This window comes from Pseudomonas sp. TAE6080 (genome assembly GCF_018732265.1).
In the GTDB taxonomy this organism is placed as follows: domain Bacteria; phylum Pseudomonadota; class Gammaproteobacteria; order Pseudomonadales; family Pseudomonadaceae; genus Aquipseudomonas; species Aquipseudomonas brenneri.
In genome coordinates this window covers 1-57,391 of sequence record NZ_JAHIDY010000001.1, presented here as the reverse complement: position 1 = coordinate 57,391, position 57,391 = coordinate 1, and the positions used below count along the sequence as shown (strand labels likewise).

Sequence of the window (57,391 nt, the reverse complement as noted above, 5' to 3'; positions counted from 1 at the left end):
CTGTCTGGGGGGCGATATCCGGAGCCCGCTATTCAAGACGATTACGCACGGCAGCAACGGCGCTGTAGACCTGGTCCCGCACGCGGCCTGCCGGATCGCGGAGCGTCAACACCACACGCACACTGCGGATCAGCGAGTCATCATCGGGATCGCTGTCATACCGAGCCACGACACTGGAGCCAGGCTGGCTAGCCACCCCGAAGCTCAACTCGAACGCCCCAACGTTATCCACCAACACTGCCTTGGCGGGGGATGCCGGAGTGCTTAGTTTCAGTTGCCCCGACTCAAAGCTGTAGGTCAGTTTGCGTACGGGAAAAGCGATCTGCCCGGACCCTGGCTTGGGTGGCAGCCCCGAATAGGCCTGGGCGTTGTCGACACAATTGCTGAGCACCGTCCAGTCTGGCCGACTGCCCTGGCTACCGACATCGCTGGTAACCAGTGTCAGGCTGGTTGAGGCACCATTGACCACCACGCTGATCGGCCTGGAAAAGTCAGCAGGCGCCTGAGTAATCAAAGGCAGGGACAGGCAACCGAACATCCCCGCCAGACGAATCTCCTGGATCATCTTGCCCAGGACAAATCGACCCTCATCCTGCAATAACGCCGACGCGTGCTGGCTGGCAGCGGTGCTTTGCGCCGCCAATGTTACCTGGACAGCCGCCAGGACCACGAGCAACCCCAAGCTCGCCGCCAGCAATACTTCGACCAGCCCAAACCCCGTACTGGAGCGCCTCATCGTGCAGGCCTCGGGTCAACCGCGACGCGACTGGTCAGGGTGAATGTTTCACGGGTATTGCCAGCATTGGCTGCGCGCGAATCATCCCAACTGATACTGATGGTGACTTCACGCTGATTGATCGCAATCGATCCTTTGGCGGTCTCGCCGGCAAAGTGGCTGATATTGGCCTCGAAGTCGTGCAAGTCCAGATCCCGGACACTCGCGGCCACGGTGGTGCTGAGCGCAACATCGCCGCTCTCCCAGGCGTAATTGGCACCGACATTGGCGCGGATCCGGTCGAGCATGTCATAGGCAATGAAACTCGCCTGGCTGATCATCCTGGAGCTGTCGGTGTACTTGAGCACATTCAACTGGATCAGCCCGGCTCCTAGCAGGCCAACGCCGAGAATCAGCAGCGAGACCAGTACTTCGATCAAGCTCATGCCGACCTGCCGGGTGGTACCAGAGGGGGCACAAGACGTTGCCGGGCAAGCGCGCATAGCCATCGTCATCCTTGTCGAGGGTCATCGAAACGGCCGAAATAGCCGTGTGTTGCCCAAGACTAGCGCCACACTCGCAGCCGCGCCGCCCCTAGGAACAAAGGGAAATACTTTGGGCAGGAAGGCCATCACTGCACGAGCGTAGACCGCCGCTATAACTAGTACAGCCACAGCCCAATGAACTGTCCATGGAGGGACGAGGTATGAAACAACGCGGTTTCACATTGATCGAGTTGCTGTTCGGATTGATCGTCAGCGGCATCCTGGCACAACTTGCAGTACCCAGTTTCAAGAGCCTGCTGGACTCACAAACACGACTGAGCGCGGCGCAGACCCTGGCGTCCGGCCTGCGCTACGCCCGCACCCAGGCCATTGCACGCAATCGAACGGTGATCATCCATGCACGGGATGATGACTGGAGCCGAGGCTGGAGGGTGGTGGTGGACATGAATGGGCGCGGTCATCTGGATGACGACAACCCGGTATTGCTGGAGCGCCAGGACAATGGACGGATCCCCATCATCGGCAATACCCCGGTGCGCACGCAGATTCGCTTCAGCGGGTTGGGCGAACCCCTGCTGGCTGCGGGAGGGTTTCGCGCCGGCACTGTACATGTGTGCTCAACGGACCAGCCGTTGAGCCTGCATCAGGTGGTGCTGGCGCCCACCGGCCGTATCAGCCTGCGCAGCGACAAGACCGAGCAGGCCTTGTGCCGGGGGTACGATGAACTGGGGCTCAGAGCAGCGAACGAACCCGCAGCTCCTTGGGCATGGAAAAAGTGATGTTTTCTTCACGCCCTGCCAGCTCATCGGCGCCTGTCGCGCCCCACGCCTGCAACTGCTGGATGACGCCACGCACCAAGACTTCCGGCGCCGAGGCGCCTGCCGTGATACCGATACGCTCGACACCGTCGAACCAACTGCGCTGCAAGTCTTCGGCGCCATCGATCAGGTATGCCGGAGTAGCCATGCGCTCAGCCAGTTCACGCAGGCGATTGGAGTTGGAGCTGTTGGGGCTCCCCACAACCAGCACCACGTCACACTCGTCGGCCAGTTGCTTGACGGCATCCTGGCGGTTTTGCGTGGCGTAGCAGATGTCGTCCTTGCGCGGCCCACCGATGGAGGGGAAACGGGTGCGCAGGGCGTCAATGACACGGCTGGTATCATCCATAGACAAGGTGGTCTGGGTCACGAATGCCAACTTTTCAGGGTTATGCACTTGCAACTCGGCGACGTCTTTTTCGTCTTCCACCAAGTAGATCGCGCCGCCATTGCTGGCGTCGTACTGGCCCATGGTGCCTTCGACTTCCGGGTGGCCGGCGTGGCCGATCAGGATGCACTCACGGCCGTCGCGGCTGTAGCGCGCCACCTCGATATGCACCTTGGTCACCAGCGGGCAAGTCGCGTCGAACACTTTCAGGCCCCGGCCTGCTGCTTCTGTGCGTACAGCCTGGGAAACACCATGGGCGCTGAAAATGACGATAACGTCATCTGGCACCTGATCCAGCTCTTCGACAAAAATCGCGCCGCGGGCCCGCAGGTCTTCGACCACGAACTTGTTGTGGACCACTTCATGACGCACATAGATCGGCGGCCCGAAGACTTCCAGGGCGCGATTGACGATTTCGATCGCCCGGTCCACACCAGCGCAGAAGCCACGGGGGTTGGCGAGTTTGATTTGCATGCTGTGCCTCGTGTCTTGCCATGTAGGAGCGAGCTTGCTCGCGAAAATTTCACAGACACCGCGATCATTCAGGATGTCAGCATTATCGGTGAAGACCTTCGCGAGCAAGCTCGCTCCTACAGTAGGCCGGAATCGTCAGTTAGAGCGCTTTAACGTCGAAGATTTCAACATCAAAGGTCAAGGTCTTGCCGGCCAGCGGGTGGTTGAAATCGATGGTCACTTGAGTCTCATCGAAGCTTTTTACCACGCCGGGCAGCTCGGTATTCGCCGCATCATTGAAGATCACCAGCAAGCCTTCCGACAGCTCCATATCCTGGAACTGCGAACGCGGGATGATCTGTACGTTTTGCGGGTTGGGCTGGCCAAAGGCGTTTTCCGGGAGGATCTGCAGGGTGCGCTTGTCGCCGGCCTTGAAACCGAACAACGCAGCCTCGAAGCCCGGCAACAGGTTACCGTCGCCGACCTTGAAGGTCGCCGGGGTCTTGTCGAACGTGCTGTCGACCGTGTCGCCGTTCTCCAGGCGCAATGCAAAATGCAAGGTGACTTCCGTGTTCTGGCCAATGCGTTGTTCGGCCAATACTTGTTCAGTCATTTACGGTCTCTCCGGGTTTGTTGCCTTTGAACATATCCAACGCCAGCATGACAGCGCCAACACAGATGGCGCTGTCGGCAAAGTTGAACGCCGGGAAATAATAGCGGTTCTGCCAATGCACCAGAATGAAGTCGATCACATGGCCCAGGGCGATGCGGTCGTACAAGTTGCCCAAGGCACCGCCCAGCACCAACGCCAGGGCGATAGCCAGCCAGGTGTCATTGCGGCCCAGGCGCTTGAGCCAGACCACCAGCACCGCGCTGACCACCACCGCGATCAGGGCGAATAGCCAACGCTGCCAACCGCCGCTGTCAGCCAGGAAGCTGAATGCGGCGCCGGTGTTGTAGGCCAGGGTCCAGCTGAAGTAGTCAGGAATCACCACGATCTGCTGGAACATTTCCAGGGTGCCCTCGAAGTGAGCCTTGCTGACCTGGTCGATGACCAGGACCAGCAAGCTCAGGACGAGCCAGCCCAGACGTCCGAAACGGCTGGCGTTAGGCATAGTGACGAACCTCACCAGCGCCCGAGATGTTGTCGACGCAACGACCGCAGATTTCCGGATGCTCAGGGTTCACGCCGACGTCTTCACGGCAGTGCCAGCAACGGGCGCACTTGGCGAAGGCCGACTTGACCACCTTGAGCTTGAGGCCCGGCACTTCGGTAGCGACCGCATCAGCCGGGGCCTGGGCGAATGGCGCCAGGCTGGCTGTCGAGGTAATCAGCACGAAGCGCAGCTCGTTGCTCAACTTGCCCAGGTCGGCGGTCAGGCCTTCCTCGGCAAACAGGGTGACTTCGGCTTGCAGGTTGCCACCGACGGCCTTGGCCGCACGCTGGACTTCCAGCTCCTTGTTCACCGCGACCTTGACGGCCATCACGCCTTCCCAGTACTCGCGGCCCAGTTCGAAGTCGGCCGGCAGTTCGGTCAGGCCTTCGTACCAGGTGTTGAGCATCACGGACTCGTTCCGCTCGCCCGGCAGGTATTCCCACAGTTCGTCGGCGGTGAAGGCCAGGATCGGGGCGATCCAACGCACCAGCGCTTCGGTGATGTGGTACAGCGCAGTTTGCGCCGAACGGCGTGCCTTGCTGTCGGCGCCGGTGGTGTACTGGCGATCCTTGATGATGTCGAGGTAGAAGCCACCCAACTCCTGCACGCAGAAGTTGTGGATCTTCGAGTAGACGTTCCAGAACCGGTATTCGCCGTAGTGTTCCTGCAACTCACGCTGCAGCAACAGGGTACGGTCCACGGCCCAACGGTCCAGGGCAAGCATTTCCTCGGCCGGCAGGATGTCGGTGGCCGGGTTGAAGCCGGTCAGGTTCGACAGCATGAAGCGCGCGGTATTGCGGATACGGCGGTAGGCATCGGCGCTGCGCTGCAGGATTTGCTCCGAAACGGCCATCTCGCCCGAGTAGTCGGTCGAAGCCACCCACAGGCGCATGATATCGGCGCCCAGGGTGTCGTTGACCTTCTGCGGCGCGATCACGTTGCCCAGGGACTTGGACATCTTGCGACCGTTCTCGTCGACGGTGAAGCCGTGGGTCAGCAGTTCGCGGTACGGGGCGTGATCGTCGATGGCGCAGCCGGTCAGCAGGGACGAGTGGAACCAGCCCCGGTGCTGGTCCGAACCTTCCAGGTACAGGTCGGCACGCGGACCGGTCTCGTGACCCATCGGGTGCGAACCGCGCAGTACGTGCCAGTGGGTGGTACCGGAGTCGAACCACACGTCGAGGGTGTCGCTGATCTTGTCGTACAGCGGCGCTTCGTCGCCCAGCAGCTCGGCGGCATCCAGCTTGAACCAGGCTTCGATGCCTTCCTGTTCAACACGCTGGGCCACGACTTCCATCAACTCGACGGTACGTGGGTGCAGTTCGCCGCTCTCCTTGTTCAGGAAGAACGGGATCGGCACGCCCCAGTTACGCTGGCGAGAGATGCACCAGTCCGGACGGTTGGCGATCATCGAGTGCAGGCGCGCCTGACCCCAGGCCGGGACGAACTGGGTGTCTTCGATGGCCTTGATCGCACGCTTGCGCAGGGTTTCGCCGGCAACAGGCTCTTTGTCCATGCCGATGAACCACTGCGCGGTGGCGCGGTAGATCAGCGGGGTCTTGTGGCGCCAGCAGTGCATGTAGCTGTGCTTGATGGTTTCGGTGTGCAGCAGCGCACCGACTTCCGTCAATTTGTCGATGATCGGCTGGTTGGCCTTGAAGATGAACTGGCCGCCGAAGAACTCCAGCGAAGGCGCGTACACGCCATTGCTCTGCACCGGGTTGAGGATGTCATCGTTGACCATGCCATAGGCTTTGCAGGTCACGAAGTCGTCCACGCCGTAGGCCGGCGCGGAGTGAACCACACCGGTACCCGAACCCAGCTCGACGTAGTCAGCCAGGTACACCGGCGACAGGCGGTCATAGAACGGGTGACGGAAGTTGATCAGTTCCAGCGCGGAGCCGGTGGCGGTGGCGATCACCGAACCTTGCAGTTCGTAACGGGCCAGGCAGGCCTCGACCATTTCCTCGGCCAGCACCAGCAGGCGATCACCAACGTCCACCAGGGCGTAGGTGAATTCCGGGTGCACGTTCAGTGCCTGGTTGGCCGGGATGGTCCACGGGGTGGTGGTCCAGATCACGATGGCGGCTGGCTTGGCCAGGCTCGCCAGGCCAAAGGCCCCGGCCAGCTTGACGTCGTCGGCAATCGGGAACGCGACGTCGATGGTCGAGGACTTCTTGTCTTCGTACTCGACTTCCGCTTCGGCCAGGGCCGAACCGCAGTCAAAGCACCAGTTCACGGGCTTGAGACCCTTGAACACGAAGCCGCCCTTGACGATTTCGGCCAAGGCACGGATTTCACCGGCCTCGTTCTTGAAATTCATGGTCTTGTACGGGTTGTCCCAGTCGCCCAACACACCCAGGCGGATGAATTCGGACTTCTGCCCTTCGATCTGCTCGGTGGCGTAGGCACGGCACAGCTCGCGGGTCTTGTCGGCACCCAGGTTCTTGCCGTGGGTCACTTCGACCTTGTGTTCGATCGGCAGGCCGTGGCAGTCCCAACCCGGGACATAAGGCGCGTCGAAGCCCGAAAGGGTTTTCGAGCGGATGATCATGTCCTTGAGAATCTTGTTCAAAGCATGACCGATGTGAATCGTGCCGTTGGCATAAGGAGGGCCGTCGTGCAGGACGAATTTCGGACGATCCTTGCCAATCTCGCGCAACTTTCCGTACAGGCCAATACTGTCCCAGCGCTGCAGGATCTGCGGTTCGCGCTGTGGCAGGCCGGCCTTCATTGGGAAGGCGGTGTCCGGAAGGTTTAGCGTGGCTTTATAGTCGGTCATTTAAGGCTCTTCATTAGCGATGGGCGCTAGGTGCGGCTAGTGCACGGGCGGCGGCGACATCCGCATTGATCGCCGTTTTCAACGCCTCAAGGGAGGCGAATCGCTGCTCTTCACGCAGCTTTTGGTGGAAAACCACCGTCAAACGCCGGTCATACAAATCCCCGGCAAAATCCAAAAGGTGAACTTCCAGGTGGGCCTTGCCATCACCTGCAACCGTAGGCCTGACGCCTATATTGGCGACTCCGGGCCACGGCTGGCCGTCGATCTCGACACTCACCAGGTAGACCCCGGTCAGTGGCACGCGACGGCGCTTGAGTTGCACGTTGGCGGTTGGCGTGCCCAGTTGGCGCGCCAGCTTCTGGCCGTGCAGGACCCGCCCGGCAATCCGGAACGGGCGACCGAGCAAACGCTCGGCCAAGGCGAAGTCGGCAGCAGCCAGGGCATTTCGCACCTGGGTGCTGCTCACGCGCAGACCGTCCAGTTCAACGGTTTGCGCGGCTTCGACGGTAAAACCCTGGGTCACGCCGGCCTGTTGCAGGAAATCGAAATCCCCTACCCGGTCGCAACCGAAGCGGAAGTCGTCACCGACCTCCAAATGCTGCACACCCAAGCCATCGACAAGGATACGGTCGACGAACTCGGTGGCGCTGAGACTGCGCAAACGCTGGTTGAACGCCAGGCACAGGACCCGATCCACCCCCTCTTCGGCCAGCAGTTGCAGCTTGTCCCGCAGGCGGGCCAAACGGGCCGGGGCCGTCTCGGGAGTGAAGAACTCACGGGGCTGCGGCTCGAAAATCACCACGCAGCTGGGCACGCCCAACTCGACTGCACGCTCGCGCAGCCGCGCCAGGATAGCCTGGTGGCCACGGTGAACACCGTCAAAGTTGCCAATAGTGGCGACGCAGCCCCGATGCTCGGGGCGCAGGTTGTGGAGACCTCGAACCAGCTGCATAACGCGCTTCTTGCTCATAAAGTGGTCGATTATAACCACACCCGGCCCCGGACGACAGGCAACAGCACAGGCCAAGTGATTCGAATCGAAAAAACAGCCAGCTTATTGTTGATTGCGATCAATTCAGCGCCTTGCGATTGAAATCCCGCAGACGGAAGCCCAGCAGCAATAACATGCCAAAGTAGGCGATCACCCCGGCCACGACCAGCAGGCCCAGGCGCAGGAAGCGCTCCAGCATCTGCCCTTCGTCCCAGGCTGGCATCCAGTGCATCAACCCCAGCAATACCGCCGACATCACGGCCACGGCCAACAGCAACTTGAGGGCAAACACGCCCCAGCCCGGCTGCGGCTGGTACATTTTTTGTTTGCGCAGTTGATAAAACAGCAGGCCGGCGTTGATGCAGGCGCCGGCGCTGATCGCCAAGGCCAGGCCCGCGTGAGCCAGCGGCCCGATGAATATCAGGTTGAACAGTTGGGTGATCACCAGGGTGAAAATCGCGATTTTCACTGGGGTCCGAATGTTTTGCTGGGCATAAAAGCCCGGCGCCAAGACCTTGATCACGATAATCCCCAGCAACCCCACCGAATAAGCGATCAGCGCGCGCTGGGTCATCAAGGCATCAAAGGCACTGAATTGGCCATACTGGAACAGCGAAACCGTCAGCGGCTCCGCCAGGATCCCCAGGGCCAGGGCGCATGGCAGCACCAACACAAAGCACAGGCGCAGGCCCCAGTCGAGAATGCGCGAGTATTCATGGCGGTCCTTGCTGGCATAGGTACGCGCCAGGGTCGGCAGCAAAATGGTGCCCAACGCCACGCCCAGCACGCCGGAGGGCAATTCCATCAGGCGGTCGGCGTAATACATCCACGACACGGAGCCAGAAACCAGCAGCGAAGCAAACGCGGTGTTGATGATCAGGGAGATCTGGCTGACCGACACCCCGAGAATCGCCGGCAGCATGTTTTTCATCACGCGCCACACGCCGGTATCCTTGAGATTGAGGCGCGGCAACACGAGCATGCCGATCTTTTTCAGGTGCGGCAGTTGGTACAACAGTTGCGCCAGGCCACCGGCCAGCACTGCCCAGCCGAGCGCCATGACCGGCGGATCGAAATACGGTGTGAGGAACAGGGCAAAGATGATCATGCTGACGTTAAGCAGGGTCGGCACAAACGCCGGCACCGAGAAACGATTCCAGGTATTGAGGATCGCGCCCGCCAGGGACGACAGGGAAATCAGCAATATATAAGGAAAGGTCACCCGCAGCAGATCACTGGTCAGGGCGAACTTTTCCGGGGTGTTGGCAAAACCGGGCGCCGTGGCCCAGATAATCCAGGGTGCGGCGAGCATCCCGGCGATGGTCACCAGCATCAGCACCAGGGTCAACAGGCCCGAGACGTAGGCGATGAAGGTGCGGGTGGCCTCCTCGCCTTGCTGGGTTTTGTATTCCGCCAGAATCGGCACAAATGCCTGGGAAAACGCACCCTCGGCGAAGATCCGCCGCAGCAGGTTGGGCAGCTTGAAGGCGATAAAGAAGGCATCCGTGGCCATGCTCGCGCCAAAAATACGTGCAATGAGAGTGTCACGTACAAACCCCAGAACCCTGGAAATCATCGTGATAGAGCTGACGGCGGCCAACGACTTGAGCAGATTCATTGAAAGAGTTTTTGCCTATAGATAAAGAGCAGGCGAACAAAGCGCCCACTTATGCGATACTACGCGCCTGCAACAGCACAGAGCCAAAGCTCGCGAGTTTACAGGTCAAGCGCCGGAAATAAATAACCCGCCTCTTCAGATCGACCACTCAGCAGTTCGCATCAGCCGCCCTTGACAAGACTTCAACTCATCGGCATGATTCGCGGCCTATTTTGTTTGCTATTTCCTAAAAAGTCTTTCGAGGAGCTCGACGGTGGCCAACACACCTTCCGCCAAAAAACGTGCAAAACAGGCTGAGAAGCGTCGCAGCCACAACGCCAGCCTGCGTTCCATGGTTCGTACCTACATCAAGAATGTAGTTAAGGCCATTGACGCAAAAGACGCTGAAAAAGCTCAAGCTGCTTACGTTCTGGCCGTGCCAGTTATCGACCGTATGGCCGATAAAGGCATCATCCACAAGAACAAAGCTGCTCGCCATAAAGGTCGTCTGAATGGCCACATCAAGGCTCTGAACCTTGCTGTTGCAGCCTAAGCGATAAGCTTGTTAAAAAACCGACCCCAGGGTCGGTTTTTTATTGCCTGCGATTTATGCCACACCCCAAAACAAATGTGGGAGCTGGCTTGCCTGCGATGGGTACATAACATTCAACATTGATGTCGACTGTTAAACCGCTATCGCAGGCAAGCCAGCCCCCACATAAAGCAAGGCAGAGTCAGCGCGTTTACTGCGCGCCAGGCCACGGCAGGATCGGAATTGCTGTCACCGCATTCTGCGGACTGCCTTCGATCAGGCGGTCGCTGTAGACCAGGTACACCAGGGTATTGCGCTTCTTGTCGAGGAAACGCACTACTTGCATGGTCTTGAACACCAGCGATGTGCGCTCCTTGAACACCTCATCGCCATCCTTGAGCTCACCCTTGAAGTGAATTGGCCCCACTTGGCGACAAGCAATCGATGCCTCGGCCCGATCCTCAGCCAGCCCCAGACCACCTTTCACCCCACCCGTCTTGGCACGGGACAGGTAGCAGGTCACGCCATCCACCTTGGGATCATCAAAGGCTTCGACGACGATCCGATCGTTCGGGCCGACAAACTTGAACACGGTCGACACCTGGCCAATCTCTTCAGCGGAGGCCAGCAACGGCACCGCCACCAACAGGCCGAGCAACCCCTTCATTACACGCATCGATATGCCCCCCCCCTTAGACCAGAATCAGGTTATCGCGGTGAACCAGTTCTGGCTCAGCCATGTATCCCAACAGACCGACAATCGACTCAGACGACTGCCCAATGATTTTCTGCGCCTCCAGGGCGCTGTAGTTGGCCAGGCCACGGGCGATCTCACGACCATCCGGCGCCACGCACACCACCATTTCACCCCGACGGAAACTGCCCTGGACCAGCTTGACCCCCACCGGCAGCAAGCTCTTGTTGCCTTGGGACAACGCCGAAACAGCCCCCGCATCCAACACCAAGGTGCCGCGCGTCTGCAAATGGCCAGCCAGCCACTGCTTGCGTGCCGCCAGCATGCCGCGCTCAGGCGACAGCAGCGTACCGATGCGCTCGCCCGCCTTGAGGCGATCCAGCACGCGCTCAATGCGCCCACCGACGATGATCGTATGCGCACCGGAACGCGCCGCCAGGCGCGCCGCGCGCAGCTTGGTCTGCATGCCACCACGCCCCAGCGCGCCACCAACACTGCCCGCCACCGCATCGAGCGCCGGATCATCGGCCCGCGCCTCGTAAATCAGCTGGGCATCCGGGTTGTTGCGCGGATCGGCATCGAACATGCCATCGCGATCCGTGAGGATCACCAGCAGGTCTGCTTCCACCAGGTTGGCCACCAGCGCGGCCAGGGTGTCGTTGTCGCCAAAACGGATTTCGTCGGTCACCACCGTGTCGTTCTCATTGATCACCGGGATCACCTTGAGCTCGACCAGGGCACGCAAGGTGCTGCGGGCGTTGAGGTAGCGCTTGCGGTCAGACAGGTCATCATGGGTCAGCAGAATCTGCGCAGTATGGCGACCATGCTCGGCGAAGCTGGATTCCCAAGCCTGCACCAACCCCATCTGGCCAATCGCCGCAGCCGCCTGCAATTCATGCATCGCGCTGGGTCGCGCGGTCCAGCCGAGGCGGCTCATCCCGGCGGCAACCGCCCCGGACGACACCAGCACCAACTCGACACCTGCCTCATGCAAGGCCACCATCTGCTCAACCCAGACGCTCATGGCTGCACGATCCAGCCCCTTGCCATCCGCCGTCAGCAACGCACTACCGATCTTCACGACCCAGCGTTGCGCACCCGTCACTTTGCTCCGCATCATCTTCAACCTTAGATTGAGGGCCGCGCGACCCAGCGCTGCCCATAACGTTATTCGTGACTACCGATTTCCAGATACTAAAACGCCGCTCGATTGAGCGGCGCTTAAGTTTATCGCAACGGATCAGTCACGCACGTAAATGATTTCCGGACCATCTTCATCATCCACGTCTTCCTCATCCCAATCATCGTCACCGATGTCATGGACCGACTTGACGCCACTGCGACGCAGGGCACGCTGGTCATCCAGCGCCTGCAATTGCGCGCGCGCCTCGTCTTCGATGCGCTGGTCAAGATCCGCCAGCTCGGCCTTGTAGACCGGGTCGGCAGCCAGGCGATCAGCACGATCTTCCAGGTAGCGCATGATGTCACGGGTCAGACGCTCGGTGCCTTCTTTGGCAATGGCGGAGATCACATAGACCGGACCCTCCCACTGCAGGCGATCAACGATTTCCTTGACCCGCTCTTCATGCTCTTCTTCGAGGATCTGGTCGCACTTGTTCAGCACCAGCCAACGGTCACGCTCAGCCAGGGACGGGCTGAACTTGGCCAGCTCGTTGACGATCACTTCGGCAGCGTCCGGGGCACTGGTTTCATCCAGCGGCGCCATATCGACGAGGTGCAGCAACAGACGGGTACGGGACAAGTGCTTGAGGAAGCGAATCCCCAGGCCCGCGCCATCGGAAGCACCTTCGATCAAGCCCGGGATATCCGCGACCACGAAGCTCTTCCAGCGGTCGACACTGACCACACCCAGGTTCGGCACCAGGGTGGTGAACGGATAATCAGCCACTTTTGGTTTAGCCGCAGACACCGAGCGAATGAAGGTACTTTTGCCGGCGTTTGGCAGGCCCAGCAGGCCAACGTCCGCCAATACTTTCATTTCCAGCTTCAGGTCACGCTGCTCGCCCGGCTTGCCCGGCGTAGTCTGGCGCGGCGCACGGTTGGTACTGGACTTGAATCGGGTGTTACCCAGACCGTGCCAGCCACCCTGCACAACCATCAGCTTCTGGCCGGCCTTGGTCAGGTCGCCAATCACTTCCTGGGTCGCGGAGTCGATGATCGTGGTGCCGACCGGTACGCGCAGCACCATGTCCTCACCTTTTTTACCGGTGCAGTCGGTGCTGCCGCCGTTGGAGCCACGCTCGGCATCGAAGTGCCGGGTGTAACGGTAGTCCACCAGGGTATTGAGGTTTTCGTCGGCCATCATGTAGATGGAACCGCCATCACCACCATCACCACCGTTCGGACCACCGTTCTCGATGAACTTTTCGCGGCGGAAACTCATGCAACCGTTACCGCCGTCGCCTGCTTTTACTCGGATGGAAACTTCATCAACGAACTTCATAACAAAACGCCTCTCGCCGCACGGACGAGCTTAAGAAACCAAGACATAAGACTCTTGCAAAAATGAGCGCAGCGACCTCAATCAACGACCGCAAATCCAGCGCTTGAGCCCATCACAAACAGCTTTGCAAGAGACTCACCCCACAAACGAAAAAGCCCCGTCGCAAGACAGGGCTTTTCCAGCGAGCTCGCAATTAAGCCGAGACAACGCTCACGTAACGGCGGTTGAACGCGCCTTTTACTTCAAACTTGATCACGCCTTCGATTTTCGCGAAGAGGGTGTGATCTTTACCCATGCCTACACCGTAACCGGCGTGGAATTGGGTGCCGCGCTGACGCACGATGATGTTGCCCGGAATGATTTTCTGGCCGCCATACATCTTAACGCCAAGGCGTTTGGCTTCTGAGTCGCGACCGTTACGGGTACTACCACCAGCTTTTTTGTGTGCCATGAGTCAATTCTCCTAGTGAGGAATTAGGCTGAAATTAAGCCTGAATACCGGTGATTTTGATCTCGGTGTACCACTGGCGGTGGCCCATACGCTTCATGTGGTGCTTACGACGACGGAACTTGATGATGCGGACTTTATCGTGACGACCTTGGGAGATCACTTCAGCCACAACGGTAGCGCCAGCAACAACTGGAGCGCCGATGTTCACGTCATCGCCATTGGCGACCAACAGAACGCGATCAAAAGTAACGGATTCGCCGGTAGCGATTTCCAGTTTTTCGATCTTCAGGTATTCACCTGGGGCGACCTTGTATTGCTTGCCACCAGTAACAATTACTGCGTACGACATGGTATTTCTCCGATAATCCTGCTCACCCAGCGCTTTATAAGAAGAGGTATTGGCTGGCATGGCTGCATGGGATGGACGTCCCGAATGCAATTGCGTAAGGCAGGTGCTGCCCAGGAAGTTCAGGGTGCGCGATTGTACGCAAGCTGTGGAAGGCTTGCAAGTAGCCGTCCATCGCGCCTTGACACCCAGAGGCGCGGGTCCTAGCATGCCGCGCAACCCTTCTGGAGCGACTGTCGCTGATGCAACCCCAAGCTTTCTACCGCGCGGTGGCGGACGATTTTAGCGCCGTCGACGGCATCATCAAGAAGCAGCTGACTTCTAAAGTGCCGCTGGTCTCCAAAATTGGCGACTATATTACTTCGGCCGGCGGCAAACGCCTGCGTCCTTTATTAGTGTTGCTGTGTGGCAAGGCCCTGGGGCGTGAAGGCGATGACCTGCGCCTGCTGGCCGCCACTATCGAGTTCCTGCACACCGCCACTCTGCTGCACGACGACGTGGTCGACATGTCCGGCATGCGCCGTGGTCGCGAGACCGCCAACGCCATGTGGGGCAACGCACCCAGCGTGCTGGTGGGCGACTTCCTGTATTCCCGCTCGTTCGAAATGATGGTCGAGCTGGGCTCGATGCCCGTGATGAAGATCCTGTCCCAGGCCACGCGCATCATCGCTGAAGGCGAAGTGCTGCAGCTGTCCAAGGTGCGGGACGCGAGCACCACCGAAGAAACCTACATGGAAGTGATTCGCGGCAAGACCGCTATGCTCTTCGAAGCCTCGACCCACAGCGCAGCCGCTCTGTGCGAGGCGACCGCCGAGCAGGCCGAAGCCTTGCGCACCTTTGGCGATCACCTGGGCGTGGCCTTCCAACTGGTGGACGACCTGCTCGACTATCGCGGCGACGCCGAAACCCTGGGCAAGAACGTCGGTGACGACCTGGCCGAAGGCAAGCCGACCCTGCCGCTGATCTACACCATGCGCGAAGGCACGCCGGAACAGGCGGCACTGGTGCGCAAGGCGATCCAGAAAGGCGGCATCGAGGACCTGGAAAGTATCCGCGCAGCCGTGGAAGCCTCGGGCTCGCTCGACTACACCGCACAACTGGCCCGCGACTACGTAGCCCGCGCCATCAAATGCCTGGAAGCCCTTCCAGCCAGCGAATATCGGGATGCCCTGGTGGAGCTGAGTGAGTTTGCGGTAGCCCGTACTCACTAACCCACTGTGGGAGCTGGCTTGCCTGCGATAGCATCACCTCGGTACAACTGATAGACCGAGGTGTTTGCATCGCAGGCAAGCCAGCTCCCACATTGAGACCACATCGCCCCCCGCCCCAGCAAAACCCTATATAATGTGCGACTTTTAGCCATCCTGACTTTCAAGGAGCCTTAGTGAGCACGTTGCCACCCTGCCCAAAATGCAATTCCGAATACACCTACGAAGACGGCGCCCAGCTGATCTGCCCGGAATGCGCCCATGAGTGGTCCGTCGGTGGTGAAGCCGAAGCAGCCAGCGATGAAACCGTGAAGAAAGATTCCGTCGGTAACGTCCTGCAAGACGGCGACACCATCACCGTGATCAAGGACCTCAAGGTCAAGGGCACCTCGCTGGTGGTCAAGGTCGGCACCAAGGTCAAGAACATCCGCCTGTGCGATGGCGACCACGATATCGACTGCAAGATCGACGGTATCGGCCCGATGAAACTCAAGTCCGAGTTCGTCCGCAAGGTCTGACCTGCCTGCCTCCATCCCGTGCCCCGCGCGGGATGGCGCCTCACCCTCCGCGCATCGCCCTCCCAAATAGCAAAAGGCCAGCCCTTTTGACCCTGCACAATGCCCACACAGAAAAACCAGGAAATTACCAATAGGGACTTGCTATTCTTTGAATAAGAATTATTCTCATTGAAACCTTTCAAGGAGATGCGACCCATGACTTATTTGATTGATGCCTGGCTGGACCGTCCGCACCCTTACCTGCGGATCCTTCATCGGGAAACCGGGGAAGTGTGTGCCGTGCTGGAAGAAGAAGCGCTGAGCGAACTACAGGACCAGGGCGACCTGGACGTCAACGGCCTGAGCTCCAGTGAACCTGGGGTGCTGAAGGAGGTAGTGAGGAATCTGTTTCTGTTCTGCTATGCCCGAGCATTGCGCCCGGTGACGGAGCTGCATGGCAAGTTTCACCCATGAGCAACGACGTAAAGCACTGTAGGAGCGAGCTTGCTCGCGAAGGTATCAAAGGCACCGCGTTAATCCAGGAACTACGCGTTATCGTTGACGCCCTTCGCGAGCAAGCTCGCTCCTACAGGTAATTCAGCAGAAGGCCTTACAGAACGTCGAGCAGCTCGACGTCAAATACCAGAACGCTGTGCGGCGGGATGCTGCCAACGCCTTGTGCGCCGTAGGCCAGTTCGCTCGGCACGTACAGGCGCCATTTGCTGCCGGCATTCATCAGTTGCAGGGCTTCGGTCCAGCCAGCGATCACGCCGCCGACCGGGAATTCTGCCGGCTGGCCACGCTCGTAGGAGCTGTCGAACACAGTGCCGTCGATCAGGGTGCCATGGTAGTGGGTACGCACCTGGTCTTCACGGGTCGGCTTGGCGCCGTCACCGGCAGTCAGCACTTCGAATTGCAGGCCGGAAGCCAGGGTGGTGATGCCATCGCGCTTGGCGTTTTCAGCCAGGAACGCCAGGCCAGCGCCAGCAGCTGCTTCAGCCTTGGCTGCTGCTTCGGCTTGCATGATGTCGCGGATCACTTTGAAGCTGGCAGCCATTTGCTCCTGGTCAACACGGCTTGGCTTGCCGCCGAACGCGTCGGTCAGGCCGGCCAGGATCGCGTCCAGGTTCACGCCCGGTGGCGGGTTGTCGCGCAGTTGGTCGCCCAGCTGGCGGCCAATGCCGTAGCTGACACGGGTTTCGTCGGTGGACAGATTGACTTCGGACATGGAAAGGCTCCGCTGTAGGACAACCGCAAAGGCCTGCAAAAGCGCAGTTTCTGCGTGTCATCCAAACTAAAAGGGCGAGCAGACTAGCACACTCGCCCTACGCTTGATGAGCCCAAAATCCCAGGCCCGAAGGCACCAGGCACGGATCAATGCTTGGTGACTTTATCCAGGTAACCCATGGCAAACGCCGAGATCACGAAGGTCATGTGAATGATCACGTACCACATCAGGTGCTGTGGATCGACGTTCTTGGCATCCATGAAGATGCGTAGCAGGTGGATCGAGGAAATCGCCACGATGGACGCCGCCACTTTCATCTTCAGCGACGAAGAATCCATGGTGCCCAGCCAGTTGAGCTTTTCCTTGTTGTCATCAATATCCAGTTGCGAGACGAAGTTCTCGTAGCCGGAAATCATCACCATCACCAGCAGCCCCCCCACCAGGGCCATGTCGATCAACGACAGCAGCACCAGGATCAGCTCCGACTCGGCCATCGCAAAGACGTTGGGCAGCAGGTGGATCACTTCCTGGAAGAATTTCAGCGCCAACGCCAGCAGCCCGAGAGACAAGCCGAAATAGATCGGCGCCAGCAGCCAGCGGGAGGCGTACATTGCATTTTCGATAAAGCGTTCCATGGAATCTCACACAGCTTGGCTAGAAATGGCGGCGAGTATATCAGCCGCGCACATTGCGCCATAACCACCCGGAAAACTGACCTGTAGCGCTTCTGCGACACCATTTTTCTGCTAGTGTCGGCCTCATCAACGTGGCTCGATGCTGCCGGACAGGAATCTCAAATAATGGATGTGCGATCTCCCTTGGCCAGTCTTGGCCTGTGTGTGGCGTTGCTGGCGGCCGGCGGCTGCTCCCCCAGCGACGAGCACAAGCAAGCCAGTCTCGAAGAAAAAACCGCCCAGTTCGAGCAATCCCTGGACGCCATCCAGGACCCACGCCTCAAGGAGGCCGTAGCCGAACTGGGCGGCTCGCTGCTGCTGCTGGAGCGTGCGCGCATCAAGCTCGACACCAAACCCGTCGAGACCGAGTACGGGGAAAACACCCTGGCCGCGCTTGCGCACTACCCGACGCCACAAGCACTGGTGGATACCTACATCAACGGGCTATTCGTCCTGCGCAAGAACTCGCACTCGGACTACCTGACCGATCTGCAACCGGTGTTCCCGTTCAGCTTCAATATGCCGGACCAATTCCCCTTTCCCCATGGCCTGGAATGGCAATCGGTGACCTTGAGCAACAACAAGATCATCCCGTTCCAGCCGGAATGGTCGGAAAGCGACCCCGGTATCCAGTTGAGTCCCAGCAGTTCCAACCTGACCAACCCGGACGACCTGACCGTTACCTATCCGTTCATCGAAGGCATCGAGACGGACAACAAGAGCCAACCCCAACCCGTCACGCTCAAGGGCCAGGTCGAGGTCATCGCACCGCGTAAAGTCCTGACCCTCGAGCTGACTCGCAAAGACGTGGGCCAGAAACGCAGCGAGGAAAACATCACCCTGACCCTGCTGGCCCTGGAAAACAACTACGCCGAGATCGAACTGACCAACACCGCCCCCCTGGCGCCGCAAGTGGCGGATGAATCGCCCAACCCACTGCTGGTCCAGGCCAGGGACACTACGGGGCAGTTTCTTTCCCGCGCAGGCTCAATCAACGAAAGCGCCGCCCAAGTGGCGTTCTACGAACAGCAACTTTCGCAGATGCGCAAGCAGAAAACCTGGTCCGACGCCTTTGAGAAGCAGTTGGGAGACGAGCAGAAAGCCTTTGAACAAAAGCAGGCCAGCCACTACGCCAAGGTCTACTTCAATGGGCAGATCGATAACCTGCAGGTCAACGTGCTGGACTTTTCCGAAGCGACCGTCACCCGCAAGGACCTTGAGCTGCCGATACGGCGCTTCGACAAAAACAGCCTGGAAAAAACCGTGCAGGCCCTGCCCATGCCGGTCACGGTGTATGACGACCAGGCCGCAGACTGGCTCCAAAGCGCCAGCCTCTCCGAAGACCAGTTGAAAAGCAGCATCAGCATCAGCCAGTCAGTGGAGGACGCCAGCGCCGCCCACATCGCCTTTGACCATCCTTTCACGTTCAATGACGACCTGATCGGCTCGACCCGCACCAGCAGCGATGCACCACTGACGTTCTTTACGGCAAACGATGAAGGCAAGCGCGGCGAGCCCATCGAGTTGCCTACCGAGGCCTTCGAGGTCGACCCATGGCGCGGCACGATCACCTACGACCTGAATTTATTCCCGGAAAACCCAGGGTTTGCCGTGGGATCGATCCCGCTGTTCCTGGCCAGCATCGAAAAAAGCACAGTCAGCACTGCACAACTGCCCAAGGGGCTATCGGTCCAGGACAACGCGCTGGTTGTCGACCAGGCGCTTTTCCCATCCGATAGCTGGCGGTTCTTTGCCAAGGACGCCAGTGGCAACTACTTGAAGGAAATCCTCGGCGTCAGCCATCGCGCCCAGGAATACGGCACTGCACTGTTTGATGTGCATTACTTTTATGGCCAGCCGACCGAGTTTGAAACCTACCAGCGCACGGCGTTGAACACGGTGCAGTACGGCTTTGAAGTCAAGCTGGACAAGCCCGAGACCAAATAGCCCGCCAGGTCTACAGGTGCTGGGCCTGGGGCCGCCCGCCATTAAGCTGACGCAGATGGGCTTGCAGGTGAATGCACCATATCTGCGGGTCATCGGCCAGCTCGTAGCCGTGCAGGGTCAGGCTTTGCACGATGGATTCAAGAATATTTTCCGCGACGAACGGCCCATGGAAGGGCCCTTGGGACTTGATGGTCGAGGGCTGTTCGCCCGTCATTCCAGCGGCAAACAACAACGTCCACATCCCGGTATCCCCCGCTAGAGGGCGAATGGAACATTCAATTCGGGTGACCAGGCCCAGGCACTGGCGGGTGAGGCAAAGGCTGCGCGGCATGGCGGCGACCCTCGGTAGATCCGGTGTTCAGCCTCCAGATGCAAGGCTGTCTCTATCCCATGACTCCTGTAGATGTCCCTTGAGCTGAGAATAGAAGAAAACCGGTACAAACCAAGGTTGTAGGGACCAACGGCGGTTGGACCCGAAAAACCCAGTCAAAATCATGACACGCTTTCTGTAGGAGCGAGCTTGCTCGCGAAGGTCTCAAGCACAACGCGTTAATCCAGAAGACACGCGTTATCGTTGTCGATCTTCGCAGGCAAGCTCGCGCCTATATGAGTGAGCGCATCAGGTGGGCTTGGCCTCAGCCAACGCCTGCTGCGCCAGTTCCTTCTCCGCTTCCTTGAGGTCTTCTTCGCTGATCATCTCGGCAATGGCTCGCAGACGCTCAACCACACGGGCGTTGACGCTGCCCTCGGGGAATTGCCCTTCGGCATCCGGCTCACCGGCCGGCTCGCCCACCAGCAGGCTCAGCGCCTCGTCGGCCTGGCGCACGGCATACACATGGAACTGCCCTGCCCGCACCGCCTGCAAGACCTTCTCATCAAGCATCAACGTCGCGACGTTGGCCTGGGGAATGATCGCGCCTTGCTCGCCGGTCAAGCCACGGGCCTCGCACAGACGGAAGAAGCCTTCGATCTTCTCGTTGACCCCGCCCACTGCCTGCACTTCGCCAAACTGGTTGATCGAACCGGTGATGGCAAAGCACTGTTTGAGCGGCGTCTTCGACAGCGCCGAAATCAACGTGCAAGCCTCGCCCAACGAGGCGCTGTCGCCGTCGACATAACCGTAGGACTGCTCCAGGGCGATGCTCGCGGAGATCGCCAGGGGGAATTCCTGGGCATAACGGCTGCCCAGGTAACCGGTGAGGATCATCACGCCCTTGGAGTGGATCGGCTGGCCGAGGTTGACCTCACGCTCGATATCGACAATGCCGCTGCCGCCCGGGTACACCGTGGCGGAAATCCGCGCCGGCACGCCAAACGCCGAATCACCGACCTCCAGCACCGTCAGCCCGTTGCACTTGCCCACGGCTGCGCCGGCGGTGTCGATCAGGATGACCCCGGCGAGCATATCGTCAAGAATCCGCGCCGATACCCGCCCGGTACGCGTGGCCTTGGCCTTCAACGCACGCTCGATATGCCCGGCGTCGGTGCGCTCGTCGCCCGCCAGGTGACGAATGAAGTCCGCCTCGCTGACCAGCTGGAACAGATCCCCGATACGCGCCGACAAACGCCCCTGATGCTCCGCCAGCCGTGCGCTGTAGGTTGCCAGCCGCGCCACCGCATCCGATGTCAGCGGCGCCATGCCTTCTTCCGAGGTCCGGGTTTTCAGCAACTGGGCGAACTGCTCCAGGCTTTCATCGACCATCGGGATGTCTTCATCGAAATCCACCAGCACCCGGAACATCTCCTGGAAGTCCGGATCCAGGTCTTGCAGGGTGTAGTACAACGAACGGGCGCCGATGATGATGACCTTGACCTGCAACGGAATCACTTGCGGGTTGAGGGTCACGGTGGCCAGGCGACCCAGCTCGCCCAGTGGCGATTCCATCTTCAGCTTGCGCGATTGCAGGGCCCGCTTGAGGGCGTCCCAGACAAACGGCTCGCTGAGCATTTTCTCGGCTTCCAGGATCAGGAAACCGCCGTTGGCGCGATGCAACGCACCGGGGCGCAGTTGCCGATAGGTGGTGTAGAGCGCGCCCTGGTCGGTGCTGTATTCGATCCGGCCGAACAGGTTGTCGTAAGTCGGGTGCGGTTCGAACACCACCGGCGCGCCACCATTGAGCGGATGGCCCACCACCAGGCTCGGGCAGTACTGCTCTTCGAGCAGCTTGCGCGCCTGGGCGTCGGTTTTCGCGTCGTCCACCAGCAACTCGACCACGGTCTTGAGCAGATAGACCTGCATGGCTTGCAGGTAGCCGCAAACGCCGGCGTTCTCGGCGTACTTCTCGGACAACGGTGCCAGCAACGGCTGCAAGGCCAGGGTGATGGTCTCTTCGTTGAACTGGCGCATCTGGTTGTTGGACTCGCGCTTCCACTGCGGCAAGCTGGCGAGTTCTTCGTTGAGGCGCTCTTCGAGCTCGGAAATATCGGTGTGGAAACGCTCGCGATCGACTTCCGGCAGCTGCGAAAACTCGGCCTCATCCAGAGCCTTGCCATCGAGCATCGGGGTAAAGGCGATGTTGCTGCTATCGCGGTACAGCGCCACGTCCTTTTCCAGGGCCAGGCGCTCGATCACGTCCAGGGCACGGTCGTAGCGCTGGTTGAAGGCACGGTCGATGGCACTTTTGCGCTGTTGATACGTCGGGTGCTCGAATACCGCCGGGAACGTGGCGACCAAATTGTCGACCAAACCACTGATATCGGCGATGAACGGGGCCGCACCGCCCGCAGGCAATTCCAGGGCGCGGGGCTCGCGGGGTTCGTCGAAATTATTGACGTAAACCCAGTCTGCCGGGGTCTGCAGGCGCTTGCCTTCAGCCTTGAGATAGCGTTTGACGAACGAAAAGCGACCGGTACCGGGCTCGCCCATGACAAACACGTTGTAACCGGGGCGTGGCATCGCCACACCGAACTGCAATGCTTCAACCGCGCGTTCCTGGCCAAGCACACCGCGAAAGGGCTCCAGATCATTGGTGGTCGAGAAGCTGAACTGTTCAGCGGAGAAAGGACGAGTCAGCGCTTCGGGCGCTAGACGCAAGCTGGCAGCAACAGGATCAGGCATCGGGCTTCCTTACATCAGGCGGGGCAATGGCGGCATTCTGGCGCCGTGCGTAGCCGGCTGGCAAGGCACGACTGAGGTAAAGCATAGACACGGGATGCCGCCCGTAAAAAAACCAGTCTGCATTGATTGTTTTACAAAAACCCACGGAACCCTTGGAACATGCCTAAACTCCAAACTGCGCGGGTTGGACTAATAACTGGCCCCTAGGGCGCCATGAGGCGCCTGAACCCTTGTCCATTGGTTTGCACACTAAGAGAACAAAGCTATGAAACGGATCCTTCTCGGTACTCTCTTCACCGTCGTCTCCCTCAATGCAATGGCTGAAGCGCCAGGTGGCCCGAACTGCGGTTGGGGCAACATGTTGTTCGAAGGCCAGCGCGGTACTCCCGCTCACTTCCTGGCTTCCACCACCAACGGCACCTCCGGTAACGCCACCTTCGGCATGACCTCGGGCACCAACGGTTGCAGCACCAACAGCGCGCTGACTTACGGCGGTAAATCGTGGATTGCCATGAATGGCATGATGAACGAGCTGTCCGAAGACATGGCCAAAGGCAATGGTGAAGCACTGACCACCTATGCCGTGGTCCTGGGCGTTGCGCCAGAAGATCGTGATCACTTCGCGGCTGTGACTCACGAACACTTCCAGCAGATCTTCAGCAAGGCTGACGTGACCGCCGAAGACGTGCACACCAACACCCTCGCCATCCTCAAGGGCGATGCCCGCCTGGCGAAATACGCCACCCAGGCTTAAGCTCGACCTGCCCGCGCCCTACCCGGCGCGGGTTTTATTTTTTGGACCTGCCCGCTTTGGGTCTTTATTTATTCCGACTTAAGTTGCCCCTATGCTCAAACGCCTTGCCTACCTGGCACTCTTCGCCTGCGCCCGCTATCTGCGGCGCCGCACCTTGATGATCAACGTTTGCAGCAACTGGCCAATGATCCGTTCTGGCTCTCGCTGGGGCACTACGAAGCCGGCAAGATCAGCGGCTGGCGCAGCTATGTCAGCGACCAGAAATTCTTTCTCGCCAAAGACGGCGCGCACCATCCGGACGCCGAACTCAAGGCCACCGTAGAGGCGCTGTACGCCCCGGCCAGCCTCGGCGAAAAACACACCCAATGCGTGTACCCGGCCCGTACCCGCTGGCTCAAGGACCAGTTGCAACTGACTGACCTGCCGGCCGTGGACTGTGTCGAGTTCAAGCAATGGTTCAAGGACGTCGCGCCCCACAGTGCGGTGATGATCTTCCCGGCGGCCTACCTCAACAGCCCGTCCTCGATGTTCGGCCACACCTTGCTGCGTATCGACCAGGCTGACGTACAGAGCAACAAGACCGCGCTGCTCAGCTACGCGATCAACTTCGGCGCCTATATCGAAGGCTCGGACAACAGCCTCCTCTACGCCTGGAAAGGCCTGATGGGCGGTTATCCTGGCCTGTTCGCCCTGGTGCCCTACCAGGAAAAACTCTCCGAATACCGTAGCCTGGAAAACCGCGACCTGTGGGAATACCGCCTGAACCTGACCCAGGTCGAGACCGAACGCATGGTCGAACACGTGTGGGAGCTCAAGCAGATCCAGTTCGACTATTTCTTCTTCGATGAAAACTGCTCATATCGCCTGCTGGAACTGCTGCAAGTGGCCCGCCCGGGCCTACGCCTGACCGAACAGTTCCCGCTCACCGCCATTCCCACCGACACCGTAAAAGCGGTGAAGGACGCAGGCCTGGTGGAGAAAATCGATTATCGCCCGTCCCGCGAACGTGAGTTGCTGGAGCGCGCCAAGCCGCTGGACAGCGACGAGCAGCAATGGGTATTGAAGATCAGCGATGACCAGAAACAACTGCAAGACCCAGCGTTCAAAGCCATCGGCAAAGATCGCCAGGCCCTGATCATCGACGCGGCCTACCGCCTTGGCCGCTACCGCGCCAATGGCCTGGAGCGCGACGCCGAACGCTCCCAGCGCAGTTTCGAATTGCTGCGGGCAATCAACCAGAACCCCGCGCCCGACCTACAGATCGAACGCCCAGGCCTGCCCGAGAACGGCCACGAATCACGCACCTGGCAGGCCGGCATCGGCACCCGGGGCGACAAGGCCTTCGGCGAATACGGCCTGCGCATGGCTTACCACGACCTCAACGACAACGCCGAAGGTTTCCCCCTGGGGGCACAGATCGAAATCCTGCAAATGAAATTGCGCCAGTACGAGGGCAATAACTGGCAGCTGCAGCAACTGGACCTGGCGACCATCCGCTCACTGACACCACGCAATGACTTGCTGCAACCGTTGTCCTGGCAAGTCACCGGCGGCCTGGAACGAGTACCGGGCAAACACAACGACGAAACCCTGGTCAGCCACGTCAACGGCGGCGCCGGCGGCACCTGGCAACTGCACGACGACATGCTCGGCTTCGCCCTCGGCACTGTGCGTGTGGAACATAACAACGACTTCAGTGAGTTCATCTCCCCCGCGGCCGGTTTCAACACCGGCCTGCTGTGGAGAAACCCACTGGGTAACCTGAGCCTGGAAGCCAAGGGCGATTTCTTCACCAATGGCGAAGTACGGCGCAGTATCAGCCTCAATCAACAGTGGGAAGTATCGCGCAACCTCGGCGTACGCCTGAGCGCACAGCGCGAGTTCAGCCACTTGGCGACGCCGGTGAACGAAGTGATGCTGGAAGTGAAGTGGTATCACTACTGACCCGCCTCCAAAGCCCAATACAGATCTAAATGTGGGAGCGGGTTTGCGTTTATCCATGAGCATGTTGCCCTGGCAGCCAACCCTGTGACATAGCCTCCCAACAGATTTCTCACCCCCCTTTCACATCTCCTCAACGAATCGCCTCCTAGACTTGCCCTATCAGCCGTTCAACGGCGTTGGAGTATGAAATGTGGCGGTTCGCGGTAATGCTGGGCGTGGTGATGGTGCTGTCAGGGTGCCAATCAACCCACGATCAATTGCTGGCCAAGGGTTATCCACCGCCCTTCGCCGACGGTTTTGACGATGGCTGCAACAGCGGGCGCCAGGCAGCCGGGGTGATCACCGGAGAGTTTCGCAAGGACGTCCCACGCTATTTAAAAGATCACGCGTACGCCGAAGGCTGGGAGGACGGTTTTCGCCAGTGCAAGGCCATGCGCGAGAGCGAGGACCGTAATGACTACAGGGACCGCCATTGGGACGAGCGCGAGCGCGCCTGGCAGCAAGAGAAGGATCGTGATGCAGCGCGGGCTTACCGCAGCCAATAAAACAACACCGCCCCTGTAGGAGCTGACTTGCCAGCGATGGCGGCCAGATCAACGCAGCAGCGTCTGCCATCATCGCCGGCAAGCCGGCTCCTAGAGTTGATCCGCGTTATGGCTTAGACGATGCCCTGCGCCAGCATCGCATCAGCCACTTTCACGAAGCCCGCGATGTTCGCGCCTTTCACGTAGTTGACCCGGCCATTTTCCTCGCCGTAGTGCACGCAAGCATGGTGGATCGACTGCATGATGTTGTGCAGCTTGCTGTCCACTTCACCGGCGGTCCACAACAGGCGCATGGCGTTTTGGGACATTTCCAGGCCACTTACCGCCACGCCACCCGCATTGGATGCCTTGCCCGGGGCGAACAGGATGCCGGCGTCGATAAAGATATCCACAGCCTCAAGAGTGGTCGGCATGTTGGCGCCTTCGGCCACGCAGATGCAGCCGTTGCGCAGCAACGTACGTGCGGCTTGAGCGTCCAGTTCGTTCTGGGTCGCACATGGCAGGGCGATATCGCAGGCCAGTTCCCAAGGGGTTTTGCCGGCGCGGAACTCCAGGCCGAAACGCGCGGCCAATTCGCCGATACGCCCGCGCTGCACGTTTTTCAGCTCCAGCAACGCCGACCATTGCTCCTCGGTCAAACCGCTTTCGCAATACAGGGTGCCTTCGGAGTCGGACAGGGAGATCACCTTGCCGCCCAGGTCCATGACCTTGCGTGCCGCGTATTGCGCAACGTTGCCAGAGCCGGAAACCGCCACGCGCTTGCCTTCGACGCGCTGGCCCTGACGCTTGAGCATTTCTTCAGCGAAGTACACACAGCCAAAACCGGTGGCTTCAGGGCGGATCAGGCTGCCGCCGTAGCTCATGCCCTTGCCGGTAAACACCGAGGTGAATTGGTTGCTCAGGCGCTTGTACTGGCCGAACAGGAAACCGATTTCCCGGGCCCCAACACCAATGTCGCCGGCCGGAACGTCTACGTCCGCGCCAATATGGCGGTACAACTCGCTCATGAACGACTGGCAGAAACGCATCACTTCAGCGTCGCTCTTGCCCTTGGGATCAAAGTCCGAGCCGCCCTTGCCGCCGCCCATGGGCAGCGAGGTCAGGGAGTTCTTGAAGGTCTGCTCGAAGGCGAGGAATTTCAGCACCCCCAGGTTGACCGATGGATGGAAGCGCAGGCCGCCTTTATAGGGACCAATGGCGCTGTTCATCTGGATACGGAAACCGCGATTGACCTGGACCTTGCCCTGGTCATCTACCCACGACACTCGGAAGGTAATGGCGCGTTCCGGCTCGCAAATGCGCTCCAGGATGCCCGAGGTCAGGTAGTGGGGATTGGCTTCTAGAAACGGCCACAGGCTGCGTAGGACTTCTTCTACGGCCTGGTGGAATTCCGGCTGGTCCGGGTCGCGTTTTTTCAGGCGGGCAAGGAAGGATTCGACGGATTCGATCATGAAAAGTCTCGGCAGATTTATTGTCGTTAATGGCAATTTGCCCAGGACTTTATCAATTCATGTCGCACCGTGACAGGGCAAAATGTCGCTTTTGTGAATTTAAATGGTGCGCTGGATATAAATAACCCTGATTTTCTGCCCCCTAACAGGGATTTCAACTCGGGATATGCACCAATAGTTAAACCGCTATCGCAGGCAAGCCAGCTCCCACATTTGATCGTGTTGTAGCGCAGGTACTCGATCTAATGTGGGAGCTGGCTTGCCTGCGATGAAGTCACCTCGGTGCACCTGAAATGCGCCCCAAAAAAACGGAGCCCGAAGGCTCCGCTTTTCAAACCACCGACCCGATTCAGGCCAGTTTCTTGTGCCGCACACGATGCGGCTGGGCAGCCGCTTCGCCCAGACGTTTCTTGCGATCCGCTTCGTACTCGGTGTAGTTGCCTTCGAAGAACACCGCCTGGGAGTCGTCTTCGTAAGCCAGGATGTGTGTCGCCACACGGTCAAGGAACCACCGATCGTGAGAGATCACAATCGCTGCGCCCGGGAAGTCCAGCAGGGCTTCTTCCAGGGAGCGCAGGGTTTCAACGTCGAGGTCGTTGGACGGTTCGTCGAGCAGCAGGACGTTGCCGCCCTCTTTCAGGGTCAAGGCCAGGTGCAAGCGACCACGCTCACCACCGGACAGGTCCTTGACGAACTTCTGCTGGTCGCCGCCCTTGAAGTTGAAGCGACCGACGTAGGTGCGCGACGGGATTTCATAGTTGCCGATACGGATCTGGTCGGAACCGTCGGAAATCTGCTGGAACACGGTCTTGCTGCCATCGAGGTCTTCGCGGCTCTGGTCGACACAGGCCAGTTGCACGGTTTCGCCGACTTCGATGGTGCCCGAGTCCGGTTGTTCCTTGCCCATCAGCATGCGGAACAGGGTGGATTTACCCGCGCCGTTGCCGCCGATCACGCCGACGATGGCGCCTTTAGGCATGGAGAACGACAGGTTGTCGATCAGCACGCGATCGCCATAACCCTTGCAGACGTTCTTGAACTCGATGACCTTGTCACCCAGGCGTGGACCGGCCGGGATGTAGATTTCGTTGGTCTCGCTGCGCTTCTGGAATTCCTGGGACTGCATTTCCTCGAAGCGTTGCAGGCGGGCCTTGGATTTCGACTGACGGGCCTTGGCGCCTTTTCGTACCCATTCCAGCTCGTCTTTCATGGCCTTTTCATGGGCCGACTGCTGCTTGGATTCCGCCGCCAGACGGTCAGACTTGGCTTCCAGCCAACCGGAGTAGTTGCCCTCGTAAGGGATACCCGCACCGCGGTCGAGTTCCAGGATCCAGCCGGCGACGTTGTCCAGGAAGTACCGGTCGTGCGTGATCGCAACCACGGTGCCCGGGAAGTCATGGAGGAAGTGTTCCAGCCAGGCCACGGAGTCGGCGTCCAAGTGGTTGGTCGGTTCGTCGAGCAGCAGCATGTCGGGGGCCGACAGCAGCAGGCGGCACAAGGCCACACGGCGCTTCTCACCACCGGACAGGTGTTCGACCTTGGCGTCCCAGGCCGGCAGGCGCAGCGCGTCGGCGGCGACTTCCAGCTGGCGCTCCAGGTTGTGGCCGTCGCTGGCCTGCAGGATGGCTTCGAGCTTGGCCTGTTCAGCGGCGAGCTTGTCGAAGTCGGCATCTTCATCGGCGTAGGCGGCGTAGACCTCGTCCAGGCGGGCCTGGGCGTTCTTGATCACGCTGACGGCTTCCTCGACCACTTCACGCACGGTCTTGGACGGGTCCAGGATCGGCTCTTGCGGCAGGTAGCCGATGTTCAGCTCGGGCATCGGGCGGGCTTCGCCTTCGAATTCGGTGTCGACGCCGGCCATGATTTTCAGCAGCGTGGACTTACCCGAACCGTTGAGACCGAGTACGCCGATCTTGGCGCCAGGGAAGAAGGACAGCGAAATATTCTTGAGGATTTCCCGCTTCGGTGGAACAACTTTGCCCAACCGATGCATGGTAAAAACGTATTGAGCCAAAATGTGGACCTCGTAAAAAGATGAGAACAGGGCCTGCGTAGCGTCATGGCGCTGTACGTAGCACATCGAATGATCAAGGTTAACCTAAGTGAGCGACGGCGGGCAGGTTGACAAGCCCTTTCAGCCCAGCTTTTTCTTGCTCAGGACCCAATAAAACAAGGTTCCCAGCAACAATCCCCACAAGGATGACGATACGTGGAAAAAGTTTGGGAAATACACGGTGATGATCACGGTAGCTATCGCCGGGTAATGAAGCTCATCCCTGAGTGCATCTCTCAGCGCATCCGCCAGCGTGCCGAACAGCGCTAGCGCAGCCAATGCCAGGATGACTGGCGAGGGGATCACTGACAGCAAACTCACCAGGCCCGCGGCAAACAGGGGTTTAAAGATAAAGAGCAGCAGCCAGACAAATGCGACGATGCCAACGATCAGCGGGTACTGCTCAAAGGCCGGTACAAAAGACTTGGCCAGGGATAACAAGACCCCCGCCAGCATCGCCGACGACAGGCTGGCGGGTATTTTCTCAAGGTATCGGGAAATGTTGGGCAGCATTGCCACCCCCAGCATCAGCCCACCCGACATACAAAAGGCGCCGACCGCTTCGGCAAACCCACTCAACGGCTGGTTATAGCTGAGCAGAATCGCCGAACCCGGGGTCGACCAGGCAAAGGCGTAGGGTTTTCGGGTCGCCAGGGAGAAACCGATGCCCATGAGCCCCTGGAACAGGCACAACATCGCCAGGGCACTCACCGCTTGGCTGGCAGAAGCGCCCACCGTGTAAAAACCCTGCAACACGATAAAGAACGTGCTGATAAACCCAATCAGCGCCGCGCTGGCCCCTGTGCTGATGAGGCTCCACCACTGCGTGGGCCAGCGACCGCCCAGCACTTTTGTCTTGCTCATGCCTTCCATGCAGCTACCCCGCTCGCCGGATTTTCGACGAAAAAAATCAAGCTTCCTTGCACGATCAAAAAACCAATGCTACAACCAATATCCATTGGATATTGGATATGTTGTCCGATAGTAATGAGAAGTAAATTTGAAAAGCAAACGGCTAAGTGACCTCGGCGAGATTCAACACAAGACTGCAAGCGAGCAGATTGAACAGGTGTTAAAGCAGGCGATTCTGGAGGGACACCTGCCCCCCGGAGAGGTCTTGCGCCAGGAGGAGCTGGCAAAAACCTTCAACGTCAGCCGAATGCCGGTTCGCGAGGCACTGAAAAAGCTGGAAGCGCAGGCGCTGGTGGACTTCGTTCCCTACAAGGGAGCGATCGTGACGCAGATTTCAAAGGCAGATGGCCTCGACAACTACGCCATCCGCCTGGCACTGGAGCCGGCCGCCATTCGGTACTCGATTCCCTATTTGACGAGTGACGATCTGCAACAGGCCAGAGATTTGATCCAGCAAATGAATGACGAAACGGAAATGGATCAGTTGGGCGAGTTGAACAAGCGTTTTCACATGTGCCTGTACGGGAAAACGCCCCACGCCAAGTTGCTGCAACTGGTGGAAAAGCAGCTGTCCGTTGAGGACCGCTACCTGCGCTTTCACCTGTCAGCCATGGGGCGTGAACACATGTCACAAGATGAACACCTGGCCATGGTTGAGGCTGCAACCCACCAGGACCTGGACCGCGCCGAAACACTGGTGCGCAACCATTTGCTAAAGGCAGCCATTGCACTGGAAAACTTTTTCGACCGTAAAACCTGAGCACACGCTCATCCTACAAGGAGGTGGACCATGGCTGAGGTCATGTCAGCATCGGCAATCGACTCTGCGCAAAACCTGGCAGGCAAATCGATTTTCCTGGAGATGGGCGCGCGCCTGGGGGTCATCGACCTGCTGATGCAGGATGAGCCGTTCGACGCACAGCGGGTGGTGCGCGTCAGCGGTGCCAGTCAACATTTCGTCGAGTCTTATCTGGCCGCCCTCTGCAAACTCGGGCTCGCGGCCCGAGTACCAGACGCAGACACCTATACTCACCTTTGCTGGGAGCAATGAACGACGAACAGTTATGGCAACACGTCTGCTCGCAAAGCCCACTGCCCTTGCCGACAGATACCACATGCAGTTTCGCTCGCACGACCGTGGACAAGCTCAAGGCTGACCTGGCACTCAATGAACAACTCACCTATCGCTTTATCCGCCCCTTGCCCGTGCCCCTCTTGACCCTCAACGGCCTCGATGACCCGTTGATCGATACGTTCCGTCTCAACGAGTGGCACGCCTACACCAGCGTCAGCTTCCAGAGCCAGTGCATACCGGGGGGCACTTTTTCTTCAAGCGCGACTTTCCGCGCTTCTATTCGATTCTTTTAACCCTCTTCAGTGAACAAGGCAGCTAAGCCGTATGGAACGTGCATTCTGGAACACCCCTTACCTCACTACGCTGGACGCACGTGTGCTGAGCATCGAGGGCCGCGACATCATGATCAGTCCGACAATTTTCTTCGCCGAATCCGGCGGCCAGGAGTCGGACCAGGGCACCATCAACCGGATCGAAGTCAGCCAGGCCACGGTTGAAGGCGATCAGATCGTCTACCGCCTGGCGGCAGACCCGGACTTTACCGTCGGCGACCTGGTCAATGTGCAGATCGACTGGCCCCGGCGCTATGCACTGATGCGATTGCACTTCGCCGCGGAAATCGTACTGGAACTGTTCTACAAGAAATTTCCGGAACTGGAGAAGATCGGTGCCCACATCGGCCAGGGTAAAGCGCGGATCGACTTTGCCCTGGCCGGCAATGTCAGCCAGCACTTCCCCGACATCCTGCTTCAGGTTGAACAACTGGTGGCGGCCGACCTACCGATTGAAAGTCGCTTTACCGACACCGAAAAACTGCGTCGCTGCTGGCGTATAGAAGGGTTTTCACAGGTGCCCTGTGGCGGTACGCACCTGCGCAGCACCCGCGAAGTGGGGCGCATCCGCCTCAAGCGCAACAACATCGGGGCGCACAAGGAGCGTGTCGAAATATATCTGCTCGATTGAAGGCTGACAGCCAGTAGTATCCCTCACCTTTTCCAGGAGACAGCCTCCATGCTTTCCGTCATGTCTGCGCTTGGCTTGCTGCTGTTGATGCCGGGACCAACCAATACGCTGTTACTGCGTTCAGGTGTGCTCGCCGGCTTCAGGCGTGCCTGGCCCCTGAGCCTGCTGGAGTGCCTGGCGTACCTGTTGCAGATTTCTTTCTGGGGCTACCTGCTCAGTCATATGGGAGACAGCGCGCCCTGGTGCCTGCGGCTGGTGCAGTTCGCATCGGTCTGCTATTTGATCAAGACGTCTTACCTGCTCTGGCGCAGGCCCGATAATTCACTGAACCCTGCACCGGAGGCCCGGGTGTCCGGGCTGCATTTCTTTGTGCTGACCCTGATCAACCCCAAAGGCTTGCTGGTTGTCTCGTTTATCGTGCCGATGCAGACCTTCACCGACCCGGCTTTGTACCTGCAGTTTGTCGTGCAGTTCACCTTAGTGGTCATTCCCGTAGGCTGTGCATGGGTGTTGTTCGGCGCCCGTATCAAACGCAACGGTTATGTGTGGTTGACCCCGCACACCATAAACCGCACAGCATCTGTGGTTATTTGCTGTTTCGCAGTGGTAATCTTCTCGCGCCTGGCAGACTCGCTGATCAATACAGGGGTAGGGCTTTAGTCCCGCCAAGCGGGGCTGGCACTTTGCCACAACTCAAGGCATGCTAGCCGCCCTCCGGGCGTCAGGCTTATAGTGCACGTCGCGCGCCAGTCCAGCCAAACCGCAGGATCACAGCTTGTCCAACGTAACAAAGCCAAGCCCCTTGCGCGCAGCTCATATTGCGCCAGGCGCCCCCCTGCACGGAACCCTCAAGGGCGCATTGGCGACGCTGGTCCTGCTGCTGCTTGCATTATTGTTCTGGCAACTGCTGGACCAATTGCAGCAAAACCAGAAGAACCAGCAGCAATACACCATTGACTACAGCGCGGACCTGGCCGAACAGATCAGCCTGAACATGGCGCTGAGCGCGCAAATCGCCCTCAACCTGCTACCCATCGTCGAACCGCCGCGCAACGATGAACAGCACCAAGCCCTGATGCGCTCCTTGCAACGCTCGTTGCCGGAACTGCGCAGTGTTGCCCTGCTCGCCCCCAGCGGCGCAGTGATCAGTGACACGGCCGACAACAGCCAGGACAGTGCGTGGCTCGAAGAACTGGTCAAGCGCAGCCATGCCCAGTCCTATTACCTGAGCAATAGCAGCGACGGTTCCATCATCTACCTGCTGCTGCACCAGCCCAGCGGCGGCGCCAAGATGTATTGGGCATTGCGCCTGGCACCCAATTACCTGGCCAACCTGACCCGCCAGGACGGTCAGGGAGCACGCCCAATGTGGGCCATTGAAAACCAGTTGAACCACCGGGTCGTCAGTCGCGACAACGGCATGCCCAGCCAGTGGTCGACCGGGCTGACTCCGGAAGAGTTGAATAAAACCGTACTGGTCACGCCCTTGAGCAAAAGCGACTGGCAACTGCGCGGTCTGTTTGATCGCGCCGCCGTGCTGGAACAACTGCTGCCGGCGTTTATCGGCAAGTGTCTGCTGGGCCTGGCCTTTTCACTGATCCCGGTGCTGGTCCTGCTGAACATGCGCCGCCGCCAGCGCCAGGTCAACGAAGGCCGGCGCCGCTACCAGGATATTTTCGACGGCACCGGCGTGGCCTTGTGTGTGCTCGACCTGTCGGGCCTGCGAAGCTTCTTCGACAAGGCCCAATTGCACAGTCGCGAACAATTGCAGGACTGGCTGCACAACAGCCCCGAGCAACGTCAGCAACTGCTCAAGGAATTGCGCATCACCGAGGTCAATCAGGTGGCGGTGCGCCTGTTGAATGTGGCGTCCTGCGAACAGGCGTGGGAGCGCTTGATCGACGGTTGTGCGCTGAACACCAGCGCCATTGGCTATCAAGTACTTGAAGCGGTGCTGACCCAGCAAAAACAGTTGGAGCTGGAGATTCAACTCAGCGACATCGAAGGCAACGACCAGTACCTGTGGCTGGTGATGCGCCTGCCGGAAGAACAGCACGACTATAAAGCAGTGATCCTCAGCATCAGTGATATCACCAGCCGCAAGCTGATCGAACTGTCCCTGGTGGAGCGCGAAAGTTTCTGGTCGGACGTGGTGCGCACCGTGCCTGATCATCTGTATGTGCAGGATGTGATCAGCCAGCGGATGATTTTCAGCAACCACCACCTGGGCCACACCCTGGGCTACAACAAGCACGAACTGCAGCAAATGGGCGAGTACTTCTGGGAAATCCTGCTGCACCCCGAAGACGCCGAGTACTATCACGAACTGCGCCAGCAACAGCGCGAAGCCGGTTACCTGACGCAGTTGCAGTGCCAATTGCGCTTTCGACACCGCAACAACCAGTGGCGGCGCTTCGAGATCCGTGAACAGGCCCTGGCCCGGGACAAGTCCGATCAGGTCACGCGGATCATCGGCGTGGCCAAGGACATTACCGACCAGATCGAAGCCAGTGAATCCCTGCGCGACAGCGAACAGCGCTACCGCATGCTGGCCGAAAGCATCAGTGACGTGATTTTCTCCACCGACAGCAAATTGGCCCTCAACTACGTCAGCCCGTCGGTGCATGCGGTATTGGGCTATGACGTCGACTGGATCTTCAAGAACGGCTGGCAATCGACGATCGCCAACCCCCAGCAACTGACCGGCATCTACACCCTGGTTGAGCGGGTCAGCCGCTCCCTCGACCAGCCCGAAGCCCTGGCCCTGCTGCGCGATGACGTGCAGACCCAGTTGTTTCTGTTCGATTGCCTGCGGGCCGACGGGCGCAAAGTACCGATCGAACTGCGCCTGGTGCTGGTGTGGGACGAGCACGGCGCGTTCGAAGGCATCCTTGGCGTAGGTCGCGATATCAGCCAGCAACGCCGCGCCGAGAAAGACTTGCGCATGGCGGCCACGGTATTCGAACACTCCACCTCGGCGATCCTGATCACTGACCCTGCCGGCTATATCGTGCAGGCCAACGAAGCCTTCAGCCGGGTCAGCGGTTATGCGGTGGCCGACGTCCTCGACCAGTTGCCGAACATGCTGACCGTCGACGAACAGCAGGAAGCGCACCTGCGCTACGTGCTCAAGCAACTGCACCAGCACAGCACCTGGGAAGGCGAAGTGTGGCTCAAGCGCCGCAGCGGCGAGCATTACCCGGCCTGGGTCGGCATTACCGCCGTGCTCGATGATGAAGGCGACCTGGCCAGCTACGTGTGCTTCTTCAGCGACATCAGCGAGCGCAAGGCCAGCGAGCAACGCATCCACCGCCTGGCCTACTACGATGCCCTGACCCACCTGCCCAACCGCACCTTGTTCCAGGACCGCCTGCACACCGCCTTGCAGTCGGCCGAACGGCAGAAGTCGTGGGTGGTGCTGATGTTCCTCGACCTCGACCGTTTCAAACCGATCAACGACTCCCTGGGCCACGCCGCCGGCGATCGTATGCTCAAGGAAATGGCCACCCGCCTGCTCGGTTGCGTGGCCGAAGACGACACCGTGGCGCGCATGGGCGGGGACGAGTTCACCTTGCTCCTGCAACCGCGGGTCAGCCGCGAAATGGCGCTGAACCGGGCCATTCATGTGGCCGAGCAGATCCTGGCCAGCCTGGTGAGGCCGTTCGTGCTTGAAGGTCGCGAGTTTTTTGTCACCGCCAGTATCGGCATCGCCCTGAGCCCGCAGGACGGCAACGAACTGAGCCAACTGATGAAAAACGCCGACACCGCGATGTACCACGCCAAGGAACGCGGCAAGAACAACTTCCAGTTCTACCAGGCCGACATGAACGCCAGCGCCCTGGAACGCCTGGAGCTGGAAAGCGACCTGCGCCACGCCCTGGAGCAGAACGAATTCGTACTGTATTACCAGCCGCAGTTCAGCGGCGATGGCAAACGTTTGACCGGCGCCGAAGCCCTGCTGCGCTGGCGCCACCCGCGTCGCGGCCTGGTGCCGCCAGGGGACTTCATCCCGGTGCTGGAAGAATTGGGCCTGGTGGTGGATGTGGGCGACTGGGTGATCGACGAGGCCTGCCGCCAACTCAAGACCTGGCACCAGAACAAGGTGCGGGTGCCCAAGGTCTCGGTAAACATTTCAGCGCGGCAGTTCTCCGACGGGCAGTTGGGTACGCGGATCGCCACCATCCTCAAGGAAACCGGCCTGCCGCCGGCGTGCCTGGAGCTGGAGCTGACCGAAAGTATCCTGATGCGCGAAGTCAACGAAGCCCTGCAGATCCTCGCCAGCCTGAAAAACCTCGGCCTGAGCATCGCGGTGGACGACTTCGGCACCGGTTACTCATCGCTCAACTACCTCAAGCAATTCCCCATCGACGTGCTGAAGATCGACCGCACCTTCGTGGATGGCTTGCCATCCGGCGAGCAGGACGCACAGATCGCCCGCGCAATCATCGCCATGGCCCACAGCCTGAACCTGGCGGTGATCGCCGAAGGCGTGGAAACCCATGAGCAACTGGACTTCCTGCGCGAGCATGGCTGTGACGAGGTGCAGGGCTATCTGTTTGGGCGGCCGATGCCGGCCAATCGGTTTGAGGCGCAGTTCTGCAATGATGCACTGTTCATGTTTGACTGAAGTTTTGCGGTGAGGCTGATGGCCTCTTCGCGAGCAAGCCCGCACACATTTGAATGTGTTCGCAAATCAAAATGTGGGAGCGGGCTTGCTCGCGAAGGGGCCCTCAAATACGCCATCCATCTCTGGATGAACGCCACTTGTCCGCGACATGATGTCCTTTCATATGCCATCTAAAACCCATTGGGTTAGAATGCCCCTCTTTTCTGCCCCCGATCCTTGAGGACCGCCATGTTCAGCCGTGATTTGACTATTGCCAAGTACGACGCCGATCTCTTTGCCGCCATGGAGCAAGAAGCCGTGCGCCAGGAAGAGCACATTGAGCTGATCGCTTCGGAAAACTACACCAGCCCTGCGGTGATGGAGGCTCAAGGTTCGGTTCTGACCAACAAGTACGCCGAAGGTTACCCAGGCAAGCGCTACTACGGCGGTTGCGAGTTCGTCGACGTGGTTGAGCAACTGGCCATCGACCGTGCCAAGGAACTGTTCGGCGCCGATTACGCCAACGTCCAGCCTCACGCCGGCTCCCAAGCCAACGCGGCCGTTTACCTGGCCCTGCTGCAAGGCGGCGACACCATCCTGGGCATGAGCCTGGCCCACGGCGGTCACCTGACCCACGGCGCCAGCGTTTCGTCCTCCGGCAAGCTGTACAACGCTGTGCAGTACGGCATCGACGGCAATGGCCTGATCGACTACGACGAAGTCGAGCGCCTGGCGGTCGAGCACAAGCCAAAAATGATCGTGGCCGGTTTCTCTGCCTACTCGCAGATCCTCGACTTCCCACGTTTCCGTGAAATCGCCGACAAGGTTGGCGCCTACCTGTTCGTCGACATGGCCCACGTGGCCGGTCTGGTCGCCGCTGGCGTCTACCCGAACCCGGTGCCTTACGCTGACGTCGTGACCACCACGACCCACAAGACCCTGCGCGGTCCACGTGGCGGCCTGATCCTGGCGCGCGCCAACGCCGAGATCGAGAAGAAGCTGAACTCCGCGGTATTCCCGGGCGCCCAGGGTGGCCCGCTGGAGCACGTGATCGCCGCCAAAGCGATCTGCTTCAAGGAAGCGTTGCAGCCTGAGTTCAAGACTTACCAGCAACAAGTGGTGAAAAACGCCCAGGCCATGGCCACTGTGTTCATCGAGCGCGGTTTTGACGTGGTTTCCGGCGGTACTGAAAACCACCTGTTCCTGCTGTCGCTGATCAAGCAGGACATCTCCGGTAAAGATGCTGACGCTGCCCTGGGCAAAGCCTTCATCACTGTGAACAAGAACTCGGTACCGAACGACCCACGTTCGCCGTTCGTCACCTCGGGCCTGCGTTTCGGCACCCCGGCCGTGACCACTCGTGGCTTCAAGGAAGCAGAGTGCAAGGAACTGGCTGGCTGGATCTGCGACATCCTGGCAGACCTGTCCAACGAAGCCGTGATCGACGCGGTACGTGAGAAGGTCAAGGCCATCTGCAAGAAGCTGCCGGTATACGGCGCTTGATTGCAGTTGCTTGAATAAGAAGCCCGGCTCTTGAGCTGGGCTTTTTTATGCCGATTTGAACCTGGAATGCAGATCAAAATGTGGGAGCGGGCTTGCTCGCGAAAGCGACCTGTCAGTTGATGCATGTGCCGACTGATACACCGCATTCGCGAGCAAGCCCGCTCCCACATTTTTGACTGCATTTCAGGTCAGGATTGGTAAACCTGCGCAAAACCTGCACGAATCTTGTCTTCGGGCAATTCGTCGGCAATAAACACAATCACACTCTCCCGCGCCTCGCCCTCGGCCCATTCGGTATCCCAATCGAAACCGTAGAGCTTGAGCACGCCCTGGAACACCATGCGCCGGTCTTCTCCGGCGATGTTCAGCACGCCCTTGTAGCGCAGCAGTTGCTTGCCGTGCTCTTCCAGCAGCTCGTTCATGAACTCGCTGAGACGGTCGATATCCAGCGGCTGGTCGGTACGTAACACCAGGCTGGAGATACGGTCGATGGACGGCGCCTGGCTGACCGGGCGCAGGGTCATGCCGGCGTTGAGGTTGAAGCCGCGCACGTCCAGCAACTCGGCGAGATCGATCTTGCCGTGCTCCACCACCCGGATCGGCGCACGGCGGTTGATGCGGGTCAGGCGCTGGCTGAGGGCATCGAAGCTGGCGTCGTCAACCAGGTCGCGCTTGCTCACCAGCAGACGATCGGCAAAGCCGATCTGCGCCTGGGCGATGGTCTGCGTCAGGTGGTGTTCGGCGTGGGCCGCGTCCACCAGGGTGATGATGCCGTCGAGGATGTAGCGCTCGCGCAGTTCTTCATCGATGAAAAAGGTCTGGGCCACTGGCGCCGGGTCGGCCAGGCCGGTGCATTCGATCACCAGGCGGTCGAAGGCGATCTCGCCGCTGTCCAGGCGTTCGAGCAGCAGGTACAGGGCTTTGGTCAGGTCGGTGTGGATGGTGCAGCACACGCAGCCGTTGGACAGGGTCATGACTTGCACCGGCTCATCGCCCAACAGCTGGGTGTCGATGCCGGCGTCGCTGAATTCGTTTTCGATCACGGCGATTTTCAAGCCGTGTTCGGCCTTGAGCAGGTGGCGCAACAAGGTGGTCTTGCCAGCGCCGAGGAAGCCGCTGAGGACGGTGACGGGGATGGGAGAGATCAAAAATATTCTCCTGAAAAATGGGAGCGCAAAAACAACTGTAGGAGCGAGCTTGCTCGCGAAGAACGTCAACGATAACGCGTGCTATCTGGATGCACGTGGTGTCCTTGGGTTTTTCGCGAGCAAGCTCGCTCCTACAGGTAAAGCGGTTTTACCAACTTAACAGCACTTGGGCCCGCCCTTGCCGCCGTAACGGGCTTCCTGGCGCTCCCGGAAGAACGCCTTGTAGTCCATCATCGGCTTGTCCGGGTGCTTGGTTTGCATATGCTCGACGTAGGTGTCGTAGTCGGGCATGCCGACCATCAGGCGCGCGGCCTGACCGAGGTATTTACCGAGGCGACCAATGTCATTGAACATGTTTGCAACCCTCTATCACGCGTCCGGCATGGCTTGGAATGGTGCTTCTTTATCCGTGCGTTCCTTGCTGCCCCAGGCGGCTACGCCGACTTTGATCGCATAGAACAGGATGCTGAAGACCACGAACAGGAACAATACCGTCAGCGTCGCGTTGGTGTAGGCGTTCCAGATCACGTGCTGCATCTGGTCGATGTTCTTCGCCGGGGCAAGGATCTGGCCGTTGGCCAAGGCATCGCTGTACTTCTTGGCCAGCGACAGGAAGCCGATTGCCGGGTTAGCGTCGAACAGCTTGATGAAGCCTGCGGTGGTGGTGCAGATCAGCAGCCAGACAGCCGGCAGTAGCGTGACCCAGATGTAGCGCTGGCGCTTCATTTTGATCAGCACAACGGTGGCGAGCATCAGCGCGATACCGGCCAGCATCTGGTTGGAGATGCCGAACAGCGGCCACAAGGTGTTGATGCCACCCAGCGGATCGATCACGCCTTGGTACAGCAAGTAACCCCACATCGCCACACAGCCTGCGGTCGCGATCAGGTTGGCGGTCCAGGACTCGGTACGCTTGAGCGCCGGGACGAAGGAACCGAGCAAGTCCTGGAGCATGAAGCGACCGGCACGGGTACCGGCGTCAACTGCAGTCAGGATGAACAGCGCTTCGAACAGGATCGCAAAGTGGTACCAGAATGCCATGGTGTTTTCACCCGGCAGCACACTGTGCAGGATCTGCGCGATACCGACCGCCAGGGTCGGCGCACCGCCGGCACGGGCCAGGATGGTGGTTTCACCGATATCGTTGGCCACCGCCTGCAGCGCTTCCGGAGTAATCGCAAAGCCCCAACTGCTGACGGTCTGCGCCACGGTCACCACGTCACTGCCAACCACGGCAGCCGGGCTGTTCATGGCGAAGTACACACCCGGCTCGATCACCGAGGCGGCAACCATGGCCATGATGGCCACGAAGGACTCCATCAACATGCCGCCGTAGCCGATGTAACGGGCGTTGGTTTCGTTATCCAGCAGCTTGGGCGTGGTGCCCGAGGAGATCAGCGCATGGAAGCCGGACACCGCGCCACAGGCGATGGTGATGAACAGGAACGGGAACAGGCCGCCCTTCCACACCGGGCCAGTGCCATCGATAAACTGGGTCAGCGCTGGCATTTTCAGGTCAGGCATGGTGACCAGGATGCCAATCGCCAGGGCGATGATGGTGCCGATTTTCAGGAAGGTAGACAGGTAGTCACGGGGAGCCAGGATCAGCCACACCGGCAATACCGCGGCCACGAACCCGTAGCCGACCAGCATCCAGGTGATCTGGATCCCGGTGAAGGTGAAGGCCTTGGCCCAGACCGGATCAGCAGCAATCTGCCCGCCCAGCCAGATCGAACCCAGCAGCAGCAACACGCCGATGATCGAGATTTCGCCGATGCGGCCCGGGCGGATGTAGCGCATGTACACGCCCATGAACATCGCGATCGGGATGGTCGCCATCACCGTGAAGATGCCCCACGGGCTTTCGGCCAGGGCCTTGACCACGATCAGCGACAGCACCGCAAGGATGATGATCATGATCAGGAAGCAGCCAAACAGCGCGATGGTCCCAGGAATGCGGCCCATTTCTTCGCGGACCATGTCCCCCAGGGAGCGGCCGTTGCGACGGGTGGACAGGAACAGGACCATGAAGTCTTGCACCGCACCCGCCAGCACCACGCCAGCAATCAGCCACAGGGTACCTGGCAGGTAGCCCATCTGCGCCGCCAATACCGGGCCGACCAACGGCCCCGCGCCAGCGATGGCCGCGAAGTGGTGACCGAAAAGAATATGTTTGTTGGTCGGCACATAGTCCAGACCGTCGTTGTTGAGCACTGCGGGGGTGGCCCGCCGTGGATCGAGTTGCATCACATTATTTGCGATGAACAGGCTGTAGTAACGATAAGCCACCAGATAAATGGCGACTGCCGCGACTACAATCCACAAGGCGTTGATCGCCTCGCCGCGACGCAAGGCCACTACGCCCAGGGCGCACGCTCCTACGATTGCCAGCAACAGCCAGGGTAAGTGGCGTAGCAGGCTATTATTATTTTTCATTTTTATATTCCAGCCAGGTTGGACAGAAAGACAGCCATCCGGAGTTTAGCGCGCTGTGCTCTAAAGACCAGCCCCCTACGTTGGTCTAGAGCCTTGCCGGGGTGAAAAAAAAGCGAAATAAACGCCCGATAATGGCGCAAGGCTACAATCCCTGTATCTACAGAGGGTTTCACCATGAGCGACCAGCCGTCAGATCGCCGCCGTTTTCGGCGGATTGCCTTCGATGCCAGGACTGAACTCAAGCAGAACGGCCAGCAATGGCCAGTGCAACTGGTGGATTTATCGCTCAAGGGGTTGTTGGTACAAAAGCCCGCGCCGTGGTTGGGCAAGGGTGACGAGCCGTTTGATGTGGACATCCATCTGGACGCCGAGACCGATGTGCAGATGCAAGTGCGGTTAACCCATGACGACAAGGGTCAGTTGGGGTTTGTCTGCGAGCATATCGACCTGGATTCGATCACCCATTTGCGCAGGCTGATCGAGCTCAACCTGGGGGATGAGGAGGAGTTGCATCGGGAGCTGGGCGAACTGCTCAACATCTGACCGTCTCCTGTAGGAACCGGCTTGCCAGCTCCTATAGGGTTTTGTGGTGTTGCTGGTTATTCGAACAAGGCATCCAGTGCCTGTTCCAGGCGCGTGACCGCAATAATCTGCAACCCCGGCGGCGACTCCTTCGGCGCATTGCCCTTGGGCACGATGGCGCGCTTGAAGCCATGCTTGGCCGCTTCCTTGAGGCGCTCCTGGCCGCTGGGCACCGGGCGCACCTCGCCCGACAGGCCGACCTCACCAAACACCAACAGGTCATGGGGCAGCGGCCGGTTACGCAGGCTGGACATCACCGCCGCCATCAATGCCAGGTCCGACGCGGTTTCCAGCACCTTGACCCCGCCCACCACGTTGAGGAACACGTCCTGGTCATGGGTCGGGATCCCTCCGTGGCGATGCAGCACCGCCAGCAGCATCGCCAGGCGGTTCTGATCCAGGCCCAGGGTCACGCGGCGCGGGTTGGCCAAGTGGCTGTCGTCCACCAGGGCCTGGACTTCCACCAGCATCGGCCGGGTGCCCTCCCACGTTGCCATTACCACGCTGCCCGGTACTTCTTCCTGGGCGCGGGTCAGAAAGATCGCCGAGGGGTTGGAGACTTCTTTGAGCCCCCGGTCCGTCATGGCGAACACCCCCAGCTCGTTGACCGCACCAAAACGGTTTTTCACCGCGCGCAACAGGCGCAGACGCCCATCGGACTCGCCCTCGAAATACAGCACCGTATCGACCATATGCTCCAGCACCCGAGGACCGGCCAACGCGCCTTCTTTTGTCACATGGCCCACCAGGAAAATCGCCGTGCCGCTCTGCTTGGCGTAGCGCACCAGCAACGCCGCACTTTCCCGCACCTGGGACACGCCCCCGGGCGCCGATTGCAGTTGCTCGGTGAAGATCGTCTGGATCGAGTCGATCACCATCACTTTGGGTTTTTCCACACGGGCAGTGGCGATGATGCTTTCGATACAGGTTTCGGTCATGACCCGCAGTTGGTCCTGGGGCAGGCCCAGGCGCCGGGCGCGCATGGCCACCTGTTGCTGGGATTCTTCGCCGGTGACGTACAGGGCCGGCATGCGGCTGGCGATACTGCACAGGGTCTGCAGGAGGATGGTCGACTTACCGATGCCCGGGTCACCGCCAATCAGCACCACCGAACCGTCCACCAGGCCGCCACCGAGCACCCGGTCAAGTTCGCCGGACGCCGTGGAGAAACGCGGTATCTCTTCGACGCTGACCTCGGCCAGGGTCTTGATCTGGGCTTGTTGCCCGGTCCAGCCTGCGCGACCACTGGGCGCCGCCGCACCGCCGCTTTCAATCATGGTTTCCGTGAGGGTGTTCCACGCACCGCACTCGCCACACTGGCCCGCCCATTTGGGAAAGGTCGCGCCGCACTCCGTGCAGCCGTACATGCGCTTGGCCTTTGCCATCTGAGAACCTCCAACCGAAAAACCGCGATGATAGCTCAGCGTGGCGCCGGGGTCCGGATTTCCCCGTTGGCCAATCGTGAAGCACTGTTTCCCACCGGGTCTTCGGCGTTCAGGTCGGCGCCCTTGGCCTTGAGTGCATCCAGTAATTCGACGCGCTGGAACAGCCCGGCGAACATCGCCGCCGTCTGCCCGGCGCCATTACGCTGGTCGGGATTGCAGTCGGCACCCAGCAAACGTTGGGCGATTTTCAACTCGCCCTTGAAAATAGCGCCCATCAACGCGGTATTGCCACGCTTGTCCTGGACACAGGCATCGGCCCCGGCTGCCAGCAACTGCTCCACGGCCGGCCCCTGCCCGTGATAGGCGGCGAGAATCAGCGCCGTGTAGCCCTTGTCATCAACAGTATTCAGGGAATAGCCGGCCTCGATAAAGGTCTTGAGCATTTCCACGTCGCCACGCCGCGCGGCGTCGAAGTAGTAGTCCTGCAACTGCGCCTTGAGGGCCTGCGGGTCAGCGAACACACTCAAGGACCAACAGGCCAAAAGCGCCCCAATAAAGCTACGCATCATCAAATTCCTCCTCGGCCCCTGTAGGAGCGAGCTTGCTCGCGAAAAACGCAAGGGCACCGCGTTAATCCTGAATCTACGCGGTGCCTTCGAGAGCTTCGCGAGCAAGCTCGCGCCTACAGAAGTGGGTATTAAGATCAGTCGGTCAGCTTTTCAGCCAGTGCCTTGACCCGCGCCAGATCGCCCTTGGCAACCTTGGCCACGCCAGTGCCGTATTCCGGGTCGGCCTTATAGAGGAACGACAGGATGATGTGCTTGCTCTCGTCATCCGTAGTCGCCAGGGAGCCACCGAAGTTGTCGATCAAGTCCTGGCGTTCCTTCTTGCTGTAGGAACGGTACAAGTCGCCCGCTTGCTTGAAGTTCTGCTCACGCTGGATCTTCGCCTGCTGGGTGCTACCGGCCAGGGGCATCTGGCTGTAACGCGCACTGTGCAACTCTTCGCGTGGTGCCAGGCGACTTGGTTGGTAGTTCACGCCACTGGTGGTCTTGCCGAAGTTCATGGCGCCATCCTGGTTGCCGTTGTTGACGGTAACCCGTGGGGCGTTGATCGGCAGTTGCAGGGCGTTGGCGCCCAGGCGATACATTTGCGTATCGGCGTAGGAGAACACCCGACCTTGCAACATCCGGTCTTCCGACGGCTCGATGCCCGGGACGAGGTTCGCCGGGGCCATGGCCACTTGCTCGGTTTCCTGGAAAACGTTGGCCGGGTTACGGTTCAGCACCATTTGCCCGACTTTGCGCTCGGGCACATCGGGCCAGATCTTGGTGGCATCCAGGGGGTCGAAATCAAACTTGGCCAGTTCTTCGGGCTTGAGGACCTGCACATACAAATCCCACTTGGGGAAGTCGCCCTTGTTGATATGGGTGACCAAGTCGTTAGTCATATGGCTGTAATCCCGACCCTGGACGTCGACAACTTGTTTGGGGTCCAGGTTCTTGATGCCCTGCAAGCTCTTCCAGTGAAACTTGACGTAGTGCACTTGCCCCTTGGCATTGATTAATTTGTAGGCATGTACACCATTACCGTCCATTTCCCGGTAACTGGCCGGCGTGCCGGAGTCCGAATACAACTCGGTCAATGTGCGGGTGGCTTCTGGAACATGGGAGAAGAAGTCGAAGCGGCGAGAATCGTCATCCAGGTTAGTGCGCGGGTCAGGTTTGAAGGCGTGCACCATATCCGGGAACTTGATCGCATCGCGAATAAAGAAGGTCGGGAAGTTATTACCCACCAAGTCCCAGTTACCTTCGGCGGTATAGAACTTGGTGGCGAAACCGCGAGGGTCGCGCAGGGTTTCCGGGGAATGGTTGCCATGGACAACGGCAGAGAACCGTACGAACACCGGCGTGGCCTCGCCTGCGGCAAATACCTTGGCTTTGGTCAGGTCGCTGAGGTTGTCGGTGACCGTGAAGGTGCCGTGAGCCCCGGTACCACGGGCATGTACCACACGCTCGGGGATACGTTCACGATCAAAGCGCTGCAATTTCTGGATCAACTGCACATCTTGCAGTAATACCGGGCCGGTCGCGCCAGCCGTTTGCGAGTTCTGATTATCGCCAACCGCCGCACCATTATCGCGCGTCAAGTTAGCGGCCTGTACAGACACCGATAGCAGACTGGCACTGGCAATTATCAATACATTTCGCGCAGCAATAGACCTGCGACTAATAAGGTTTTTCATCAGGCGTTCCTCTGGTTGTTTTATTGCACTCGAACAGGTGCTTGCCAGAGGCTAGAGCCCTGAACGCCAGAAGATAAATAGAAAACCCTGACCTACCCGATTGAAAAAATAATCTGGTAAAGCCCTGAAATCACGGGTAATTCGCGCGCGACTGATGGCACTTTGCAAACTATTTGCGATTTAATATGTCGATAACAACGAACAGTGTTAACAGTTGTGTCGCGCAAGCCACTGCAGACTGACTTACACTGCACTCTCCCCTTCTCAACTGTAACAAGGAATAACCTATGGGCGTGCTCAGTGAGTTCAAGGCCTTCGCGGTCAAAGGTAATGTGGTCGACATGGCGGTCGGTATTATCATCGGCGCCGCCTTCGGTAAAATTGTTTCATCCTTTGTGGGCGACGTAGTGATGCCACCCATCGGCGTGTTGATCGGCGGTGTGAACTTCGGGGACCTGGCGGTAACGCTCAAGGCTGCTCAGGGCGATATCCCTGCGGTAGTCCTGGCCTACGGCAAATTCATCCAGAGCATCATCGACTTCGTGATCATTGCGTTCGCGATCTTCATGGGCGTCAAGGCCATCAACCGCCTCAAGCGCGAAGAAGCCGTGGCACCAACCCTGCCACCGGTACCCACCAAGGAAGAGGAACTGCTGGGGGAGATCCGCGATCTGCTCAAGGCCCAGAACAACAAGCCCTTGTAAGCGACTCGCAACATGAAAAGGCGCCTCTGACCAGGCGCCTTTTTTCTACCAGTAGTTTTCTACGGCGACTTGCCCCGGTCTGCGGGCCAGGCTCAATTGCATATCCCGTTGTTTAAGCAACTGGCGGGTGTCATCGATCATCTGCGGATTGCCGCAAATCATCACCCGTGAATGCTCCGGCGTCAGGTCCACGCCCGCCGCCCGCTCCAGTTCGCCATTTTCGATCAGGGTGGTAATACGCCCATTCAATGCGCCCGGGTGCTGCTCACGCGTCACGATGGGCAGGTAGGTGAGTTTATGGGCGTATTCGCTCAGGTATTCACGCTCACCCAATTGCGCGATCAGTGTCTGGTAGGCCAGTTCCCGGGCTTCCCTGGCGCTGTAGACCAGGATGATCCGTTCGAATTTCTCCCACACTTCAAAGTCCTGCAGGATCGACAGAAAAGGCGCAATGCCCGTGCCGGTGCCCAGCAGCCACAGGTCGCGACCATCGACGAAGCGATTCAGGGTCAAGAAGCCGGTAGCCTGGCGCTCCACCAGCAACTCATCGCCAACGCGCAGGCGGCTCAGTTCACTGGTGAACTCGCCGCCAGGCACCACAATGGAGAAAAACTCCAGGAACTCATCAAAGGGCGATGACACCACCGAATAAGCACGCCATACCAGGCTCCCGTCGGGCTTGGTCACGCCCAGGCGAACAAACTGCCCGGCGGTGAACCGAAAACCCGGATCGCGGGTGGTACGCAGGGTGAACAGGCTGGGGGTCAATGACTGCACATCGATCAGGGTCTGGCGGGTGAATTTTTCAGCACTGGCCATCATGGGGGGCTCCGGTCTACAGGTAATCCCTAGTGTCGCCCAAAGTGGCGCCCGGAAACACCGCCGGTTTGTAGTGGCATCCAGCCAGACAAACCAGTTGTGTCGTATAGGCTTCTGATTTAAACGATCTGGCGAAGCCCCGCAAACAGGCGTCCTAGCGTCTGTACCCCTGTCAAAACTGCTAAAAACCGCCGCGATAAGTGCGAAATATCCCACCTAGCGTTTAGATGCTGTCCTACACTCGACCCGGTGACGCTATAGGAAGTGCGTCATGTACAAACCAATATGTACCTCATGGAGAGTTACCGATGGTCCACTGGCGCAACACACGTCTCCCTAAACTGGAAGGTGAGGATGAAGTGACCACAATGTTCGAAGCGGCCCTGAACATCACGTATGAGCTAGGCTTCGAATACTGCGGTTTTACCATGGGCTCCAATGCCCTCTATCGCCCGCCCCAGAACATTAACCTCAACAACTATCCGGATGAATGGAACACCCTCTACAAAACACAACACTACTTCGAGCTGGACCCGCTGGTCAGCCACTGCAAACACAATGTGCTACCGATCGTCTGGGAGGAAAAAACCTTTTCCGCAGTCCCTGACATGTGGGCACATGCACAAACCCACGGCCTGAGTCATGGCTGGGCACAGTCGGTGCACGACTTCCACGGTTTTTTCAGCATGATCAGCCTGGCGCGGCGCAATGGCCCGGTGCAAGCCCATGAACTCTACGAAAAAACCGGCCAGGTCCTGTGGATATGCCATGCCTTGCATACCGTAGCGGCACAGAAATATGCCAAGGCGCCTGATTTCCAATGCCCCAGCAAACTCAGCAGTCGCGAGACCGAGATCCTGCAATGGTCGGCACTGGGCAAGACGGCGGCCGATATCGCCACGATCCTGTGCCTGTCAGAACGCACCGTGGGGTTTCATATCAGTAGCGCGATGAGAAAGCTGGGGGTCAACAATAAGATTGCCGCTGTGATGAGCGCCGTGAAACATGGCCTCTTTTAAGGGCTGCGGGTTAAAACACCGAATGTAATCCTCTGGAAAAAAACGTAACATTTACGGCCAGTTCTGAGTGATGACGCAGCCCTTCAACACCCGCGTCGCAGTCCACTCAGGAGGTTCCTCGCCCAGCCGGGAACACCCGTCGATCATCCAGAGTTCCTCCCTCCATGCCCCTGCTCGAAAGCCCCTTCGCCCAACTCGACCTGATCCGCCAGCCCGAGCAGCAAAATGAACCGCTGCAAGCGTTCGATGCGGCCGACGAGTATTTGCTCGCCTACCTGGCCGAGCAGCAACCGGCCAGCAGCACCCGCGTGCTGGTGCTCAATGACAGCTTTGGCGCACTGGCGGCCAGTCTTGAGGGGCATGTGCATGTCACCACCAGCGGCGATTCGTTCCTCGGCACCCAGGCCCTGCAAAAAAACCTGGTGCGCAATCACAAGACCTTCGATGCCGTCACCGTGGTTCCCGCCAGCCAGATCCCCCACGGGCCATTCGACCGTGTGCTGATCCGGGTGCCGAAAACCCTGGCGCTGCTGGAAGAACAACTGATCCGTCTGCAAGGCCAATTGGCACCCGGCGCCGAAGTGATCGCGGGCGCAATGGTCAAGCACCTGCCCCGCGCCGCCGGTGAACTGCTGGAGCGTTACATCGGGCCGATGCACGCGTCGCTGGCGGTAAAAAAGGCCCGGCTGCTGATCGCCACCCAGGCTGATCGACCGCAGGCCGTGTCGCCCTACCCCACGCGCTATTGCCTGGACGTACCGGCCATCGAATTGCTTAACCACGCCAACGTGTTCTGCCGCGAAGGCCTGGACATCGGCACCCGCGCCTTCCTCCCGCACCTGCCGCAAAACCTGGGCAGTGCCCGCGTGGCAGACCTGGGTTGCGGCAATGGTGTACTGGCGATTGCCAGCGCCCTGCAAAACCCCGAAGCGCAATACACCCTGGTGGACGAGTCCTATATGGCCGTGCAATCAGCGGCCGAAAACTGGCAGGCGGCACTGGGCGAGCGGCCAGTGACTATTCGTCCCGGCGACGGCCTGGCAGACCAGGAGCCGCAATCTTTGGACGTGGTGTTGTGCAACCCACCGTTCCACCAACAGCAGGTGGTGGGCGATTTCCTCGCCTGGCGCATGTTCCAGCAGGCCCGCGAAGCGCTGGTGGTCGGCGGCGCCTTGTACATCGTCGGCAACCGCCACCTGGGTTATCACAGCAAGCTGGCGCGTCTGTTCCGTGGGGTGGAGCAGGTGGCGGCGACGCCAAAATTCGTGATCCTCAAGGCCCGTAAATAAGCCACGCAAAAAAAACCCTCCGCAAGGAGGGTCAATACAGCGTGGGATGTCAGTGAGTGCTCAAGCCAGCGGCGTTCATGAACATGCGCATCAGACTGGCCACCACGAACAAGGCCAGGACGCTGCCGGTCCAGATCATCGCCAGCCAGCCCAGGCGCTGCCAGAGCGGCTTTTTCTCGGCCTGTTCGATGTCGTCCAGTGAAGGTTTACCGCTCATGGTGCGAGCCTCCTAGTGATAGCCGTCTTCATGGGTCACCTTGCCGCGGAACACGTAGTAGCTCCAGAAGGTGTAGCCCAGGATGAATGGGATGATGAACAGCGTGCCTACCAGCATGAAGCCCTGGCTTTGCGGCGGCGCGGCAGCGTCCCAGATCGAGATCGACGGCGGGATGATGTTCGGCCACAGACTGATGCCCAGGCCGCTGTAGCCCAGGAAGATCAACACCAGCGTCAACAGGAACGGCGCGTAATGGGCATTGCGGGCCACGGCACGCACCAGTGCGTACATGGTCACCAGGACCAGGATCGGCACCGGCAGGAACCAGAACAGGTTCGGCAGGGTGAACCAGCGCGAAGCGATGTCCGGGTGAGCCAGGGGTGTCCAGATACTGACGATGCCAATCACCGCCAACACCACGAACGCCAGCGGTCGTGCCAGGTTGTGCATCTGCTCCTGCAACTTGCCTTCGGTCTTCATGATCAGCCAGGTGCAGCCCAGCAGCGCATAGGCCACGATCAAGGCCACGCCGCAGAACAGGGCAAACGGCGTGAGCCAATCCAGTGAGCCACCGGCAAACTGGCGATCAACCACTGGAATGCCCTCGATGAACGCCCCCAGCGCCACGCCCTGGAAGAAGGTGGCCGCCAGCGAGCCGCCGATAAACGCCTTGTCCCACAGATGGCGCTTGTCATCCTTGGCCTTGAAGCGGAACTCAAAGGCCACGCCGCGGAAGATCAGGCCGATCAGCATCAGGATCAACGGCAGGTATAGCGCCGAGAGCACCACCGAATAGGCCAACGGGAACGCGCCAAACAACGCCGCGCCCCCCAGTACCAGCCAGGTTTCGTTGCCGTCCCAGACCGGGGCGACGGTGTTCATCATCACGTCGCGGTCAGTCTTGCCCGGGATGAAGGGAAAGAGAATGCCAATCCCCAGGTCAAAACCATCCATGACCACGTACATCATGATGCCGAAGATGATGATCACGGCCCAGATCAGCGGAAGATCAATACCCATGACTCAATTCCCCTTTTTCAGAGTGTCGCCGTGATCGGCGTCGCCGCTGTCATCGGCCGCCGACAATGGACGCGCCGGGGTGCGTTGCTGCCCGGGGCCACCGTGGGCCGGCTCGGTGCTTTCGTGGGTCACCGGGCCTTTGCGCACCAGGCGCATCATGTAGCCCAGGCCTGCGCCGAACAGGGCGAAGTACACCACCACAAACAGCGCCAGGGTGATGCTCATCTGCACCACGCTGTGGTTGGAGGAGGCGTCCGCCGTGCGCATCAAGCCGTAGACCACCCAGGGCTGGCGCCCGATTTCGGTGGTGAACCAGCCGGCCAGGATCGCAATCAACCCCGACGGGCCCATCCATAGCACCAGGTACAGGAAGGGTTTGTTGCTGTAGAGCTTGCCGCCCTTGCGCAGCCAGAGGCTGAACAGGCCGGTGAAGATCATCAACATGCCCAGGCCGACCATGATCCGGAACGACCAGAATACGATGGTCGAGTTGGCGCGATCCTCGGGCGGGAACTCCTTGAGTGCCGGCACTTGCTTGTCCAGGGAGTGGGTAAGGATCAGGCTGCCCAGGTAGGGGATTTCCACCTTGTACTTGGTCCGCTCTTCCTTCATGTCCGGCCAGCCGAACAGGATCAGCGGGGTCGGCTCATTGCCGATGTTTTCCCAGTGGCCTTCGATGGCGGCGATTTTCGCCGGTTGGTGCTTCAGCGTATTGAGGCCGTGGAAGTCACCGATGACCGCCTGGATCGGCGCGACGATCAACGCCATCCACATTGCCATCGACAGCATGGTGCGGATCGCCGGGTTGTCCTTGCCCCGCAGCAAGTGCCAGGCGGCCGAGGAACCGACGAAGAACGCGGTGGCGACAAACGCCGCCGTGGCCATGTGTGCCAGGCGATAGGGGAACGAAGGGTTGAAGATCACCGCCAGCCAATCCGTTGGGATCACCCGGCCATCGACGATTTCAAAACCTTGCGGGGTCTGCATCCAGCTGTTGGAGGCAAGGATCCAGAACGTCGAGATCAACGTACCGACGGCCACCATCACCGTGGCAAAGAAGTGCAGCTTGCGCCCGACCTTGTTCCAGCCAAACAGCATCACCCCAAGAAAGCCCGCTTCAAGGAAGAACGCGGTGAGCACTTCATAGGTCAGCAAGGGCCCCGTGACGGAACCGGCGAAGTCCGAGAAGCGGCTCCAGTTGGTGCCGAACTGATAGGCCATGACCAGGCCCGAGACCACGCCCATGCCGAAGTTGACGGCAAAGATCTTCGACCAGAAGTGGTAGAGGTCACGGTAGGTATCGTTGTGGGTCTTGAGCCACAGGCCTTCCAGCACCGCGAGGTAACTGGCCAGGCCAATGGTGATGGCCGGGAACAGGATATGGAACGAGATGGTGAACGCGAATTGAATTCGGGCGAGATCTAGCGCCTCCAAACCGAACATAAGTCTTCCTCTGTCAGGTAATACCGGCTGCAAGCAGGGAGGCCTGCACCCACTGCCCCCACGGATATGGAGTGTGGCGAATTGCAATTCGTTCTTTTTTTACCAACCACGTAGGGATTCTGGCCTTGCGGCCGCCAGCACAACACTCAAGTCAGCATTGATCTGGATCAAGCAACGATGAAAGAGTAGTCCCATTTTCCAGGTTGGACTGTGTGGTCTTTTGCCGCGTGACAGGTTGACTCAGCAAAATAGATGCCTTGCTAAGGATATTTCCGAAGCAGCAACTATTTGTTACAGGTTGGTGCTAATCTCGCCTTTCCCCACGCTCAGTCCAGTCCCTGCCGATGCCCAGTGAAACCCCACTGCTGTTACGTCATCACCGCCCTTTTATAGCGTTCTGGCTGGCACGGATTTTTACCGCCAGTGGCTTCCAGATGCTCACCGTGGCCATCGGCTGGAACCTCTACCAACTGACCGGCAACGTGCTGGACCTGGGGTTGGTGGGCCTGGTGGAGTTTGTACCGCGGGTGCTGTTCATGCTGCACACCGGGCATGTCGCCGACCGCTACGAACGACGCAAGGTCGCCGCCATTTGCCAGACGTTGCAGGCGATGATCGCCCTGGCGCTGGTGATTGGCAGCCTGACGGGCAATGTCACCCGCGAGATGATTTTTATCCTGGCATTCCTGCTCGGCGCTGCCCGCTCCTTCGAAATGCCCACCACCCAGGCCCTGCTGCCGAGCATCGTGCCCAGTGCCCTGTTCCCACGGGCGGTTGCGGCGGCGCAGTCGGCCCAGCAATCGGCAACCATCGTCGCGCCGGCCCTGGGCGGTTTGCTTTATGCCTTCGGTAGCGCCTGGGTGTATGGCCCGACGGTGCTGCTGTACCTGATTGCCTGTGTGCTGACCCTCAACCTGCCAGCGCGGCAAACCCCGCTGAACAAAGGCAAGGCCACCCTGGACTCACTGCTGGCGGGGATTCGCTTTATCCGCAGCCGGCCGGACATCCTCGGGGCGATCTCCCTGGACCTGTTCGCCGTGCTGTTGGGCGGCGCCACCGCGTTGCTGCCGGTGTTTGCCAAGGACATCCTGTTGACCGGCCCGTGGGGCCTGGGGCTGCTGCGCTCGGCGCCGGCGGTGGGCGCGCTGCTGATGTCGTTGTGGCTGGCACGGTTTGCCGTGGACCGACATGTGGGCCGTGTGATGTTTACCGCCGTCGGCGTGTTTGGCGTGGCGACCATTGCCTTCGGCCTGTCCACCTCGTTCTGGTTCTCCCTGGCAGTGCTGGTGGTGCTGGGGGCGGCGGACATGATCAGCATGGTGATCCGTGCCTCATTCGTGCAACTGGAAACCCCCGATGAAATGCGCGGGCGGGTCAGTGCGGTCAATGGCTTGTTTATCGGGGCGTCCAATCAGTTGGGCGAGTTCGAGTCCGGCGTTACCGCCCACTGGTTGGGCACGGTGCCCGCCGTGGTACTGGGCGGGGTCGGCACGTTGGTGGTGACCGGGGTGTGGATCAAACTGTTCCCGACCCTGGCCAATCGGGACCGCATGCATACGCCGGCCGAGGCGCCCTGACCCGGTAATTACATGGGGCCATTACTGGATGCGTAGCTGAGTCTTCAGGGTGTTGCGCGGCACATTGATGGACGTGTTGCTGTACTCGAACCAGCCCGCTGCGCGGATATCCACGTCAAAGACATAGACGTAGCCCATCAACGTACCAGCGCCATTGCACGCCTGGCTGCTGGAGCCGACTTGGCAGATAGCCGTACTGCGCCCCGCAAGCCGCGCCCCATCAAAGGTAGCGATGGAGTTATTGCCAAGGCCCACTTCCATCACCGAGACCTGCGTCGGCCCACGGTGCTGGCACTGCCGGGTGCTGTCGGCGACCTCGGCGATGGACTCGTTGCACACCTGGGACTGCACCTGGAACACCCGTACCTCGCTCAAGGCCGGTGCAGGCGCGCCCCACGCCGGTGCCGCCGCCAGCCACAGGCCGATACAGGCGAACGGAGCTAGACTGCACGCGATGGCTTTTTTCATGCTTTGGATGACCCTGGACTGAACGTCGACGGAGTATGCCTCAAGGCCACACTCAACAAAACCGAGGCTGGGCGCCACAGGCCGTCGACCTGCTGGTATGATGCGCCGCTTTTTCCGATCCTCTCTAGAAAACACGCGGCGCTTGGCGCAGTTTGTGCTTTGACTTTGAGGTCAACAAATCACGGCGCCAAGCGCGCCACAGGGAGCAGGCATGCTGGAAAAGCTGTTTCAACTCAAGGCACACAACACCAACGTGCGTACCGAGATTCTCGCCGGTATCACGACATTCCTGGCCATGGCCTACATTCTGTTCGTCAACCCGAGCATCCTCGGCGAGACCGGCATGGACAAGGGCGCGCTGTTTGTCGCCACTTGCCTGGCGGCGGCCATCGGTTCGACGATCATGGGCCTGATCGCCAACTACCCGATCGCCCTGGCACCGGGCATGGGCCTGAACGCCTTCTTTACCTACACCGTGGTCCTGCACCTGGGCCATACCTGGCAAGTGGCGCTCGGTGCGGTATTTATCTCCGCCGTGCTGTTTTTCCTGCTGTCGATCTTCCGCATCCGCGAATGGATCATCAATGCGATCCCCCTGCCCCTGCGCTCGGCGATTGCCGCCGGTATCGGCCTGTTCCTGGCGCTGATCGCCCTGCATAACGCCGGGATCGTGGTCAGCAACCCGGCGACCATGCTGGGCATGGGCGACCTGGCCAAACCTGCACCGATCCTGGCGACCCTGGGCTTTTTCCTGATCGTGGCCCTGGAAGCCCTGAAAGTGCGCGGTGCGGTGTTGATCGGTATCCTCGCGGTGACCATCGCAGCCATCGCGCTCGGCGTGACCCCATTCGGCGGCGTGGTATCGATGCCACCGTCCCTGGCCCCGACCTTCCTGCAACTGGACATCGCCGGCGCCCTGGACGTGGGCTTGATCAGCGTGATCTTCGCCTTCCTGTTCGTTGACCTGTTCGACAACTCCGGCACCCTGATCGGCGTCGCCAAGCGCGCCGGCCTGATGGGCAAGGACGGCCACATGCCGAAAATGGGCCGCGCCCTGATCGCCGACAGCACCGCCGCCATGGCCGGTTCGCTGCTGGGCACCTCGACCACCACCAGCTACATCGAATCTGCTGCTGGCGTGAGTGCCGGTGGCCGCACCGGCCTGACCGCCATCGTGGTGGCGATCCTGTTCCTGCTGGCGCTGTTCTTCTCGCCGCTGGCGGCCAGCGTCCCGGCGTTTGCCACCGCTCCCGCGCTGCTGTTTGTCGCGGTGCTGATGTCCTCGGGCCTGGCGGAAATCGACTGGGACGACATTACTGTTGCCGCGCCGGTGGTGATCACCGCCCTGGCGATGCCCTTCACTTACTCCATCGCCAACGGCATCGCCTTCGGCTTCATCGCCTGGACCGGTATCAAGCTGCTTACAGGCCGCTACCGTGAACTCAACCCAGCGCTGGTGATTCTGTCGATCCTGTTCGTGATCAAGCTAGGCTGGTTCCCCGCATGACTTTTGATGCAGCAAGTTACGCCCTGCAACTGCAAGACAAGGTCACGCGTTTGCGTGACCTGCTCGCGCCGTTCGACGCGCCCGAGCCGCAGGTCTTCGATTCGCCCCTGCAGAACTTCCGCCTGCGCGCCGAGTTCCGCCTGTGGCGCGAAGGTGGCCAGCGCCACTACGCGATGTTCTCCCAGGACGACAAGCGCACGCCGATCCTGATCGAAGAATTCCCCATCGCCAGCTTGCGTATCAACCAGTTGATGCCGCAACTCAAGGCCGCCTGGCAAGCCAGCGCCGCCCTGAGCCACAAGCTGTTCCAGGTGGAGTTCCTCACCACCCTGGCCGGTGACGCGATGATCACTCTGTGCTATCACCGCCCGCTGGACGAGCACTGGCACACCGCTGCCAACCAGCTGGCGGCCGACCTGAACGTCAGCATCATCGGCCGCTCCAAGGGCAAGCGCGATGTGATCGGCCACGACTACGTGGTCGAGAAACTCGCTGTCGGCGGTCGCACCTTCAGCTATCGCCAGCCCGAAGGCGCCTTCACCCAGCCCAACGGCACGGTGAACCAGAAGATGCTCAACTGGGCCTATGACGCCTTGGGCGATCGCAGTGATGACCTGCTGGAGTTGTATTGCGGCAACGGCAACTTCACCCTGCCCCTGGCGACCCGCGTGCGCAAGGTGCTGGCCACCGAGATCAGCAAGACGTCGGTCAATGCTGCCTTGAGCAATCTCGATGAAAACGCAGTGGATAACGTGACCCTGGTACGCCTGTCCGCCGAAGAACTGACCGAAGCCCTGAACGAAGTGCGGCCGTTCCGACGCCTGCACGGTATCGACCTCAAGAGCTACGAATTCGGCAGTGTCTTCGTCGACCCGCCCCGTGCCGGCATGGACCCGGACACCTGCGAGTTGACCCGACGCTTCGAGAACATCCTGTACATCTCCTGCAACCCGGAGACGCTGGCGGCGAACATTGCACAACTGCACGACACCCACCGCATCACCCGCTGCGCGATGTTCGACCAGTTCCCGTGGACCCACCATATGGAATCGGGCGTACTGCTGACCCGGCGCTAACCCTTCAGGGCACAGCAGATCCAGAAATGTGGGAGTTTTCGAGCCCCGGCGAGGCTGCGATAGCGGTGGATCAGGCGACATCTTCAGTACCTGTACCGCCGCCATCGCAGCCTCGCTAAAGCTCGACAGCTCCCACAGGGGATT

Annotated in this window: 53 protein-coding genes and 1 pseudogene; 23 read left to right on the top strand and 31 right to left on the bottom strand. The window is 59.8% G+C overall.

Annotation, left to right across the window (positions count from 1 at the left end; translation table 11 throughout):
- Positions 1-28: 28 nt before the first annotated feature.
- Together KL786_RS00270 and pilV are read right to left on the bottom strand one after the other, a co-directional pair.
- Entirely contained in the window at positions 29-736 is a 708-nt protein-coding gene (locus tag KL786_RS00270; RefSeq protein WP_215516341.1) for a PilW family protein, read from the bottom strand.
- Positions 733-1,218, bottom strand: a complete 486-nt coding sequence (gene pilV, locus KL786_RS00265) for a type IV pilus modification protein PilV (protein WP_458730146.1) — start codon at positions 1,216-1,218, stop codon at positions 733-735. The genes KL786_RS00270 and pilV overlap by 4 nt, the downstream gene beginning before the upstream one ends.
- A gap of 203 nt (positions 1,219-1,421) precedes the next feature.
- On the opposite strand from pilV, the gene KL786_RS00260 reads away from it, so the two are divergent.
- Positions 1,422-2,000, top strand: a complete 579-nt coding sequence (locus KL786_RS00260) for a GspH/FimT family pseudopilin (RefSeq protein WP_215516339.1) — start codon at positions 1,422-1,424, stop codon at positions 1,998-2,000.
- Here KL786_RS00260 and ispH read toward each other — a convergent pair.
- The 6 genes from ispH to murJ all read right to left on the bottom strand — a co-directional run bounded on the left by ispH (position 1,954) and on the right by murJ (position 9,428).
- Complete coding sequence (ispH, locus tag KL786_RS00255; protein WP_215516338.1) at positions 1,954-2,901, bottom strand: 4-hydroxy-3-methylbut-2-enyl diphosphate reductase; 948 nt, start codon at positions 2,899-2,901, stop codon at positions 1,954-1,956. The two genes, KL786_RS00260 and ispH, sit on opposite strands and share 47 nt — an antisense overlap.
- A gap of 139 nt (positions 2,902-3,040) precedes the next feature.
- Positions 3,041-3,478, bottom strand: coding sequence for an FKBP-type peptidyl-prolyl cis-trans isomerase (fkpB, locus tag KL786_RS00250; protein WP_215516610.1), 438 nt, complete (start codon positions 3,476-3,478; stop codon positions 3,041-3,043).
- Positions 3,479-3,485: 7 nt separating this feature from the next.
- The gene (lspA, locus tag KL786_RS00245) at positions 3,486-3,995 is read right to left on the bottom strand and encodes a signal peptidase II (protein ID WP_065944246.1); all 510 of its coding nucleotides are present in this window, start codon (positions 3,993-3,995) and stop codon (positions 3,486-3,488) included.
- Complete coding sequence (gene ileS, locus KL786_RS00240; protein ID WP_215516337.1) at positions 3,988-6,819, bottom strand: isoleucine--tRNA ligase; 2,832 nt, start codon at positions 6,817-6,819, stop codon at positions 3,988-3,990. The genes lspA and ileS overlap by 8 nt, the downstream gene beginning before the upstream one ends.
- A 13-nt stretch (positions 6,820-6,832) precedes the next feature.
- Positions 6,833-7,771, bottom strand: coding sequence for a bifunctional riboflavin kinase/FAD synthetase (gene ribF, locus KL786_RS00235; RefSeq protein ID WP_029292040.1), 939 nt, complete (start codon positions 7,769-7,771; stop codon positions 6,833-6,835).
- Between the two features lie 118 nt (positions 7,772-7,889).
- Positions 7,890-9,428: a murein biosynthesis integral membrane protein MurJ gene (murJ, locus tag KL786_RS00230; protein ID WP_215516336.1), complete on the bottom strand. Its 1,539-nt coding sequence runs from the start codon at positions 9,426-9,428 to the stop codon at positions 7,890-7,892.
- Between the two features lie 253 nt (positions 9,429-9,681).
- Between murJ and rpsT the strand changes: the two genes are divergently transcribed.
- Positions 9,682-9,960 (top strand): 30S ribosomal protein S20, encoded by a 279-nt coding sequence (gene rpsT / locus KL786_RS00225; protein WP_029292043.1) that lies wholly within the window; start codon positions 9,682-9,684, stop codon positions 9,958-9,960.
- Positions 9,961-10,150: 190 nt separating this feature from the next.
- On the opposite strand, the gene KL786_RS00220 is transcribed toward rpsT, so the two are convergent.
- The 5 genes from KL786_RS00220 to rplU form a co-directional block, all read right to left on the bottom strand.
- A complete protein-coding gene (locus KL786_RS00220; RefSeq protein ID WP_215516335.1) occupies positions 10,151-10,615 on the bottom strand; it encodes a CreA family protein in 465 nt (154 codons plus the stop codon).
- A 16-nt stretch (positions 10,616-10,631) separates the two neighbouring features.
- Entirely contained in the window at positions 10,632-11,750 is a 1,119-nt protein-coding gene (gene proB, locus KL786_RS00215) for a glutamate 5-kinase (protein WP_032861877.1), read from the bottom strand.
- Between the two features lie 123 nt (positions 11,751-11,873).
- A complete protein-coding gene (gene cgtA, locus KL786_RS00210) occupies positions 11,874-13,097 on the bottom strand; it encodes an Obg family GTPase CgtA (protein ID WP_032861876.1) in 1,224 nt (407 codons plus the stop codon).
- Between the two features lie 193 nt (positions 13,098-13,290).
- Positions 13,291-13,548, bottom strand: coding sequence for a 50S ribosomal protein L27 (rpmA, locus tag KL786_RS00205; protein WP_029292052.1), 258 nt, complete (start codon positions 13,546-13,548; stop codon positions 13,291-13,293).
- Between the two features lie 34 nt (positions 13,549-13,582).
- The gene (rplU, locus tag KL786_RS00200) at positions 13,583-13,897 is read right to left on the bottom strand and encodes a 50S ribosomal protein L21 (RefSeq protein ID WP_003176051.1); all 315 of its coding nucleotides are present in this window, start codon (positions 13,895-13,897) and stop codon (positions 13,583-13,585) included.
- A gap of 239 nt (positions 13,898-14,136) precedes the next feature.
- On the opposite strand from rplU, the gene KL786_RS00195 reads away from it, so the two are divergent.
- From KL786_RS00195 to KL786_RS00185, 3 genes are all read left to right on the top strand, one after another.
- Positions 14,137-15,105 carry a polyprenyl synthetase family protein gene (locus KL786_RS00195; protein WP_032861875.1) on the top strand — a complete coding sequence of 323 codons (969 nt, stop codon included), beginning with the start codon at positions 14,137-14,139 and terminating at the stop codon, positions 15,103-15,105.
- A gap of 173 nt (positions 15,106-15,278) precedes the next feature.
- Complete coding sequence (locus KL786_RS00190; protein WP_032861873.1) at positions 15,279-15,620, top strand: zinc ribbon domain-containing protein YjdM; 342 nt, start codon at positions 15,279-15,281, stop codon at positions 15,618-15,620.
- Between the two features lie 195 nt (positions 15,621-15,815).
- A complete protein-coding gene (locus tag KL786_RS00185; RefSeq protein WP_032861871.1) occupies positions 15,816-16,073 on the top strand; it encodes a PA4570 family protein in 258 nt (85 codons plus the stop codon).
- 136 nt (positions 16,074-16,209) lie between these two features.
- Here KL786_RS00185 and bamJ read toward each other — a convergent pair whose 3' ends face one another.
- Both bamJ and KL786_RS00175 read right to left on the bottom strand, forming a co-directional pair.
- A complete protein-coding gene (bamJ, locus tag KL786_RS00180) occupies positions 16,210-16,827 on the bottom strand; it encodes a BamJ family beta-barrel-assembly machinery protein (protein ID WP_154841714.1) in 618 nt (205 codons plus the stop codon).
- A gap of 146 nt (positions 16,828-16,973) precedes the next feature.
- Positions 16,974-17,462, bottom strand: coding sequence for a TIGR00645 family protein (locus KL786_RS00175; protein WP_029292073.1), 489 nt, complete (start codon positions 17,460-17,462; stop codon positions 16,974-16,976).
- Between the two features lie 165 nt (positions 17,463-17,627).
- Here KL786_RS00175 and KL786_RS00170 point away from each other — a divergent pair, with 165 nt between their 5' ends.
- Positions 17,628-19,448, top strand: a complete 1,821-nt coding sequence (locus KL786_RS00170) for a hypothetical protein (protein WP_215516334.1) — start codon at positions 17,628-17,630, stop codon at positions 19,446-19,448.
- Between the two features lie 10 nt (positions 19,449-19,458).
- Here KL786_RS00170 and KL786_RS00165 read toward each other — a convergent pair whose 3' ends face one another.
- A complete protein-coding gene (locus KL786_RS00165) occupies positions 19,459-19,779 on the bottom strand; it encodes a PA4575 family protein (RefSeq protein ID WP_215516333.1) in 321 nt (106 codons plus the stop codon).
- 288 nt (positions 19,780-20,067) lie between these two features.
- A complete protein-coding gene (locus KL786_RS00160) occupies positions 20,068-22,506 on the bottom strand; it encodes a Lon protease family protein (RefSeq protein ID WP_032861867.1) in 2,439 nt (812 codons plus the stop codon).
- 265 nt (positions 22,507-22,771) lie between these two features.
- Between KL786_RS00160 and KL786_RS00155 the strand changes: the two genes are divergently transcribed.
- The 3 genes and pseudogenes from KL786_RS00155 (at position 22,772) to KL786_RS00145 (ending at position 25,749) form a co-directional block, all read left to right on the top strand.
- Entirely contained in the window at positions 22,772-23,260 is a 489-nt protein-coding gene (locus KL786_RS00155) for a DUF3015 domain-containing protein (protein WP_032861865.1), read from the top strand.
- Positions 23,261-23,351: 91 nt separating this feature from the next.
- Positions 23,352-25,204, top strand: a pseudogene (locus tag KL786_RS00150) (Lnb N-terminal periplasmic domain-containing protein).
- Between the two features lie 188 nt (positions 25,205-25,392).
- On the top strand, positions 25,393-25,749 hold the full coding sequence (locus KL786_RS00145) for a hypothetical protein (protein ID WP_215516331.1): 357 nt from the start codon (positions 25,393-25,395) through the stop codon (positions 25,747-25,749).
- 113 nt (positions 25,750-25,862) lie between these two features.
- Here KL786_RS00145 and gdhA read toward each other — a convergent pair whose 3' ends face one another.
- The 3 genes from gdhA to KL786_RS00130 all read right to left on the bottom strand — a co-directional run bounded on the left by gdhA (position 25,863) and on the right by KL786_RS00130 (position 30,117).
- Complete coding sequence (gene gdhA, locus KL786_RS00140; protein WP_215516330.1) at positions 25,863-27,200, bottom strand: NADP-specific glutamate dehydrogenase; 1,338 nt, start codon at positions 27,198-27,200, stop codon at positions 25,863-25,865.
- 349 nt (positions 27,201-27,549) lie between these two features.
- The gene (ettA, locus tag KL786_RS00135) at positions 27,550-29,214 is read right to left on the bottom strand and encodes an energy-dependent translational throttle protein EttA (RefSeq protein ID WP_032861975.1); all 1,665 of its coding nucleotides are present in this window, start codon (positions 29,212-29,214) and stop codon (positions 27,550-27,552) included.
- Between the two features lie 120 nt (positions 29,215-29,334).
- A complete protein-coding gene (locus KL786_RS00130) occupies positions 29,335-30,117 on the bottom strand; it encodes a benzoate/H(+) symporter BenE family transporter (RefSeq protein ID WP_215516329.1) in 783 nt (260 codons plus the stop codon).
- 136 nt (positions 30,118-30,253) lie between these two features.
- On the opposite strand from KL786_RS00130, the gene KL786_RS00125 reads away from it, so the two are divergent.
- From KL786_RS00125 to glyA, 7 genes are all read left to right on the top strand, one after another.
- Positions 30,254-30,925 carry a GntR family transcriptional regulator gene (locus KL786_RS00125; RefSeq protein ID WP_215516328.1) on the top strand — a complete coding sequence of 224 codons (672 nt, stop codon included), beginning with the start codon at positions 30,254-30,256 and terminating at the stop codon, positions 30,923-30,925.
- Between the two features lie 30 nt (positions 30,926-30,955).
- Positions 30,956-31,216, top strand: coding sequence for a hypothetical protein (locus tag KL786_RS00120; RefSeq protein ID WP_252193529.1), 261 nt, complete (start codon positions 30,956-30,958; stop codon positions 31,214-31,216).
- Entirely contained in the window at positions 31,213-31,533 is a 321-nt protein-coding gene (locus KL786_RS00115) for a hypothetical protein (protein ID WP_252193528.1), read from the top strand. Before KL786_RS00120 ends, KL786_RS00115 begins: the two co-directional genes overlap by 4 nt.
- Before the next feature lie 31 nt (positions 31,534-31,564).
- Complete coding sequence (locus tag KL786_RS00110) at positions 31,565-32,203, top strand: alanine--tRNA ligase-related protein (protein ID WP_215516327.1); 639 nt, start codon at positions 31,565-31,567, stop codon at positions 32,201-32,203.
- 48 nt (positions 32,204-32,251) lie between these two features.
- The gene (locus KL786_RS00105; protein WP_215516326.1) at positions 32,252-32,863 is read left to right on the top strand and encodes a LysE family translocator; all 612 of its coding nucleotides are present in this window, start codon (positions 32,252-32,254) and stop codon (positions 32,861-32,863) included.
- 115 nt (positions 32,864-32,978) lie between these two features.
- Complete coding sequence (locus KL786_RS00100; RefSeq protein WP_215516325.1) at positions 32,979-36,830, top strand: bifunctional diguanylate cyclase/phosphodiesterase; 3,852 nt, start codon at positions 32,979-32,981, stop codon at positions 36,828-36,830.
- Positions 36,831-37,058: 228 nt separating this feature from the next.
- Positions 37,059-38,312: a serine hydroxymethyltransferase gene (gene glyA / locus KL786_RS00095; protein WP_032861858.1), complete on the top strand. Its 1,254-nt coding sequence runs from the start codon at positions 37,059-37,061 to the stop codon at positions 38,310-38,312.
- A gap of 188 nt (positions 38,313-38,500) precedes the next feature.
- On the opposite strand, the gene yjiA is transcribed toward glyA, so the two are convergent.
- From yjiA to KL786_RS00080, 3 genes are all read right to left on the bottom strand, one after another.
- On the bottom strand, positions 38,501-39,460 hold the full coding sequence (yjiA, locus tag KL786_RS00090; RefSeq protein ID WP_215516324.1) for a GTPase: 960 nt from the start codon (positions 39,458-39,460) through the stop codon (positions 38,501-38,503).
- A 156-nt stretch (positions 39,461-39,616) separates the two neighbouring features.
- Positions 39,617-39,814, bottom strand: a complete 198-nt coding sequence (locus KL786_RS00085; RefSeq protein WP_029292120.1) for a YbdD/YjiX family protein — start codon at positions 39,812-39,814, stop codon at positions 39,617-39,619.
- A gap of 15 nt (positions 39,815-39,829) precedes the next feature.
- A complete protein-coding gene (locus KL786_RS00080) occupies positions 39,830-41,896 on the bottom strand; it encodes a carbon starvation CstA family protein (RefSeq protein ID WP_065942823.1) in 2,067 nt (688 codons plus the stop codon).
- Positions 41,897-42,070: 174 nt separating this feature from the next.
- Between KL786_RS00080 and KL786_RS00075 the strand changes: the two genes are divergently transcribed.
- A complete protein-coding gene (locus KL786_RS00075; RefSeq protein WP_215516323.1) occupies positions 42,071-42,439 on the top strand; it encodes a PilZ domain-containing protein in 369 nt (122 codons plus the stop codon).
- A gap of 56 nt (positions 42,440-42,495) precedes the next feature.
- On the opposite strand, the gene radA is transcribed toward KL786_RS00075, so the two are convergent.
- From radA to katB, 3 genes are all read right to left on the bottom strand, one after another.
- On the bottom strand, positions 42,496-43,863 hold the full coding sequence (gene radA / locus KL786_RS00070) for a DNA repair protein RadA (RefSeq protein ID WP_032861851.1): 1,368 nt from the start codon (positions 43,861-43,863) through the stop codon (positions 42,496-42,498).
- Between the two features lie 35 nt (positions 43,864-43,898).
- Positions 43,899-44,429, bottom strand: coding sequence for an ankyrin repeat domain-containing protein (locus KL786_RS00065; RefSeq protein ID WP_215516609.1), 531 nt, complete (start codon positions 44,427-44,429; stop codon positions 43,899-43,901).
- A 137-nt stretch (positions 44,430-44,566) separates the two neighbouring features.
- Complete coding sequence (gene katB / locus KL786_RS00060) at positions 44,567-46,108, bottom strand: catalase KatB (protein WP_215516322.1); 1,542 nt, start codon at positions 46,106-46,108, stop codon at positions 44,567-44,569.
- 287 nt (positions 46,109-46,395) lie between these two features.
- Here katB and mscL point away from each other — a divergent pair, with 287 nt between their 5' ends.
- A complete protein-coding gene (mscL, locus tag KL786_RS00055) occupies positions 46,396-46,812 on the top strand; it encodes a large-conductance mechanosensitive channel protein MscL (protein ID WP_032861849.1) in 417 nt (138 codons plus the stop codon).
- Positions 46,813-46,857: 45 nt separating this feature from the next.
- Here the strand turns inward: mscL and KL786_RS00050 are convergent, their stop codons facing one another.
- The gene (locus tag KL786_RS00050; protein WP_215516321.1) at positions 46,858-47,634 is read right to left on the bottom strand and encodes a ferredoxin--NADP reductase; all 777 of its coding nucleotides are present in this window, start codon (positions 47,632-47,634) and stop codon (positions 46,858-46,860) included.
- A gap of 305 nt (positions 47,635-47,939) precedes the next feature.
- On the opposite strand from KL786_RS00050, the gene KL786_RS00045 reads away from it, so the two are divergent.
- Both KL786_RS00045 and KL786_RS00040 read left to right on the top strand, forming a co-directional pair.
- Positions 47,940-48,650: a helix-turn-helix transcriptional regulator gene (locus tag KL786_RS00045; protein ID WP_215516320.1), complete on the top strand. Its 711-nt coding sequence runs from the start codon at positions 47,940-47,942 to the stop codon at positions 48,648-48,650.
- A 164-nt stretch (positions 48,651-48,814) separates the two neighbouring features.
- Entirely contained in the window at positions 48,815-49,939 is a 1,125-nt protein-coding gene (locus KL786_RS00040; protein WP_215516319.1) for a methyltransferase, read from the top strand.
- Between the two features lie 49 nt (positions 49,940-49,988).
- Here the strand turns inward: KL786_RS00040 and KL786_RS00035 are convergent, their stop codons facing one another.
- Genes KL786_RS00035 through KL786_RS00025 form a run of 3 tightly spaced genes read right to left on the bottom strand, consistent with a single transcriptional unit; the run spans position 49,989 to position 52,619 of the window.
- Positions 49,989-50,156 (bottom strand): DUF2474 domain-containing protein, encoded by a 168-nt coding sequence (locus tag KL786_RS00035; protein ID WP_065942821.1) that lies wholly within the window; start codon positions 50,154-50,156, stop codon positions 49,989-49,991.
- Positions 50,157-50,168: 12 nt separating this feature from the next.
- On the bottom strand, positions 50,169-51,176 hold the full coding sequence (cydB, locus tag KL786_RS00030) for a cytochrome d ubiquinol oxidase subunit II (RefSeq protein WP_215516318.1): 1,008 nt from the start codon (positions 51,174-51,176) through the stop codon (positions 50,169-50,171).
- 3 nt (positions 51,177-51,179) lie between these two features.
- The gene (locus KL786_RS00025; protein ID WP_215516317.1) at positions 51,180-52,619 is read right to left on the bottom strand and encodes a cytochrome ubiquinol oxidase subunit I; all 1,440 of its coding nucleotides are present in this window, start codon (positions 52,617-52,619) and stop codon (positions 51,180-51,182) included.
- Positions 52,620-52,963: 344 nt separating this feature from the next.
- Here KL786_RS00025 and KL786_RS00020 point away from each other — a divergent pair, with 344 nt between their 5' ends.
- Positions 52,964-54,196, top strand: a complete 1,233-nt coding sequence (locus tag KL786_RS00020) for an MFS transporter (RefSeq protein ID WP_215516316.1) — start codon at positions 52,964-52,966, stop codon at positions 54,194-54,196.
- Between the two features lie 21 nt (positions 54,197-54,217).
- Here KL786_RS00020 and KL786_RS00015 read toward each other — a convergent pair whose 3' ends face one another.
- A complete protein-coding gene (locus KL786_RS00015; protein WP_215516315.1) occupies positions 54,218-54,664 on the bottom strand; it encodes a DUF4879 domain-containing protein in 447 nt (148 codons plus the stop codon).
- A gap of 211 nt (positions 54,665-54,875) precedes the next feature.
- Between KL786_RS00015 and KL786_RS00010 the strand changes: the two genes are divergently transcribed.
- Both KL786_RS00010 and trmA read left to right on the top strand, forming a co-directional pair.
- Entirely contained in the window at positions 54,876-56,171 is a 1,296-nt protein-coding gene (locus tag KL786_RS00010) for an NCS2 family permease (protein WP_215516314.1), read from the top strand.
- Complete coding sequence (gene trmA, locus KL786_RS00005) at positions 56,168-57,247, top strand: tRNA (uridine(54)-C5)-methyltransferase TrmA (protein WP_215516313.1); 1,080 nt, start codon at positions 56,168-56,170, stop codon at positions 57,245-57,247. The genes KL786_RS00010 and trmA overlap by 4 nt, the downstream gene beginning before the upstream one ends.
- Positions 57,248-57,391 lie beyond the last annotated feature (144 nt).

Excerpts from the sequence above, each read along its gene's own strand:
- KL786_RS00270 (WP_215516341.1), bottom strand. The coding sequence starts at position 736 with ATGAGGCGCTCCAGTACGGGGTTTGGGCTGGTCGAAGTATTGCTGGCG.
- pilV (WP_458730146.1), bottom strand. The coding sequence starts at position 1,218 with ATGCGCGCTTGCCCGGCAACGTCTTGTGCCCCCTCTGGTACCACCCGG.
- KL786_RS00260 (WP_215516339.1), top strand. The coding sequence starts at position 1,422 with ATGAAACAACGCGGTTTCACATTGATCGAGTTGCTGTTCGGATTGATC.
- ispH (WP_215516338.1), bottom strand. The coding sequence starts at position 2,901 with ATGCAAATCAAACTCGCCAACCCCCGTGGCTTCTGCGCTGGTGTGGAC.
- lspA (WP_065944246.1), bottom strand. The coding sequence starts at position 3,995 with ATGCCTAACGCCAGCCGTTTCGGACGTCTGGGCTGGCTCGTCCTGAGC.
- ileS (WP_215516337.1), bottom strand. The coding sequence starts at position 6,819 with ATGACCGACTATAAAGCCACGCTAAACCTTCCGGACACCGCCTTCCCA.
- ribF (WP_029292040.1), bottom strand. The coding sequence starts at position 7,771 with ATGCAGCTGGTTCGAGGTCTCCACAACCTGCGCCCCGAGCATCGGGGC.
- murJ (WP_215516336.1), bottom strand. The coding sequence starts at position 9,428 with ATGAATCTGCTCAAGTCGTTGGCCGCCGTCAGCTCTATCACGATGATT.
- KL786_RS00220 (WP_215516335.1), bottom strand. The coding sequence starts at position 10,615 with ATGCGTGTAATGAAGGGGTTGCTCGGCCTGTTGGTGGCGGTGCCGTTG.
- proB (WP_032861877.1), bottom strand. The coding sequence starts at position 11,750 with ATGCGGAGCAAAGTGACGGGTGCGCAACGCTGGGTCGTGAAGATCGGT.
- cgtA (WP_032861876.1), bottom strand. The coding sequence starts at position 13,097 with ATGAAGTTCGTTGATGAAGTTTCCATCCGAGTAAAAGCAGGCGACGGC.
- rpmA (WP_029292052.1), bottom strand. The coding sequence starts at position 13,548 with ATGGCACACAAAAAAGCTGGTGGTAGTACCCGTAACGGTCGCGACTCA.
- rplU (WP_003176051.1), bottom strand. The coding sequence starts at position 13,897 with ATGTCGTACGCAGTAATTGTTACTGGTGGCAAGCAATACAAGGTCGCC.
- KL786_RS00195 (WP_032861875.1), top strand. The coding sequence starts at position 14,137 with ATGCAACCCCAAGCTTTCTACCGCGCGGTGGCGGACGATTTTAGCGCC.
- KL786_RS00185 (WP_032861871.1), top strand. The coding sequence starts at position 15,816 with ATGACTTATTTGATTGATGCCTGGCTGGACCGTCCGCACCCTTACCTG.
- bamJ (WP_154841714.1), bottom strand. The coding sequence starts at position 16,827 with ATGTCCGAAGTCAATCTGTCCACCGACGAAACCCGTGTCAGCTACGGC.
- KL786_RS00175 (WP_029292073.1), bottom strand. The coding sequence starts at position 17,462 with ATGGAACGCTTTATCGAAAATGCAATGTACGCCTCCCGCTGGCTGCTG.
- KL786_RS00170 (WP_215516334.1), top strand. The coding sequence starts at position 17,628 with ATGGATGTGCGATCTCCCTTGGCCAGTCTTGGCCTGTGTGTGGCGTTG.
- KL786_RS00165 (WP_215516333.1), bottom strand. The coding sequence starts at position 19,779 with ATGCCGCGCAGCCTTTGCCTCACCCGCCAGTGCCTGGGCCTGGTCACC.
- KL786_RS00160 (WP_032861867.1), bottom strand. The coding sequence starts at position 22,506 with ATGCCTGATCCTGTTGCTGCCAGCTTGCGTCTAGCGCCCGAAGCGCTG.
- KL786_RS00155 (WP_032861865.1), top strand. The coding sequence starts at position 22,772 with ATGAAACGGATCCTTCTCGGTACTCTCTTCACCGTCGTCTCCCTCAAT.
- KL786_RS00145 (WP_215516331.1), top strand. The coding sequence starts at position 25,393 with ATGTGGCGGTTCGCGGTAATGCTGGGCGTGGTGATGGTGCTGTCAGGG.
- gdhA (WP_215516330.1), bottom strand. The coding sequence starts at position 27,200 with ATGATCGAATCCGTCGAATCCTTCCTTGCCCGCCTGAAAAAACGCGAC.
- KL786_RS00130 (WP_215516329.1), bottom strand. The coding sequence starts at position 30,117 with ATGAGCAAGACAAAAGTGCTGGGCGGTCGCTGGCCCACGCAGTGGTGG.
- KL786_RS00120 (WP_252193529.1), top strand. The coding sequence starts at position 30,956 with ATGGCTGAGGTCATGTCAGCATCGGCAATCGACTCTGCGCAAAACCTG.
- KL786_RS00115 (WP_252193528.1), top strand. The coding sequence starts at position 31,213 with ATGAACGACGAACAGTTATGGCAACACGTCTGCTCGCAAAGCCCACTG.
- KL786_RS00110 (WP_215516327.1), top strand. The coding sequence starts at position 31,565 with ATGGAACGTGCATTCTGGAACACCCCTTACCTCACTACGCTGGACGCA.
- KL786_RS00105 (WP_215516326.1), top strand. The coding sequence starts at position 32,252 with ATGCTTTCCGTCATGTCTGCGCTTGGCTTGCTGCTGTTGATGCCGGGA.
- glyA (WP_032861858.1), top strand. The coding sequence starts at position 37,059 with ATGTTCAGCCGTGATTTGACTATTGCCAAGTACGACGCCGATCTCTTT.
- KL786_RS00085 (WP_029292120.1), bottom strand. The coding sequence starts at position 39,814 with ATGTTCAATGACATTGGTCGCCTCGGTAAATACCTCGGTCAGGCCGCG.
- KL786_RS00080 (WP_065942823.1), bottom strand. The coding sequence starts at position 41,896 with ATGAAAAATAATAATAGCCTGCTACGCCACTTACCCTGGCTGTTGCTG.
- KL786_RS00075 (WP_215516323.1), top strand. The coding sequence starts at position 42,071 with ATGAGCGACCAGCCGTCAGATCGCCGCCGTTTTCGGCGGATTGCCTTC.
- radA (WP_032861851.1), bottom strand. The coding sequence starts at position 43,863 with ATGGCAAAGGCCAAGCGCATGTACGGCTGCACGGAGTGCGGCGCGACC.
- KL786_RS00065 (WP_215516609.1), bottom strand. The coding sequence starts at position 44,429 with ATGCGTAGCTTTATTGGGGCGCTTTTGGCCTGTTGGTCCTTGAGTGTG.
- katB (WP_215516322.1), bottom strand. The coding sequence starts at position 46,108 with ATGAAAAACCTTATTAGTCGCAGGTCTATTGCTGCGCGAAATGTATTG.
- mscL (WP_032861849.1), top strand. The coding sequence starts at position 46,396 with ATGGGCGTGCTCAGTGAGTTCAAGGCCTTCGCGGTCAAAGGTAATGTG.
- KL786_RS00050 (WP_215516321.1), bottom strand. The coding sequence starts at position 47,634 with ATGATGGCCAGTGCTGAAAAATTCACCCGCCAGACCCTGATCGATGTG.
- KL786_RS00045 (WP_215516320.1), top strand. The coding sequence starts at position 47,940 with ATGGTCCACTGGCGCAACACACGTCTCCCTAAACTGGAAGGTGAGGAT.
- KL786_RS00040 (WP_215516319.1), top strand. The coding sequence starts at position 48,815 with ATGCCCCTGCTCGAAAGCCCCTTCGCCCAACTCGACCTGATCCGCCAG.
- KL786_RS00035 (WP_065942821.1), bottom strand. The coding sequence starts at position 50,156 with ATGAGCGGTAAACCTTCACTGGACGACATCGAACAGGCCGAGAAAAAG.
- cydB (WP_215516318.1), bottom strand. The coding sequence starts at position 51,176 with ATGGGTATTGATCTTCCGCTGATCTGGGCCGTGATCATCATCTTCGGC.
- KL786_RS00025 (WP_215516317.1), bottom strand. The coding sequence starts at position 52,619 with ATGTTCGGTTTGGAGGCGCTAGATCTCGCCCGAATTCAATTCGCGTTC.
- KL786_RS00020 (WP_215516316.1), top strand. The coding sequence starts at position 52,964 with ATGCCCAGTGAAACCCCACTGCTGTTACGTCATCACCGCCCTTTTATA.
- KL786_RS00015 (WP_215516315.1), bottom strand. The coding sequence starts at position 54,664 with ATGAAAAAAGCCATCGCGTGCAGTCTAGCTCCGTTCGCCTGTATCGGC.
- KL786_RS00010 (WP_215516314.1), top strand. The coding sequence starts at position 54,876 with ATGCTGGAAAAGCTGTTTCAACTCAAGGCACACAACACCAACGTGCGT.
- trmA (WP_215516313.1), top strand. The coding sequence starts at position 56,168 with ATGACTTTTGATGCAGCAAGTTACGCCCTGCAACTGCAAGACAAGGTC.